Origin of the sequence: Streptomyces sp. NBC_01618 (assembly GCF_045209435.1) — a bacterium.
Classification (GTDB): domain Bacteria; phylum Actinomycetota; class Actinomycetes; order Streptomycetales; family Streptomycetaceae; genus Streptomyces.
The window spans coordinates 2746671-2803544 of the sequence record NZ_CP109297.1 but is presented as its reverse complement, the minus strand read 5'-3'; the positions used below and the strand labels follow the sequence as shown (position 1 = coordinate 2803544).

49 protein-coding genes, 4 tRNA genes and 1 pseudogene (2 of these 54 running past the window's edge) are annotated in these 56874 nt (G+C 71.0%); 26 read left to right on the top strand and 28 right to left on the bottom strand.

The genetic code is table 11. The annotated features are described in order from the left end of the window. From OH735_RS13140 to OH735_RS13125, 4 genes are all read left to right on the top strand, one after another. A protein-coding gene (locus tag OH735_RS13140; protein WP_406381663.1) for a class E sortase crosses the window boundary here: on the top strand, positions 1-69 show its 3' portion. Its footprint begins 750 nt before the window's first position; only the last 69 of its 819 coding nucleotides appear in the window; its start codon lies beyond the left edge, outside the window; it ends in the stop codon at positions 67-69. A 55-nt stretch (positions 70-124) separates the two neighbouring features. Continuing rightward, complete coding sequence (locus OH735_RS13135; RefSeq protein ID WP_376513752.1) at positions 125-283, top strand: DUF3311 domain-containing protein; 159 nt, start codon at positions 125-127, stop codon at positions 281-283. Then, positions 280-1794, top strand: coding sequence for a sodium:solute symporter (locus tag OH735_RS13130; protein ID WP_406381661.1), 1515 nt, complete (start codon positions 280-282; stop codon positions 1792-1794). Before OH735_RS13135 ends, OH735_RS13130 begins: the two co-directional genes overlap by 4 nt. 204 nt (positions 1795-1998) lie before the next feature. After that, positions 1999-2859, top strand: a complete 861-nt coding sequence (locus OH735_RS13125) for a fumarylacetoacetate hydrolase family protein (protein ID WP_406381660.1) — start codon at positions 1999-2001, stop codon at positions 2857-2859. Between the two features lie 254 nt (positions 2860-3113). Here OH735_RS13125 and OH735_RS13120 read toward each other — a convergent pair whose 3' ends face one another. Together OH735_RS13120 and OH735_RS13115 are read right to left on the bottom strand one after the other, a co-directional pair. Then, positions 3114-3593, bottom strand: a complete 480-nt coding sequence (locus OH735_RS13120; protein WP_406381658.1) for a heme-degrading domain-containing protein — start codon at positions 3591-3593, stop codon at positions 3114-3116. Continuing rightward, the gene (locus tag OH735_RS13115; protein WP_406381657.1) at positions 3590-4786 is read right to left on the bottom strand and encodes a Gfo/Idh/MocA family oxidoreductase; all 1197 of its coding nucleotides are present in this window, start codon (positions 4784-4786) and stop codon (positions 3590-3592) included. Before OH735_RS13115 ends, OH735_RS13120 begins: the two co-directional genes overlap by 4 nt. Positions 4787-5126: 340 nt before the next feature. Between OH735_RS13115 and OH735_RS13110 the strand changes: the two genes are divergently transcribed. Next, positions 5127-6368 (top strand): hypothetical protein, encoded by a 1242-nt coding sequence (locus OH735_RS13110; protein WP_406381656.1) that lies wholly within the window; start codon positions 5127-5129, stop codon positions 6366-6368. 31 nt (positions 6369-6399) lie between these two features. Here the strand turns inward: OH735_RS13110 and OH735_RS13105 are convergent, their stop codons facing one another. Beyond that, positions 6400-7179, bottom strand: a complete 780-nt coding sequence (locus tag OH735_RS13105) for an HAD-IIA family hydrolase (protein WP_406381655.1) — start codon at positions 7177-7179, stop codon at positions 6400-6402. A gap of 313 nt (positions 7180-7492) precedes the next feature. Between OH735_RS13105 and OH735_RS13100 the strand changes: the two genes are divergently transcribed. Beyond that, positions 7493-8065: a hypothetical protein gene (locus tag OH735_RS13100; protein WP_406381654.1), complete on the top strand. Its 573-nt coding sequence runs from the start codon at positions 7493-7495 to the stop codon at positions 8063-8065. Between the two features lies 1 nt (position 8066). After that, positions 8067-8750 (top strand): class F sortase, encoded by a 684-nt coding sequence (locus OH735_RS13095; RefSeq protein ID WP_406381652.1) that lies wholly within the window; start codon positions 8067-8069, stop codon positions 8748-8750. Between the two features lie 480 nt (positions 8751-9230). Here the strand turns inward: OH735_RS13095 and OH735_RS13090 are convergent. Then, positions 9231-9304: transfer RNA gene (locus OH735_RS13090), tRNA-Lys, on the bottom strand. A 186-nt stretch (positions 9305-9490) separates the two neighbouring features. Here OH735_RS13090 and OH735_RS13085 point away from each other — a divergent pair. Beyond that, positions 9491-10954, top strand: a complete 1464-nt coding sequence (locus OH735_RS13085; protein WP_406381651.1) for a peptidoglycan-binding protein — start codon at positions 9491-9493, stop codon at positions 10952-10954. A 14-nt stretch (positions 10955-10968) separates the two neighbouring features. Further along, positions 10969-12657, top strand: a complete 1689-nt coding sequence (locus OH735_RS13080) for an SPFH domain-containing protein (protein ID WP_406381650.1) — start codon at positions 10969-10971, stop codon at positions 12655-12657. 243 nt (positions 12658-12900) lie between these two features. Here the strand turns inward: OH735_RS13080 and OH735_RS13075 are convergent, their stop codons facing one another. The 8 genes from OH735_RS13075 to OH735_RS13040 all read right to left on the bottom strand — a co-directional run bounded on the left by OH735_RS13075 (position 12901) and on the right by OH735_RS13040 (position 20093). Next, a complete protein-coding gene (locus tag OH735_RS13075) occupies positions 12901-14415 on the bottom strand; it encodes an MFS transporter (RefSeq protein ID WP_406381649.1) in 1515 nt (504 codons plus the stop codon). A 132-nt stretch (positions 14416-14547) separates the two neighbouring features. Then, a tRNA-Lys gene (locus OH735_RS13070) sits at positions 14548-14621 on the bottom strand. Between the two features lie 187 nt (positions 14622-14808). Continuing rightward, the gene (locus OH735_RS13065; protein ID WP_406381647.1) at positions 14809-15567 is read right to left on the bottom strand and encodes an IclR family transcriptional regulator C-terminal domain-containing protein; all 759 of its coding nucleotides are present in this window, start codon (positions 15565-15567) and stop codon (positions 14809-14811) included. 165 nt (positions 15568-15732) lie between these two features. Continuing rightward, positions 15733-16581 carry an ectoine/hydroxyectoine ABC transporter ATP-binding protein EhuA gene (gene ehuA, locus OH735_RS13060; protein WP_406381646.1) on the bottom strand — a complete coding sequence of 283 codons (849 nt, stop codon included), beginning with the start codon at positions 16579-16581 and terminating at the stop codon, positions 15733-15735. Continuing rightward, positions 16571-17212, bottom strand: a complete 642-nt coding sequence (gene ehuD, locus OH735_RS13055) for an ectoine/hydroxyectoine ABC transporter permease subunit EhuD (RefSeq protein WP_406381645.1) — start codon at positions 17210-17212, stop codon at positions 16571-16573. Before ehuD ends, ehuA begins: the two co-directional genes overlap by 11 nt. After that, positions 17209-17952 carry an ectoine/hydroxyectoine ABC transporter permease subunit EhuC gene (gene ehuC / locus OH735_RS13050; protein ID WP_406381643.1) on the bottom strand — a complete coding sequence of 248 codons (744 nt, stop codon included), beginning with the start codon at positions 17950-17952 and terminating at the stop codon, positions 17209-17211. Before ehuC ends, ehuD begins: the two co-directional genes overlap by 4 nt. 19 nt (positions 17953-17971) lie before the next feature. Next, positions 17972-18874: an ectoine/hydroxyectoine ABC transporter substrate-binding protein EhuB gene (ehuB, locus tag OH735_RS13045; RefSeq protein ID WP_406381641.1), complete on the bottom strand. Its 903-nt coding sequence runs from the start codon at positions 18872-18874 to the stop codon at positions 17972-17974. A 259-nt stretch (positions 18875-19133) separates the two neighbouring features. Then, complete coding sequence (locus tag OH735_RS13040; protein WP_406381639.1) at positions 19134-20093, bottom strand: D-2-hydroxyacid dehydrogenase; 960 nt, start codon at positions 20091-20093, stop codon at positions 19134-19136. 227 nt (positions 20094-20320) lie between these two features. Here OH735_RS13040 and OH735_RS13035 point away from each other — a divergent pair, with 227 nt between their 5' ends. Both OH735_RS13035 and OH735_RS13030 read left to right on the top strand, forming a co-directional pair. Next, entirely contained in the window at positions 20321-21127 is an 807-nt protein-coding gene (locus tag OH735_RS13035; protein WP_406381638.1) for a decarboxylase, read from the top strand. Positions 21128-21175: 48 nt separating this feature from the next. Continuing rightward, on the top strand, positions 21176-22345 hold the full coding sequence (locus OH735_RS13030; protein WP_406381637.1) for an LLM class flavin-dependent oxidoreductase: 1170 nt from the start codon (positions 21176-21178) through the stop codon (positions 22343-22345). Positions 22346-22387: 42 nt separating this feature from the next. Here OH735_RS13030 and OH735_RS13025 read toward each other — a convergent pair whose 3' ends face one another. Beyond that, positions 22388-24265 carry a putative bifunctional diguanylate cyclase/phosphodiesterase gene (locus OH735_RS13025; protein ID WP_406381636.1) on the bottom strand — a complete coding sequence of 626 codons (1878 nt, stop codon included), beginning with the start codon at positions 24263-24265 and terminating at the stop codon, positions 22388-22390. 457 nt (positions 24266-24722) lie between these two features. On the opposite strand from OH735_RS13025, the gene OH735_RS13020 reads away from it, so the two are divergent. Next, positions 24723-25889, top strand: a complete 1167-nt coding sequence (locus OH735_RS13020; protein WP_406386544.1) for a M6 family metalloprotease domain-containing protein — start codon at positions 24723-24725, stop codon at positions 25887-25889. A gap of 63 nt (positions 25890-25952) precedes the next feature. Here the strand turns inward: OH735_RS13020 and OH735_RS13015 are convergent. From OH735_RS13015 to OH735_RS12985, 7 genes are all read right to left on the bottom strand, one after another. Next, positions 25953-26026: transfer RNA gene (locus tag OH735_RS13015), tRNA-Lys, on the bottom strand. Then, positions 26017-26724: a bifunctional DNA primase/polymerase gene (locus OH735_RS13010; protein WP_406381634.1), complete on the bottom strand. Its 708-nt coding sequence runs from the start codon at positions 26722-26724 to the stop codon at positions 26017-26019. The genes OH735_RS13015 and OH735_RS13010 overlap by 10 nt, the downstream gene beginning before the upstream one ends. A gap of 165 nt (positions 26725-26889) precedes the next feature. Beyond that, complete coding sequence (locus OH735_RS13005) at positions 26890-27231, bottom strand: hypothetical protein (protein ID WP_406381633.1); 342 nt, start codon at positions 27229-27231, stop codon at positions 26890-26892. Positions 27232-27322: 91 nt separating this feature from the next. Then, positions 27323-28657 carry an AAA domain-containing protein gene (locus tag OH735_RS13000; protein ID WP_406381632.1) on the bottom strand — a complete coding sequence of 445 codons (1335 nt, stop codon included), beginning with the start codon at positions 28655-28657 and terminating at the stop codon, positions 27323-27325. Further along, positions 28654-30267, bottom strand: a complete 1614-nt coding sequence (locus OH735_RS12995) for a hypothetical protein (RefSeq protein WP_406381631.1) — start codon at positions 30265-30267, stop codon at positions 28654-28656. The genes OH735_RS13000 and OH735_RS12995 overlap by 4 nt, the downstream gene beginning before the upstream one ends. Beyond that, positions 30258-31445, bottom strand: coding sequence for a hypothetical protein (locus tag OH735_RS12990; RefSeq protein ID WP_406381630.1), 1188 nt, complete (start codon positions 31443-31445; stop codon positions 30258-30260). The genes OH735_RS12995 and OH735_RS12990 overlap by 10 nt, the downstream gene beginning before the upstream one ends. After that, positions 31330-32322, bottom strand: a complete 993-nt coding sequence (locus tag OH735_RS12985; protein ID WP_406381629.1) for a phosphatase PAP2 family protein — start codon at positions 32320-32322, stop codon at positions 31330-31332. The genes OH735_RS12990 and OH735_RS12985 overlap by 116 nt, the downstream gene beginning before the upstream one ends. 264 nt (positions 32323-32586) lie before the next feature. On the opposite strand from OH735_RS12985, the gene OH735_RS12980 reads away from it, so the two are divergent. After that, complete coding sequence (locus OH735_RS12980; RefSeq protein ID WP_406381628.1) at positions 32587-33183, top strand: histidine phosphatase family protein; 597 nt, start codon at positions 32587-32589, stop codon at positions 33181-33183. A gap of 91 nt (positions 33184-33274) precedes the next feature. On the opposite strand, the gene OH735_RS12975 is transcribed toward OH735_RS12980, so the two are convergent. Further along, a complete protein-coding gene (locus OH735_RS12975; RefSeq protein WP_406381626.1) occupies positions 33275-34624 on the bottom strand; it encodes a tetratricopeptide repeat protein in 1350 nt (449 codons plus the stop codon). Between the two features lie 436 nt (positions 34625-35060). Between OH735_RS12975 and OH735_RS12970 the strand changes: the two genes are divergently transcribed. Together OH735_RS12970 and OH735_RS12965 are read left to right on the top strand one after the other, a co-directional pair. Then, positions 35061-35510: a hypothetical protein gene (locus OH735_RS12970; protein WP_406381624.1), complete on the top strand. Its 450-nt coding sequence runs from the start codon at positions 35061-35063 to the stop codon at positions 35508-35510. 110 nt (positions 35511-35620) lie between these two features. Continuing rightward, complete coding sequence (locus OH735_RS12965) at positions 35621-36556, top strand: spermidine synthase (RefSeq protein ID WP_406386543.1); 936 nt, start codon at positions 35621-35623, stop codon at positions 36554-36556. A gap of 75 nt (positions 36557-36631) precedes the next feature. Here the strand turns inward: OH735_RS12965 and OH735_RS12960 are convergent, their stop codons facing one another. Continuing rightward, positions 36632-37549: an SMP-30/gluconolactonase/LRE family protein gene (locus tag OH735_RS12960; protein ID WP_406381623.1), complete on the bottom strand. Its 918-nt coding sequence runs from the start codon at positions 37547-37549 to the stop codon at positions 36632-36634. A gap of 828 nt (positions 37550-38377) precedes the next feature. Here OH735_RS12960 and OH735_RS12955 point away from each other — a divergent pair. From OH735_RS12955 to OH735_RS12935, 5 genes are all read left to right on the top strand, one after another. Beyond that, complete coding sequence (locus tag OH735_RS12955) at positions 38378-39709, top strand: extracellular solute-binding protein (RefSeq protein ID WP_406381621.1); 1332 nt, start codon at positions 38378-38380, stop codon at positions 39707-39709. Between the two features lie 185 nt (positions 39710-39894). Then, a complete protein-coding gene (locus OH735_RS12950) occupies positions 39895-40893 on the top strand; it encodes a carbohydrate ABC transporter permease (RefSeq protein WP_406381620.1) in 999 nt (332 codons plus the stop codon). A 15-nt stretch (positions 40894-40908) separates the two neighbouring features. Further along, a complete protein-coding gene (locus OH735_RS12945) occupies positions 40909-41826 on the top strand; it encodes a carbohydrate ABC transporter permease (protein WP_406381619.1) in 918 nt (305 codons plus the stop codon). 124 nt (positions 41827-41950) lie between these two features. Continuing rightward, positions 41951-43414 carry a GH1 family beta-glucosidase gene (locus OH735_RS12940; protein ID WP_406381618.1) on the top strand — a complete coding sequence of 488 codons (1464 nt, stop codon included), beginning with the start codon at positions 41951-41953 and terminating at the stop codon, positions 43412-43414. 293 nt (positions 43415-43707) lie between these two features. Continuing rightward, positions 43708-44739, top strand: a complete 1032-nt coding sequence (locus tag OH735_RS12935; protein ID WP_406381617.1) for a LacI family DNA-binding transcriptional regulator — start codon at positions 43708-43710, stop codon at positions 44737-44739. Positions 44740-44819: 80 nt separating this feature from the next. Here OH735_RS12935 and OH735_RS12930 read toward each other — a convergent pair. The 3 genes from OH735_RS12930 to OH735_RS12920 all read right to left on the bottom strand — a co-directional run bounded on the left by OH735_RS12930 (position 44820) and on the right by OH735_RS12920 (position 46868). Then, positions 44820-44892: transfer RNA gene (locus OH735_RS12930), tRNA-His, on the bottom strand. 127 nt (positions 44893-45019) lie between these two features. Continuing rightward, a complete protein-coding gene (gene orn, locus OH735_RS12925) occupies positions 45020-45622 on the bottom strand; it encodes an oligoribonuclease (protein WP_406381615.1) in 603 nt (200 codons plus the stop codon). Between the two features lie 10 nt (positions 45623-45632). Then, on the bottom strand, positions 45633-46868 hold the full coding sequence (locus OH735_RS12920; RefSeq protein WP_406381614.1) for a helix-turn-helix domain-containing protein: 1236 nt from the start codon (positions 46866-46868) through the stop codon (positions 45633-45635). 923 nt (positions 46869-47791) lie between these two features. On the opposite strand from OH735_RS12920, the gene OH735_RS12915 reads away from it, so the two are divergent. Both OH735_RS12915 and OH735_RS12910 read left to right on the top strand, forming a co-directional pair. Continuing rightward, entirely contained in the window at positions 47792-48313 is a 522-nt protein-coding gene (locus OH735_RS12915) for a universal stress protein (RefSeq protein ID WP_406381613.1), read from the top strand. 186 nt (positions 48314-48499) lie between these two features. Then, entirely contained in the window at positions 48500-49072 is a 573-nt protein-coding gene (locus OH735_RS12910; protein WP_406381611.1) for an acetate uptake transporter, read from the top strand. A 102-nt stretch (positions 49073-49174) separates the two neighbouring features. On the opposite strand, the gene glmS is transcribed toward OH735_RS12910, so the two are convergent. Continuing rightward, entirely contained in the window at positions 49175-51004 is a 1830-nt protein-coding gene (glmS, locus tag OH735_RS12905; protein WP_406381610.1) for a glutamine--fructose-6-phosphate transaminase (isomerizing), read from the bottom strand. Positions 51005-51047: 43 nt separating this feature from the next. Then, the gene (locus OH735_RS12900) at positions 51048-51323 is read right to left on the bottom strand and encodes a hypothetical protein (RefSeq protein WP_389987623.1); all 276 of its coding nucleotides are present in this window, start codon (positions 51321-51323) and stop codon (positions 51048-51050) included. Between the two features lie 492 nt (positions 51324-51815). On the opposite strand from OH735_RS12900, the gene OH735_RS12895 reads away from it, so the two are divergent. From OH735_RS12895 to OH735_RS12880, 4 genes are all read left to right on the top strand, one after another. Beyond that, positions 51816-53363: a beta-N-acetylhexosaminidase gene (locus OH735_RS12895; RefSeq protein ID WP_406386541.1), complete on the top strand. Its 1548-nt coding sequence runs from the start codon at positions 51816-51818 to the stop codon at positions 53361-53363. 437 nt (positions 53364-53800) lie between these two features. Next, positions 53801-54484 (top strand): GntR family transcriptional regulator, encoded by a 684-nt coding sequence (locus OH735_RS12890; RefSeq protein ID WP_406381608.1) that lies wholly within the window; start codon positions 53801-53803, stop codon positions 54482-54484. Positions 54485-54587: 103 nt separating this feature from the next. Further along, positions 54588-55598, top strand: a complete 1011-nt coding sequence (locus tag OH735_RS12885) for a 1-aminocyclopropane-1-carboxylate deaminase (RefSeq protein ID WP_406381606.1) — start codon at positions 54588-54590, stop codon at positions 55596-55598. Positions 55599-55768: 170 nt separating this feature from the next. Further along, complete coding sequence (locus OH735_RS12880; RefSeq protein ID WP_406381605.1) at positions 55769-56320, top strand: GNAT family N-acetyltransferase; 552 nt, start codon at positions 55769-55771, stop codon at positions 56318-56320. A 150-nt stretch (positions 56321-56470) separates the two neighbouring features. On the opposite strand, the pseudogene OH735_RS12875 reads toward OH735_RS12880, so the two are convergent. Then, positions 56471-56874 (bottom strand): annotated as a pseudogene (locus tag OH735_RS12875) (SpoIIE family protein phosphatase); its annotated part runs 781 nt beyond the window's last position; the annotation flags it as partial.

Sequence of the window (56874 nt, the reverse complement as noted above, 5' to 3'; positions counted from 1 at the left end):
ACACCTGAATTCACCTCCCGATACCGGCTTGTCGTCTGGGGGAAGCTGACGGATGTCCGGGCGCGGTAGCCGTGTCGCACTAAGGTTCCCTGACGTGCTCAAACGACGTCCGCAGTTGTTGTGGTTGCTGGTCCCCTACGTGCTGTACCTGGGCGTGCTGCCGTTCGTGAACCGGGTCCGTCCCGTCGTTCTCGGACTGCCGTTCCTCTTCGTATGGCTGCTCGGGGCGACCCTGCTGACACCCGTCGCCGTATGGCTGACCCGGCGGGGGGACCGCCGGTGAACGCCGCGGTCGCGACCTTTGTCTTCGGGGTCTTCATGGTCGCCACCGTCGCCCTCGGGCTGCTCGCGACGCGCGGGCGGCGAAAGGGGAACGGAGCGGGCGGCGGGCTCGCCGAGTGGTCCGTGGGCGGGCGCAGTCTCGGGACCGTGTTCATCTGGGTGCTGATGGCCGGCGAGGGCTACACCAGCTTCAGCTACCTGGGCGCCGCGGGATGGGGCTACAACTACGGGGCGCCGGTGCTGTACGTGGTGGCGTACATGTCCTGCGGGTACGCCCTCGGTTACGTCGTCGGGCCGACACTCTGGGCGTACGCACGCAAGCACGGGCTCGTCGGGATCACCGACATGGTGGCGCACCGTTTCGGCCGGCCCTGGCTCGGTGCGCTGGTCGCCGTCCTCGCGACCGTCTTCCTGCTGCCGTACATCCAGCTCCAGATCACCGGCATGGGCGTGGTCGTCTCGACGATCTCCTACGGTGCCATCAGCCTGAACTGGGCCTACTTCATAGCCTTCGCCGTCACCACCGGTTTCGTCGTGGTGAGCGGGCTGCGCGGCAGCGCGTGGGTGTCCGTCCTCAAGGACGTCCTCGTCATCGCCACACTCGGGTTCCTCGCCTTCTACGTACCGCTGCACTACTTCGACGGGTACGGGCCCTTCCTCGACCGGCTCGTCACCGAGAAGAGCGACTGGCTGACCTTCCCCGGGCACGGGGACAGCGGGCTCGGGCAGGCGTGGTTCATCACCACGTCCTTCCTCAACTCCCTCACCGTGGTGATCTTCCCGACGACCGTCGCCGGCTACCTCGGCGCATCGAGCGCCGACGTACTGCGCCGCAACGCGATGTTGCTGCCCGCCTACAACGTGCTGCTCTTCGTGCCGATGCTGCTCGGCATGGCGGCGCTCTTCGTCGTGCCCGGGCTCGTCGGCGCGGAGTCCAACCTGGCGCTCTTCAAGCTCGTCGTGGACTCGCTGCCCGCCTGGGCGGTCGGCGTCATCGGCGTCGCGGCGGCGCTCTCGTCGATCGTGCCGATGGCCGTCTTCATGCTGGTCATCGGCACGATGTGGGGGCGCAGTGTGCTCTCGCTCGTACCGCGGTGGGAGCGGCGGCAGAAGGGCGCCGCGCAGACCGTCGTGGTGGCCGCGGGCGTGATCGCGCTGGTGCTCACGTACACCGCGCCGAACACCCTCGTACGGCTCTCCCTCATCTCGTACGAGGGGATGGCGCAGCTGCTCCCCATGGTGCTGCTGGGGCTGATGTGGCGGCGGCTGACGCTGTTCGGGGCGCTGAGCGGGCTGGTCGTCGGCGTGGGCGTGGTGTGCGGGTTCGTGTTCACCCAGAACGATCCGGTGTGGGGCGTGAACGCGGGCATCGTGGCGCTCGGCGCCAACCTGGTCGTGGCGCTCGCCGTGACGTACGCGGGGCCGCGCGAGCGCGACGAACGGCCGGACAGCGAGGTGCTCGCGCGGGACGAGATCGGCGCTCCGGAGCCGTACGCCGCCTCTCAGGGCTGATGGCCGTGTCGGACCGACCGTGCCGCGACGTGCCGGCCGCGGGCACCGCCATGGCCACCGCGGCGTAAGCGGGGCGGCGAGTGCGCCGGTCCACTGTGTGAACAGGGCCTTGCGGAATGATCGGATGTCTTGGACGATCGGGCGAGCCTGCGATGGCCGCCACCCATCCGACGGGCCCGATCTCGACCTAGGGGAGAAACACCGTTGAAGCTGCTTCGTGTGGGTACGGCCGGCGCGGAACGACCGGCGCTGCTGGACGAGGACGGAACCCTGCGTGACCTGTCGGGGATCGTCACCGACATCGATGGCGCGCTGCTCTCCGACGAGTCCGCGCTCGCCCGGGTGCGGGCCGCCGCGGCCGCGCCCGGCGAACTGCCCGAGCTCGACGCGGAAGGGCTGCGGGTCGGTCCGCCGCTCGCCCGGATCGGCAAGATGGTGTGCATCGGGCTGAACTACCACGACCATGCCGCCGAGACCGGCGCGCAGATCCCCACTGAGCCGATCCTGTTCTTCAAGGCGCCCGACACCGTCATCGGGCCCGACGACACGGTGCTGGTGCCGCGCGGCAGCGTCAAGACCGACTGGGAGGTCGAGCTCGCGGTCGTCATCGGGCGCACCGCCCGGTACCTGGAGTCCGCCGAGGAGGGGCTCGCGCACGTCGCCGGGTACGCGACGGCGCACGACGTCTCCGAGCGCGAGTTCCAGATCGAGCGCGGCGGCACCTGGGACAAGGGGAAGAACTGCGAGACGTTCAACCCGCTGGGGCCGTGGCTGGTGACGGCGGACGAGATCGCCGATCCGCAGGCGCTGCCGCTGAAGCTCTGGGTCAACGGTGAGCTGAAGCAGGACGGCACGACGGCCGATCAGATCTTCCCGGTGGGCGAAGTGGTCCGGTATCTCAGCCACTTCATGACGCTGTACCCGGGCGATGTGATCAACACCGGGACGCCGGCCGGGGTCGCCCTGGGGCGGCCCGAGCCCAAGCCGTACCTGAGGGCCGGGGACGTCGTGGAGCTGGAGGTCGTCGGGCTGGGGCGGCAGCGGCAGGAGCTGAAGGACGCGTAGCGGCGGGGGTGGGGGTGGGGCGGTTGCCCGGGGGCGCCCGGGCGGCCGCTTCGTCCTCAGTCGCCGGACGGGCTGAAAGCTGTCCTCAATCGCCGGACGGGCTGGATTTGGCCGGCGTGGGCTTGATCGGCCGGCGTGGGCTTGATCGGCTGGTGCGGGTCCGAGGGTGAGGCCCTGGGGCGACCCATCGGAATGGGGAGTAAAGATCGGAGGGGTGGGGTGCTGTGCGAGCAGCGCCCCACCCCTCCTTCGCGTCATGCGCCGATCGTCGTCGCGAAGTGTTCCAGCGCCTCGACCACCAAGGCGTGGTCCTCCGCCTGGGGCAGGCCCGAGACCGTCACCGAGCCGATGACCCCCGCGCCCTCGACCGCGATCGGGAACGAACCGCCGTGCGCGGCGTACGCGTCCGGGTCCAGGCGCGAGGCGTCGTCGAACGTCGTGCCCTTCGCCCGGAATCGGGATCCGACCAAGTACGAGCTCTCGCCGAAGCGTTCCACGACCCTGCGCTTGCGGTCGATCCAGGCGTCGTTGTCCGCGCTCGATCCCGGCAGTGCGGCATGGAACAGCTGTTGCGCGCCGCGTCGGATGTCGATCGCGATCGGGGCGTGCCTCTCCCGGGCCATCGCGACGAGCAGGCCGCCGAGCGCGTACGCGTCGTCGTAGCTGAAATGCGGCAGCGTCAGTCGGCGCTCCTGGGCGATGAGCTCGGAGATGGTCGGAGCGGTGGGGTTCATACGGGCTCCTCCTCGGTGTCGGCGGAGGCGGACGGGGATATGGCGGGCAGGGTCACGGTGACCCCCTCGCGGGCCGAGCGGCGGGCGGCCTCCAGTACGTCCAGGGCCGCTGCGGCCTGGAAGGCGGTCACTGGATTGTCGCCCTTTCCGCGCAGCGCGTCGGTGACCGCCGCGTAGTACGCGGGATAGTCGCCCGGCAGCGTAGGAACCGGGGCGCCGCCGCCGGTCAGCGGGGACTCGCCCGAACCGATCCGGCCCCACAGCTCCTCGGGCTCCTCGCCCCACGGCCGACCCGCCGCCGGGCGTGCGCCCGCGCGCAGATCGGCCTCCTGCGGATCGAGGCCGTACTTCACGTAGCCGGCGGTCGAGCCGAGCACCCGGAAGCGCGGCCCGAGCTGGGCCGTGGTGGCGCTGACGTACAGATGCGAGCGGACCCCGCCGGCATGGGTGATCGCGAGAAACGTGTCGTCGTCGGCGGCGGCGCCGGGGCGGCGTACGTCGGATTCCGCGTACACCCGCACCGCCGGTCCGAACAGCACGAGCGCCTGGTCGACGACATGGCTGCCCAGGTCGTACAGCAGCCCGCCGATCTCCCCCGGGTCGCCCGACTCGCGCCAGCCGCCCTTCGGCTGCGGGCGCCACCGCTCGAAACGGGACTCGAAGCGCTGTACGGTCCCCAGCTCGCCGTCCGCGACCAGGCGGGCGAGGGTGCGGAAGTCGTTGTCCCAGCGGCGGTTCTGGAACACCGAGAGCAGCAGCCCGCGCTCCTCGGCGAGGGCCGCGAGCTCCCGCGCCTCGGCGGCCGTACCGGCGATCGGCTTGTCCACGACGACCGGCAGACCGGCCTCGATCGCGGCGGTCGCGATCGGGACATGGGTCCTGTTCGGCGAGGCGATCACGATCAGATCGAGTTCGTCCGCGCGCCCCCACAGCTCCTGCGGCGACCCGGCGAACCGAACGTCGGGGAACTCGGCGCGCGCCTGCGCCCGCCGCTCCTCGCTCGACGTGACGACCGTGTCGAGGACGAGGCCCTCGGTCGCGGCGATCAGCGGGGCGTGGAAGACGGAACCCGCCAGGCCGTAGCCGACGAGTCCGACGCGCAGGGGAGTCCCGGACAGCCGAGGGGTCCCGGACGACAGAGGGGCCTCGGACAGTCCGTGCGTCTCGTGAGTCGTGTTGCCAGTCGTGGTCATGGGTGAACTTAAGCAACGCTGTTGCCGAAGCGTCCAGCCCGGACGGGCCGGGGCGCGGGGGCTGGGCCGGTCGAGCGGTTCCCGGCCGCCGTCCGGGTGGCTCTCCGGCATGTCGGTGCCGGGCGCCACGCGCGTGCGTGACAGTGTCGCGGCCCAGAACCGTTGAACTCCGGCGCACAGGGCTGGGCGGGTGCTGAAGATCTTGGCCGGACCCGTGGCGGCCGGCGCGCGCATCCCTTGCGCCTTGTGGCTGTACGTGCCGGCCGCCGATCCCCGGTCCGGCCAAGGTCTTCAACACCCTCCCAGCCGACCGTTCCCGCGAGCAGCGAAGGGTGCCCCCATGTCCCCGACACCACCCCCGCCGGCCACGCCGTCCGCGCCGACCCCCAAGCCGAGTCCCGCATCCGATCCCACGTCCCTCCCCCTGACCGCCGCCGCCTCGCTCCCCGTGTCCGCCGCCCCCGCCCGTCCTCCCTCGCCGCACCCGTCCTCGTCCCCAGCTCCCGGCCGGACGCGGCACGGGCTCGCGCTCGGGCTGGCGGCGGCGAGCGTGGTTCCCGCGGTCCTCGGCGGCGCCTCCGCCGCACCCGCCTCCGCGGCGCCGTCGCTCACCCCGGTCTCGAAGCCGGACGCCACCACCGCCGACCAGCAGCCCGGCTGCGGTGATCCGGAGTCGGGCGACTTCCCGATCAGCACCCGCCTCCGCGGCGGCCCCGACACCTACGCGCCCGGCGGCGGCTACGGAACCTGGTTCCTGGACCTGACCAACACCACCACCGAGTCGTGCCGGGCCATCCACCCGGTGCTGGTCCTCACCGACGAGGACCGGAAGCTGACCGCCGACCAGATCCAGCTGGAGTTCGCCGAGCCCTCCCGCCCCGATGTGGAGTACCGCGTCAGCTGGGAGACCACCGACCAGGACGAACACATCGGCGTCTTCGGCGGCGACGGCGCCGAAGACTTCGCCGGCTTCACCGTCCCCGCGGGCCGTACGCTCACCGTCGAGGTCCGAATGGCGTTCACCTCCGACGCCGTCCCCGGCCGGATCACCGCCAACGCGGCGATCGTCCAGCGCCAGCACGCGGCGAGCGGCGGGGCGGGGAAGGACGACGGGTCCTGGGTCGGTGAGTCCGACGACTACCCGTTCACCGTCGTCGAGGACAGCTACGTCGACAGCTACGTCGACAGCGACAGCGACAGCGACAGCGACGTCGACAGCGACAGAGGCAGCGACGAGACGGCCGATACGGGAGAGACCGAAGGGACCGGAGACACCAACGGGACCGGAGACACCGAAGGGACCGGAATCATCGGTGGGACCGGCGAAACCCCTGCCACCGGCGACGCCCCTGCCACCGGCGAAACCCCTGCCACCGGCGACGCCCCTGCCCCTCGCGACACCCCCCGCCCGTTCGCACCTGGCCGGACCCCGGCGCAGGGCGACCTCCCCGAACTGGCCCGCACCGGCCCGGCCACCCTTCCGTACCAGGGCATCACCGTCGCGGGGTTCCTGATCGCCGGCGGGGCGTTGGTGATCCGGTCCCGCCGCATGCGCCGCCCCCGCTCCGGGCCCGGCCACTGAACCGCCCGTCCAAGGGCCGGGCGGCCCTCCGTCAGACGAGGTCGACGAGGTCCGCGATCGAGTTCACGACGTTGGTCGGCCGGTACGGGTAGCGCTCGATCTCACCCCTGCTCGTCAGCCCGGTGAGCACCAGGAACGTTTCCATCCCGGCCTCCAGCCCGGCCAGCACGTCCGTGTCCATCCGGTCGCCGATCATGGCGGACGTCTCGGAGTGCGCACCCAGGGTGTTCAGCGCACTGCGCATCATCAGCGGGTTGGGCTTGCCGACGAAGTACGGCTCCTTGCCGGTCGCCTTCGTGATCAGCGCGGCGACGGAACCCGTGGCCGGCAATGCGCCCTCGGGGGAGGGCCCGGTGTTGTCGGGGTTGGTGGCAATGAAACGGGCACCGTTGTTGATCAGCCGGATGGCCTTCGTCAGCGCCTCGAACGAGTACGTCCGGGTCTCGCCCAGGATCACGAAATCGGGCTCGTGGTCGGTGAGAACGTATCCGGCATCGTGCAGGGCGGTGGTCAGCCCCGCCTCACCGATCACGTAGGCAGTGCCACCGGGGTGCTGATTGTCCAAGAACTTGGCGGTGGCCAGGGCCGAGGTCCAGATGTTCTCGACCGGCACTTCGAGACCGATCCGGTTGAGCCGCACATGAAGGTCCCGGGCGGTGTAGATCGAGTTGTTCGTCAGCACCAGGAACGGCTTGCCCGAATCGCGCAGCTTCTTGATGAAGGCATCCGCACCGGGGATCGGCACCCCTTCATGCATCAGTACGCCGTCCATGTCGGTGAGCCACGATTCGATGGGCTTCTGCTCTGTCATGGGTGCGGCTCCTGCCGAACGAGGACTTACGGGATGACCATGCTATTCACTCACCACTTCCACGGCCCGAACGTCTCGTAGCCCGGACGTCCCGTGGACCGTCCCCGGGCGCCGCGCCATGCTGACGCCCGCCTGAAGGTCCCCCTTCCGGCCGTCCACCGTCGTCGCTTCCCTCGCCGTTCCGGCCGGCCCCGTCACGGTGGGCCCGGCCCGGCGGGGTGCGCCGTCCGAGGTGGAGGCGCGGGCCGTCCCCCGCGCTCCTGCGGATGCGAAAAGCCCGAGGAGGAGTGAACCTGCCCTAAGGAGGTTCACGATGCGTTCCATACCCCTCACGTTCTGTGCCGCCGCGGTCGTCGCGGCGACCCTGGTGCCGGCTTCCGTCGCACTGGCCGACTCCGATACCGGGACCGACCGGGGGACGGGCTCGGGCTCCCGTACCGCTCTCTCGGTGTCCCCGCCCTCCCTCGCCCCGGGCGGCGAGGTGGATCTGCGGCTGGACAGCTGCGGGGGCAAGGAGGCCAAGGGCAACTCCGACGTGTTCGTCTCCGAGGCGCGCTTCTCGCCCGCCGCGGACGGGGGCCTCATCGCGCAGGCCCGGCTCAGCACGGACGCCTCCCCGGGCGACCACGAGATCCAGGTCGTGTGCACGGACGACAAGGGCACCAAGGTTTCCGGCACGGTCACGGTCGTCGACCGCGGCCAGGCCTCGCCCCTCGCCCCGGTCCGCGCGGGAGGCGGCGGCACCGCCGCACTCAACGAGCGGGAAGCCCGTCAGGAGGGCCCCGGCATCGTGCACGCGGTGATCGGTCTGGTCCTGGCCGCCGTCGCGGCCGTCACCGTCGCGTTCCGCAGCGCGCGCCGCCGCCGCCGTTCGGCCGCGGACTGACATGCCCACCGCCGACCGCCCCGAGGGCCACGGACGACTGCTCACCGGAGTGGCCTGGGCCGTCCTGCTGATGGGCCTGTGGCTCTGGGGCCGCGACATCACCGACGGCTCCGGCGCCAGCTCCGCCCCGACCACCGGCGACGTCGCCGCGGTCGGGCGCCCCCTCGGCGTTCCGCTGCCCGCACCGCACGACCCGATCGAGGGCGCGGCGCCGGAGCGGGTCGAGATCCCGTCGATCGGCATCAAGGCGCCGGTGGTCGCCCGCGGGCTGGACAAGGACGGGGCGATCGAACCGCCGCCGTTCGACACGCCCCAGACCGTCGGCTGGTACGGGAACGGCACCGAGCCCGGCGCGAAGGGCCCCGCGCTCTTCGTCGGCCACGTCGACACCGAGACCGAGCCGGCCGTCTTCTACGGACTGAGCGCGGCCCGCCCCGGCGCCAAGGTCGAGGTGACCCGCGCGGACGGCACGGTCGCCGAATTCACCGTCGACGACGTCCAGGTCTTCACCCGGGAACGGTTCAACGCCGACAAGGCCTACGGGCCCCGCAAGAACGGCCGCGCGGAACTCCGCCTGATCACCTGCGGCGGCACCTACGACCGGGCCTCGCACTCGTACGACGCGAACGTGGTCGTCTCGGCCTACCTGACCGGCGAGAAGTCCGGGAGCGGCGACCGGGCCTGACGCCCTCTGTATCCGGCCCGGCCGGCACCCTTTCCCCGGGGTGCCGGCCGGGCCGGTCCTCGACCGCGGCGCGCGGGGCTGCGGGAGTAGCCCGGCGCCGACACGGGAGGTCAGGGGGGCGGACCGTGCCCGTCACTCTAGGGCGACGAACGTCCTTGGCCCAGAGGGTTTCTGACGTACCGTTCAGAACTGGTCACTCTCAGCTTCCGGGCGAGTGGACAGAAGCCCTGTGCCGGGATGAAGGGGATGCGGCAGTGCACCGCCGCCGCACCCGGTACGAGGTGTCCGGACCGGGTCGGTGGGCCCGCGAGCCGGCTGGAGTACTCGTATTCGTAGCGCGACACGGCGTTCGCCGGGTGCCTCGCTGTGCGCGCGTGAAAGCGGAGGCGCGGGGAGGGGGTGCGGGAAATGGGTGCGGGGATCGGCTTCGGAGAACGAGCAAGACCCCCTCACGTGTGGTGAGGGGGTCTTGACTCTGCGTGCGCCGCCAGGGACTCGAACCCCGGACCCGCTGATTAAGAGTCAGCTGCTCTAACCAACTGAGCTAGCGGCGCCTGCTGACCTGAAGAACTCTACCCGAATGTGAGGGGTGGTCCTGACCATTTCCCGTCCATCACGGCCTGTCGGATGGTCGTTTTTTCTGTTCTGTCCGTCAAAATGCGATATGTCAGGAGAGAGTCGAGACACTGACGCCCGTGCACATGCGCCCAAAGATCTTGACGAGTGCGGAGGGGAATCGCATGACTGTGCCGGCCTTCGAGGAGTACGTACCCGCCATCGACTGCACCTGCGCCGGGTGCGCCGAGCAACGGCGAGCCGCCGCGAGTGCCTTGCCCCTGCGGTACGGAGGACATCCGGCCGCGCACGGCGCGCGCCGTGCGCTGGTGCTGGCCACCGCGGCCGGAGTGGTGCTGGGCACCGGTGTGGCCGAGGCGGCGAGCGCGCCGGGCGACCGGGCGGCGGAGGCGGCCGGAGCGGCCAGGGTGGACGCGCCGCCGGCGCCGTCGCCGACCCCGGTGGCTCCGCCGGGGTCGGCGACGGCGGAAGGGGTGGCGGAGGTGGCCGGTGTGGTGGACGCGGCCGGTCCAGTGGGCCCGGACCCCGACGGCGAGGATGATCCGCTCGACCGGACCGACGTGGATTCGAACAGTCCGCAGGGCGAACCGGGCCCGGTGCGGGGCACGGGGACCTCGGGTCCGTCCTCGTCCGGGACCTCGGCCACGCTGCGCAAGACCAGCCGGGCCGCCATCATCAACCGCGCGAAGAAGTGGGTGTCCGCGAAGGTCCCGTACAGCATGAGCAAGTACTGGTCCGACGGCTACCGGCAGGACTGCTCCGGCTATGTCTCGATGGCCTGGGGCCTGCCCGGCAACGAGTGGACCGGGAGCCTCGCCAAGTTCGGGAAGCGGATCGCGCGGAAGGATCTGCAGCCCGGCGACATCCTGCTCTTCCACAACCCGGCCAACCCCTCGAAGGGCTCGCACGTCACGATCTTCGGCGGTTGGACCGACTACACGCACACCCACTACTCGGCGTACGAGCAGACGAAGCCGCACACCCGCAGGCAGACGACGCCCATGGCGTACTGGACCCACTCCGGCAGCTACGTCGCGTACCGCTACAAGGGCCTCTCCGGCGGAAGCGGTGGAAGCGGCGGCAGCGGCTCGTCGACGACGTTCCCGGGCTCCTTGAAGTTCGGTCCCGGAGCCAGCAACGCGTACGTCACCCAGCTCGGGCACATGCTCGTGGAGCGGGGTGGCCAGAGCTTCTACGAGGTCGGTCCCGGGCCGGGCTGGGGCGACGCCGACCGGCGCGCGACCCAGGCGTTCCAGAAGGCCCAGGGCTGGACGGGCAAGGAGGCCGACGGCATCCCCGGCCCCCACACCTGGCGGCTCCTGGCCGGTGGGACCGGTCACGACATCCCCGACTCCGGGAGCGGGGGCGGCCAGGGTGATTCGAACTCGGACTCGAAGTTCCCCGGCCGGGGTTATTTCCGCCCCGGTCAGTCCAACAGCCATGTCGACAAGCTCGGCAAGCAGTTGGTGAAGAAGGGATACGGCAAGTACTACCAGTCGGGACCGGGGCCCCGGTGGACCGAGGCGGACCGGCGCAATGTCGAGGCCTTCCAGCAGGCCCAGGGCTGGCGGGGCGGAGCGGCTGACGGCTATCCCGGTCCGGAGACCTGGCGGCGACTCTTCGCGTGACAAGACGGACATGCATGACGGAGGCAGGAATGGGATCCACGGTGTCGGACAGTTCCGGAACACCGGACAACGGGAGCGCACGGGAGCGGGAACGGGAAGGGGGAGGGGGAGGGGGAGGGGGCTTGGACGGGAGGACGGCTCAGGCCTTGGCCTCCGGTCCGGCTCCGGCCTCGGCCTCGGGTCCGGTTTCGGCCCCCGGTCCGTGTCCGTGTCCGGCTCCGGCCTCGGGTCCGGTTTCGGCTCCGGCTCCGGCCTCGGGTCCGGTTTCGGCGGATGGCGCCGGGTCGGATGGCGGGCCGGACTCCGTGGTCGACCTCGTGCTGGACCTCGTCCCCGGCGAAGACGAGGTTTCCGCCCTCGGCGCGACCTCGGCCTCGGTATCGGTCCCTGCCATGGGCGCCGCCGCCGTTCCGGCCATGGCGTCGGTCACCGCGCCCGCCGGGGACCCGGAGCCGAGTGCCATCCCCGTACCGGTCCTGGTCGGCCTTGCTTTGTCGGGCGCCGCACCCGCCGCGGACCCGGTGCCGCGCACCACCCGCACCACCCGCACCACCCCCGGAGCCGAGCAGTCCGGCGACGCCGAGCGGCGGCACGCGGTGATCGCCACTGAGCGGACCGCGTCCATCCCCGTACACCTGCTCTTTCGTGAGGACCCCGAGCACACCGACGCCGCTTCGCTCCCCGCCGGTGTGCTGCGGCGCGGGGCGGCCGACGGGCACCGGCCGGCCGCTGGGCTGCGGCGGCCGCCCGCGCCGAGGGGGCCGCAGGTGCGGCCTTCGACGCGTCCGGCGCCCGTCGGTGACCCACGGCTTGCCGAGCGGTCGGGGCCCGCGCTGCCCGGCTGGGTGGCGCTGCTCGCCGGGCTGGCCGGGATCGCGGCCGGTGGCGCCGTCCTCTGGTCGGTCGGCGCGCTGCCCGTCGCCCCGCTCGCCCGGCTCGGGATCGGCTCGCGTCCGTACGACGGGATCGGGCTCGGCGCCTGGGCGGCGCTCACCGCGCTGGGGGCTGCGGTGCTTCTCGCGCTCGGCGGCCTGAGCCGCGGACGCGTCGGGTACGCCTGGGTGCTGACCCTCTTCGGCGAGTACCGGGGCAGTGTGCGGCGCACCGGGCTGATGTGGATCAGCCCGCTGCTGCTCCGCCGCCGGGTCGACGTACGTCTGCGGCACTGGCGCAGCGAACCGCTCCCCGCCGTGGACGCCAACGGTACGGCGCTGCGCGTCGTCGTCCTCGTCGTGTGGCGGATCAAGGACACCGTACGGGCGACGCTCGGGGTCGCGGACCACGAGGCGTATCTGCGCGAGCAGGTCGAGGCGGCGATGGCGCGGGTCCTCTCGCAACTGCCCGCCGACGCCTTCCACGAGGACGCGCACACCCTGCGCAACGCGGAGGCTGTCGGTGACGCGCTTACCCGGATGCTGAAGGCGGACTGCGCACCCGTCGGTATCGAGGTGTACTCGGCGCAGCCGACCGGCATCGAGTACGCGCCGGAGGTCGCCGCGGCCATGCAGCGCCGCCGGATCGCCGCCATCGACGCCAAACACCGCGACAGTGTCCTGACTTCGGTGGTTGACGCGGTGGACGACACCGTGAACCGGCTGACCGCCAGGGGGATCGTGGAGCTGGACGACTACGAACGGAAGTCGCTGGTCAAGGACTTGACGGTGGCCTTCTACACCGGACGCAGCGGCGGCGAGGGCGCCTGACGGCCCGCAGGGGGGTGCTGTGGCGGCGAAGCGGAATCCAACTCCCACGATCTCCGTCGGTACCGCGCCGCACCTGGCGGGGCGGGCATGCACCGGCTCCAGCGGTGCGCCAACCGCGACGCGGTACGCCGCCACCGCGATCGGGGACGGACCGACCGCGCCGCCGGGCTCAGGAGTTCGCTCAACGGCTGGTGCCCCTGACCGGCAAGCTTTGCCCCGTCGCAAACATTGCCGGTCACGGCACTAGCTCATCAGAGTCAGCCCGTCCCGGTCCGCCGCAGTGGTCCGCCGCAGCAGCGTCACGGCCAGCACCGCGCCCGCCAGCAACAGCGCGGCCCCCGCCACCGAGGCGTACTGCATGCTGTGCACGAAGGCCGCCCGCCCGACCGAGATCAGCGAGCCGTCCCCCGTGGCCACCGCGCCCGCCAGCGTCTTACGGGCGTCCTCCGGCGCGGAGCCCGGCATGTCGGCGGTGTAGACGGCCGTGGCCAACGCACCGAGCAGGGCCATCCCCGTCGCACCGCCGAACTCCTGCCCGGTCTCCAGCAACGAGGCCGCCGAACTCGCCTTCTCCGGCGAGGCGGTGGACAGTGCCAGGTCCGAGACGAGCGCCATCACGGTGACGATGCCGCAGCTCATCACGGCGCAGCCGCCGAGCAGCAGCCACAGTGAGTCCGTACCGGTCAGGGCGAGGACCGCGAAACCGGCGGCGGCGATGACGAAACCGGCAGAGATGACGCGCGTACGGTCGGTCCGTTGGGCGATCGCCGTGGCCGTCGGGGCGGCGGCACCCACCGCCAGTGACGGGGCCAGGCTCCACAGCGCGGCCTCCATCGTGCCCATGCCGAGCACCGACTGCAGATACTGCGTGGTGAAGAACGAGGACCCCATCATGGCGAACGCGGCCAGCGCGTTCAGCCCGATCCCGGCCGCGAAGCCGCTGTTGCGGAAGAGCTCCCGGCTGATCATCGCGTTGCCGTGGCCGCGCTGGCGGCGGACGAAGAACCGGCCGAGGACGAGCCCGGCGGCGATGATCAGCGCGTTTCGAACATCGAGCCCGTGGGCGGCGCTCTCCTTGACCCCGTAGACGACGGGCAGCACGGCCCCCATCGACAGCGGCACGCTCAGGAAGTCGAACCGGCCGGGGTTCGGGTCCTTGAACTCCGGTACCAGCACCGGCACCAGGACCAGCAGCAGCACCATGGCCGGCACATTGATCAGAAAGACCGAGCCCCACCAGAAGTGCTCCAGCATGACCCCGCTGAGCACCGAGCCGAGCGCGATCCCGCCGGCCATGGCACCCGACCAGATGCCGACGGCCCGGCCGCGCTGCCGCTCGTCGCGGAACATGTTGCGTACGAGCCCCATCGTCGACGGCATCAGCGTCGCACCACCGATCCCGAGCAGGGCGCGGGCCGCGATCAGCATCTCCGGGCTGGTGGAGTACGCGGCGGCGACGGACGCGGTACTGAACGCGAACGCGCCGAGGAGCAGCAGCTTGCGGCGGCCGATCCGGTCGCCGAGCGAACCCATCGTGATGAGCAGGCCGGCCAGGGCGAAGGCGTACACGTCGAAGATCCAGAGCTGCTGGGTGGCGCTGGGTGCGAGGTCCCGGTCGATGGCCGGGATCGCGAAGAAGAGGACGGAGACGTCCATCGAGACGAGGAGGAGGGGAAGCAGAAGGACCACGAAGGCGGTCCATTCCCGGCGACCGGCGAGGGGGCCGCGCTCGGCGGTGGTGCTCGTAGCGTTCGTCATGACTGAAAATGTACGAGCGTATAAAACGCCTGTCTAGTACGGATGTGTAAAACGTTCGTACATCTCTTTGGGCAGCAAAAAAACGCACTGGGCGGTTCACGTGTGTACGTGAACCGCCCAGTGCGTTGTCTGTGCGCCGCCAGGGACTCGAACCCCGGACCCGCTGATTAAGAGTCAGCTGCTCTAACCAACTGAGCTAGCGGCGCCTGCTGACTCGAAAATAATACCCGCTTCAAAGGGGTGCTGATGACAGCCGAACAAACGGGATACATCGGACACCGACAGGTGCATCCGCCAATCTCAAGCCCCGCCCGCCAATCTCAAGCCCGTCCGGCGATTGAGGACAAAGCCGTCCCGGGGTGCACCCCAGTGGGCCTCACCGAACCCCCACACCTAGAGCGCCAGCGACAAGAGCACGGGAGCCGCCCGCCGGTTCAGCGTGTCCGCCGCCGTGCGCAGGCGATGTGCGTCCTCGATCGGCAGGGACAGCGCCAGGCACCCCGCCGACGACCCGGCGGTCAGCGGCACCGCCGCGCACACCGTGCCGACCGCGTACTCCTGGATGTCGAGCACCGGGACCGTCGCCGGCTGGCTGTCCAGCTTGGAGAAGAGCACCTTCTCGTTGGTGATCGTCCGCGAGGTGAGCCGGGCCGTCTTGTGGCGCGAGAGGTGGTCGCGGCGGCCGTTCCGGTCGAGCTGGGCCAGCAGGCACTTGCCGACCGCCGAGGCGTGCGCGGAGGACCGGAAGTCCACCCACTCGTTGACTGCGGGGGTGCGGGGGCCGTCGGCGTACTGCGTGACCCGGATCTCGCCGTCGACGTAGCGGCTGATGTAGACGGCCGCGCCGACCGAATCGCGCAGCTGCGCCAGCGACTGCTGGAGCCTGACCTCCAGGGCCTGCCTGCGGGCCGTCCCGGAGCCGAGGAGCAGCAGCGAGGAGCCGATGACATACGCGCCGTCGGTGATCTGCTCGACGTACCCCTCGCGGCGCAGCGTCAGCAGCAGGGAGGTGAGATGCTCGACGGGCAGCCCCGTCTTCCGGGAGATCTGGGCCTCCGTCACGCCGTCGCCGTGTTCGGAGACCGCTTCGAGAACGCGAAGGGCGTACTGCACCGAGTGGAACGGTGCGGTCGGTTCGGGCTTCAATGCCACGGTTTCCCCCACCAGGTTGTGACCGCAAGCTCTGCCCTCACGATAGCCGCCAAAACACCGTCCCGGGGAGGCTGTTGAAGAGAAAGCGGTGCGCCCCGGCTCCGTCATCTGGAGCGCACCCGTCTGGCATATGCCACAGTCATGGGCTTACGGCGAGTTCCGAGGTCACAGCACCGCGGTGAGGAATTCGCGTGTGCGTTCGTGCTCGGGATCGGAGAAGATTTTTTCCGGCGAACCGGACTCGACCACACGTCCAGCATCGAACATCAGTACCGTCTCCGAGACGTCGCGGGCGAAGTTCATCTCGTGGGTCACGCAGAGCATGGTGATGTCGGTGTTCCTGGCGATGTCGCTCAGCAGTTCCAGCACGCCCGCCACCAGCTCCGGGTCGAGCGCCGAGGTCACCTCGTCCAGCAGCAGGATCTCCGGCCGCATCGCCAGCGCCCGGGCGATCGCCACCCGTTGCTGCTGGCCGCCGGAGAGCTGGGAGGGGTGCGCGTCGGTCTTCCCCGAGAGCCCGACCAGGTCGAGCAGCTCGCGGGCGCGGCTCTCCGCCTCGTCGCGGTCCATGCCCAGCACGTTGACCGGGGCCTCGGTGATGTTCTGCAGCACCTTCATGTTGGGGAAGAGGTTGAACTGCTGGAAGACCATGCCGATCTTCTTCCGGGCATCGCGCAGATGCTTCTCGGTCGCCGGCCTCAGCGAGCCGTCGGGACCCCTGGTGTGGGACAGCGGGTCGCCGTCCACCCAGATGACCCCGTCGCTGATCCTTTCGAGGGTCATCAGCAGCCGCAGGATGGTGGTCTTGCCCGAGCCGCTGGGCCCGATCAGGGTGACGTGCTCGCCACGCCGTACGGAGAAACCCAGCCGGTCGAGGACGACGTGGTCGCCGTACCGCTTCACGACGTCGTCGAAGCGGACCAGCGGATGGCCGGTCGCCGCGACGGCGGCCGGCACGGCGTCCGCGGGGGCCGTGGGCGCGGTCTTCTGCAGGGGGAGGGGTTCAGTGGCCAAGACGCTTCTCCAGCTTTCTCATCAGCAGCGAGGTGGGGTAGCTCGCGACCAGGAAGACCAGCCCGGCGAGCGTGAATGCCTCGGTGTACGCGAAGTGGGCGGCGCCGTACTGCCGGGCCTCGAAGACCATCTCCTGCACCGTGATCACGGCGAGGAACGGGGTCTCCTTGAACATCGAGATCGCGTAGTTGCCGAGGGCGGGCAGCACATTGCGCACCGCCTGCGGCAGGATCACGGCCTGCCAGGTCCGCCGCGGGGTGAGCGAGAGCGCCCGGCAGGCCTCCCACTGGCCCTTCGGCACACCGTCGATCCCGGCGCGGTACACCTCGGAGGTGTACGTGGCGTAGTGGACGCCCAGCACCACGATGCCGATCACCAGCGGTTCCACCGAGGTGAACAGGGCGGCTGCGCCGACCAGTTGGACGAGCAGCGGGGTGGACCGGATGAACTCCATCACGGCCCGCACCGGCACCGTCACGAACCTGCTCGGGGCCCGCCCGGCGACCGCGATGGCGAGCCCGAGCACCGCGGCGACGAGCGTGCCGAGCACGGTCGCGAGCAGCGTGACCTCGAAGCCCTTGAGCACCAGGGGCAGTACGTCCCCGGCGGCGTTCCAGTTGAAGCCGTTCACCGGACACCACCTCCGGCCGCCGAAGCGACGGCCTCCGTGGCGCTGCGGCTGCGCAGCAGCGAGCCCGCACCGGTCGCCAGGCCGAGCCGCCGCTTGGCGCCGCGCTCCAGCAGATTCATCAGCACGGTCAGCGCGTAGGCCAGGACGAAGTAGAGGACCAGCAGGGTCACGTACGCGGTGAGCGTCTCACCGGTACGGTCGCGCAGCTGCTGGATCACGGTCATCAGGTCGGCCGCGGAGATCAGCCACAGCAGCGGGGTGCACTTCAGCAGCTGGATCAGCAGATTGGTGAAGGACGGGATCATCTGCACCCAGGCCTGCGGAAGGATCACCTTCCGCATCCGGTGCAGCGGCGTCATGTTCAGCGCGACGGCCGCCTCGTACTGCGCGCGCGGTACGGAGTTGATCGCGCCGCGCACCACCTCGGCGCCGTACGCACCGTAGTTGAGGCCGAAGGCGACGACACCGCAGAGCAGCGGCGTCAGTTCGTACCCCGTCAGTGGCGGCATCGCGTAGTAGAGCCAGAACAGCTGGATGTAGAGCGAGGTGCCGCGGAAGAACTCCACGACCACGCGCGACACACCGCGCGCCACCAGCAGCCGGCTGACCGACATCAGACCGAGGGCGAAAGACAGGAGCAGGGCGAGCAGCGCGCCGAGGACGGTGGCCTGGAGGGTCACCCACAGCCCCGCGCGCAATTGCGGCAGATCGTCGAAGAAGGCGGAGAAGAAATCACTCATGCGGTGCGTTCCGTCCCCGTCAGCCCTTGCACAGGTCGGCCGTCTTCAGGGTGGCCGGCGGGAGCTCGGTGGCCCCGAAGCCGTACTCCTGGAGCAGGCCCACATAGCGCGACTTGTCCGAGACGATCTTCTTCAGCTCGCGGTTGAAGGCGTCCCGCAGGTCCTCGTTGCCCTTGCGGAAGACGGCGCCGCCGGGGCTGTACTGCTTCGTGCCGTCGAGCTCCGGCAGGAAGGCCTCGGTGACCTCGGTGTCGGGGTTCGTCTTCGCCAGCCAGCGCAGCGAGATACCGGTGAGCAGGAACGCGTCGACCCGGCCGCCCTTGACCGCGTCGGCGCCGTCCTGCGGCTTCTGCAGGGTCTTGATCCTGTCCTTGGAAATGCCCGCGCCCTCGGCGTACTTGCCCTCGACGGCGCCCGACATCACGCCGACGGTGATCCCGGCGGCCTTCGCGGACGCCAGGTCGGTGACCTTCCTCGGGTTGCCCTTCTTCACCATCAGCGCGGTGGGCGAGATGAACTCGGGCTCGGAGAAGACGGCGTTCGCGCAGCGCTCCGGCGTGATGGCCATACCAGCGCTGACCACGTCGTACTTCCCGGCCTGCAGTCCGGGGACCAGACCGTCCCACTCGGAGAGCGTGGGCTTCAGCTCGTCGACACCGAGCGCCTTGAAGATCTCCCGGTGCAGCGTGGGCGCCTCGCCCTTGAGCTCCTTGCCCTCCAGATAGCCGTACGGGGCCTCGTTGGCGTACGCGACCCGGACGAATCCCTGCTTGCGGAGCTTGTCGAGCGCCCCCGCACCGTCCGCGGAACCGGCGTCGGTCCTGCTGCACGCGGAGAGCAGCCCGGGAACGACGAGCAGGCCGCCCACGGCCGCCGATCGGTTGAGAAAGCCCCGGCGGGACAGGTTCGGGAAGTCAGCCATGGTTCGCAATCTCCTGGAAGGGTCGAACAGTCCGGACAGGGGATGCGCCTGCCCGATCCCGTACGTCTATGCAGGAAGCGGCCCCCTGTGATCGAACGGTGTCCGGAAGGTGACCTTCCCGTGTCCGATTGTGGGCGGAGTGCGACGGCGGGTGCGCAGCGCGTATTCCCGGGCGCGGAGCGGCCCATGACCGACCGTTATATGGAGGAGATGTCCGGTACGGGGGGATGAAGTCCCCGGCGCCCCCGCCCGGTTGAGATCACTCGTCCGGCTCCCGGACGGGTGCGTAGCCGCGCTGTTTGTCCACCACGTTCGGCAACGGTGCCCCGGCCGCCCAGAGTTCGAACATCTCCACGAACTGCTCGCCCAGCCGGTCCCGCCAGCCCACCGTGTCGCCGCTCATGTGCGGTGACACGATCAGATCCGGTACGTCCCAGAGCGGGCTCTGCGGCCCGAGTGGCTCCTGCTCGAAGACATCGAGTGCCGCGCCCGCGATCCAGCGCTTGCGCAGTGCGGCGACCAGATCGTCCTCGACGACCAGCGGGCCCCGCCCCACATTGATGAAGCGGGCCGACGGCTGCATCAGCCCGAAGAACCGCGCGTCGAACATGGCGCGCGTCGACTCCGTCAGCGGCGCCGCGCAGATCACCCAGTCCGCCATGGCGGCCAGCCGGTCCAGATCCGCCACGCCGTGGACCGTGCGCCGCGCCCTGCGCCCCACGAGCGCCACTTCGACACCGAGGGCGATCAGCAGCCGGGTGATCTCCCGCCCGATCGGGCCCGCGCCGACGACCACCGCGCGACTGCCCGCCACCCGGGTGCTCTCCCGGTGTCGCCACAGCCGCCGGTGCTGGAGCTCCAGTGTGCCGGGGAGATCCTTGGCGAACGCCAGCACCAGGCCCGTCACGTACTCGGCGATCGGCCGCTCGAAGATGCCCCGCGCGTTGGTCAGCACCGTGTCGGAGGCCGCCAGCTCCGGGCAGAGCAGCCGGTCCACGCCCGCGCTCGCCGTATGCACCCACGCCGGGCGCGGCCCGGCACCGGGCCAGGCGGCCCGTACCGCGTCGGAGGTGAAGTCCCACACCAGTAGCACGTCGGCTTCGGGGAGCCGCGCGGCGAGCCCGGCCTCGTCGGTGTACCGGACGGTGGCCCGGCCGGTCAGCCGGCCGAGGCGCGGCGACGGGTCGGTGTCCAGGACGAGCAGGGTGGGCTCTGACATGAGAGACGGGCGCTCCGCTGCGTCTGGGATGTGCGACCCGACCACGCTCGCACCCGTGCCCGCCTTCGTCAACAGGTCGCCGGGGAGTCGGCGGCGTATGGGGCAATACTGGGGAGGGACGGGGCGAAACGGGCGCCCGCGGGAACAGTGCACCCGCAGGATCAGGACATACGCAGGATCAGGGCACCCGCAGGAACAGCGCATCCGCCGGAACAGGAAGGGTGGACATGACGACCCTCGGCTTTCTCTACCCGGGCCGCCACTTCGCGGAGGACGACTTCCCGCGGATGGAGATCCTGCTCGACGCCGTCAGGCTGGTCGTGAACCACACCGGCATCGACGAGGACGTCTACGAGATCGACGCGCTGACGCGCACCGGCGTGCCCGAACGGCTGGCCGCCGGGGTGCCGGAGCTGCAGCGCGCCGGTGTCGAGTCCGTCGTCTGGACGAGCGGCAGCGGCAGCTTCCTGTACGGGTGGAAGGGCGCCCACGAACAGACCGCCGCCCTGGCCCGGGCGGCCGGAGTGCCCGCCTCCAGCACCTCGTTCGGCTTCGTCCACGCGCTGCGGGAGCTGGGCGCCACCCGCGTCGCGGTCGCCGCGACCTACCCCGAGGACATCGCCGCGCTGTTCGCGGCCTTCCTGCACTCCGCGGGGATCGAGGTCGTCGCCACCCACGCCGCCCGCCTGGGCTCCGCCGCCGAGGCCGCCGCCTGGGGCCCGGACAAGGTGCGGGAACTCGTCCGGGCCGCGGACCGCCCGGAGGCGGAGGTGATGCTGCTGCCCGACACGGCCCTGCACACCGTCACGCACCTGGCGGAACTGGAGGCACTCCTCGGCAAGCCCGTCCTCACCGGAAACCAGGTGACGGTCCGGGAAGGGCTGCGGCTGGCGGACCGCCGGGCCTGGTCCCCGAGGCTCGGCAAGATCTTCGCCGAGCGCGAGGCACCCCCGGCCCCGGTGGCCAAGTGGGGCGAGGGCCGGGCGTGGGCACGGAGCGGAAAGAAGGGACGCCCCGGCCGCTGGGGGGAATAACCGGAGACCACCTCCTGTTCAGCTGTTCCGGACGTACGTGCCGCACGCATGCGCATCACCGGAGAGGGCCAGGACGTGGACGAGATTCGAGCCGACGAGATTCGAGCCGACGAGATCCGAGGCGACGAGATCCGAGCCGACGAGATCCGAGGCAAGGCGGAGGGGACGGCCACCGTTCCGCTCTCCGTGCTGGACCTGGTGACCGTGGGCCAGGGCCGCACCGTCACCCAGGCGCTGCGCACGAGCGTGGACATCGCACGGCTCGCCGAGCGCCGCGGATTCCACCGCTACTGGGTCGCCGAACACCACTCGATGCCGGGCGTCGCCTCCTCCTCGCCGGCCGTGATCCTGGCCCACCTCGCCGCGCACACCGAACGCATCCGGCTCGGCTCCGGCGGCGTGATGCTGCCCAACCACGCGCCGCTCGTCATCGCCGAACAGTTCGGCACCCTTGAGGCCATGGCCCCCGGCCGCATCGACCTCGGCCTCGGGCGCGCCCCAGGCACCGACGGCGCGACGGCGGCCGCCCTGCGCCGCACGGACCGGCTGGGCGAAGGCGCCGAAGATTTCCCGCAGCAGCTCGCCGAGCTGACCCGGTTCCTGGACGACGACTTCCCCGACGGTCACCCCTACGCCCGTATCCACGCGGTCCCCGGCCCGGTCCAGGCCACCGCCGAGGGCGGCGTCCAGTCGGCGGCCCGCCCGCCGATCTGGCTGCTCGGCTCCTCCGGCTTCAGCGCCCGGCTGGCCGGCGTACTCGGCCTGCCGTTCGCCTTCGCCCACCACTTCTCGGCCCAGAACACCGTGCCGGCCCTCGACCTGTACCGGGAGTCGTTCCGGCCGTCCGCGGTGCTCGACGCCCCGTACGCCCTGATCGGCGTCTCGGCCCTGGCCGCCGACGACGAGCGCGAGGCCCGCCGCCAGGTGCTCTCCGGCGCCCTGTCCATGGTCCGCCTGCGCACCGGCCGGCCCGGCCTCGTCCCGACACCCGAGGAGGCGGAGGCATACGCCTTCAGCCCCATGGAGCGCGAGTTCGTCGACAGCTGGCTGGCCAACATCGTCCACGGCACGGCGGACGAGGTCCGTACGGGCCTCGACGACCTGGCCAAGCGCACCGGCGCCGACGAACTGATGATCACTGCCAACGCCCACGGCGGCGAGGCCAGGCTGCGCAGCTACGAGCTGATCGCGGACGCGTACGGGCTGCCGACGGCCTGACACCGGCCCCGGCCTTCCGGCCCCGGGCCGGGAATCCCGGGGTCAGGCGTTCAGCTTCCGGCCGCCGATCAGTTCGGCGATCCGCTCCGGGGCCACCGCGCGCGAGTACAGCCAGCCCTGCCCGGTGTCGCAGCCGATCCTGCGCAGCCGTTCGGCCTGGCCCGCCGTCTCCACGCACTCCGCGGTGACGGTCAGGCCCAGCCGGTGCGCCAGGTGCACCATCGCCTCGACGATCGTCTCGTCGGCGGGGCTCGGGCGGTCGCCGTCGTCGTAGCGGAAACCGCGTACGAACGAGCCGTCCAGCTTCAGTACGGAGACCGGCAGCCGGCTGAGGTAGGCGAGGTTCGAGTAGCCGGTCCCGAAGTCGTCGATGGCGATCCGGACGCCCATGTCGCTGAGCGACTGGAGGGCCTTGAGCGGGCGGCCCGCCGAGCCCATCACGGCCGACTCGGTCAGCTCCAGCTGCAGCAGAGCGGGGTCGAGGCCGGTCTCGGCGAGGATCTCCGCGACATCGGTGACCAGGTCGGAGTCCCAGACCTGCCGGACGGCGACATTGACGCTGATGAACAGCGGCGGCTCGGCCGGGTGGTCGAGCTGCCAGCGCCGGGCCTGGCGGCACGCGGAGCGCAGCACCCACCGGCCGAGCTGGACGATCGAGCCGTCCTCCTCGGCGATCGCGACGAACCGATTCGGCGAGAGCAGGCCGAACTGGGGGTGGTTCCAGCGGACCAGGGCCTCCACCCCGCGTACGACTCCGTCGGCCATGCCGACCAGCGGCTGGTACTCGATGGTGAACTCGCCGCGTTCGACGGCGGGCCGCAGATGGGAGGAGAGCGTCTGCCGGGTCATCCGGTGGGCGTTGCGCTCCGGGTCGAAGACCGTCCAGCGGGCCTTGCCGTCCGCCTTCGCCCAGTACAGCGTGGTGTCGGCGGCCTGCATCAGACCGGTCGCCGAGGTGTCGGCCACGGCCCGTTCCACCACCCCGATCGAGGCCGAGACGGATAGCCGTTGCCCGTCCAGGTCGAAGGGCTTCTGCAGCGCGGCGAGGACCGTGCGGGCGAGGTCGGTGAGCGCTTGCGTACCGGTGGAGTCCTCGACCAGGATCGCGAACTCGTCGCCGCCCAGGCGCGCCACGAGATGGGCGCCGGGACGGTGCGGGCGGTCCTGGGCCGCGCAGTCGGTGAGCCGTGCGGCGACGGCGGCGAGCAGCCGGTCGCCGATCCGGTGGCCCATCGTGTCGTTGACGGCCTTGAAACCGTCGAGATCGAGATAGCAGAGCCCGATCCGGCCCTGTCCGGTGGCGTCGCCGTTCTGGTACGGCGGCGTCTCCAGGACGGCCGAGAGCCGTTCGAAGAACAGCGCCCGGTTGGGCAGCCGGGTCACCGGATCGTGCATCTGGAGGTGGCGCAGCCGCTTCTGCAGTTCACGCCGGTCGCTGACGTCCGCGACGGAGAGCAGCACCCGGCCGCAACGGGGCCGCGGCGCGTCGGCCCGGCCCGCCTCCGGTTCGGGCATCGGCACGACGGTGATCTCGGCCCACAGCGCGCGCCCGTCGGGGTGCTTGAGCCTGCGGGTGCAGCGGAACCGTGAGCGCCGGCCGTGCAGCACCTCGCGGTACGCGTGCCAGGTGCGGCCGTCCGCCGCGAGGTCGAGGAGATCGGCCGCCGACTGCGTGGTCAGTGCCGCGGCGGAGAAGCCGAGGAGCCCGCCGAGGGCATCGTTGGCGGCGAGGACCAGTCCCTCGTGGTCGACGACGGCCATCGGGAGCGTGGCGGCCCGGAAGGCGGCCCGATAGCCGTACGGCTCCGATCCCCGGGCCCCGGCAGCGGGCCACGGAGGGTTACACTCCGTGGCCGACGGTCCTGCGGAGTGGGGGGATGTGACCGCCGCGGGCCTCGGCCCTTCGGAGGTTCCGCTCACCGTTCGCTCCCGCCGTGCAGTTCTGTCCTGAACAGGTGTGGCCGGACTGGCCCGCCGTGTGGAGCGCCGTTGTGGGAGGCGGAATCCACGCGGGAAAGCCTGGTGAAGCATAGAGGCTGGTGCGTCGGCCGTTCCAGCGCCCGCCCCCTCCACGCCCCGCGTTCGCCCCACATGGGCCAGTCCCCCGGCGATCCGTTTTGCCCATGACTGATCGTTTCTGAGTGCTTCCGTTCTCTCGCGATCTTCACGTGATTGATTGTGACTGTCCGTGAGGCTGGGCGCCTCGGAGGGTCGCTGACTCGACTGGGGCAGCTCAACAGGACGGAAGCCTCGAATCATCACAGGGTGAGTGGGTGACCGCAGCTCGCACCCGGAGGTGGATGTGCCGCGTCTGCACAGAGCCGGGGGAGCCGAGAGGTCGAGCCTGCGCAGGGTGGCCGCGGCGGCGACCTCCCTGATGGCACTCGCGGCCACCTCCCTCGTCGCCGGGCCCGCAGCGGCCGCCACCGGCGAAGCGGGTCCGTGCGCGCTGCCCCGAACCGAGGTCCACCACTCGCTCGGAGTGGAGGAGTGGAACGACGCCTACCCGCGCCCCGTCCACACCCTCGACGCGGTCATGATCTTCCTTTCCTTCCCGGACCACCGCCCCGGCGCCACCCCCAAGGAGCTCACCGCCGACTACTTCCCCGCCACCACCCAGTTCTTCCGGCGCGCCTCGTACGGACAATTCACCCTGCGACCGCACCCGCTGCGGCGGTGGATCCAGATGCCCAAGGCCTCCGCCTGGTACGGAATACAGCGGGACTGGAACAATGAGCGGCGCAGTGCCTATCTCCGCGACGCGATCACCGCGGCCGACCCGCAGGTCGATTTCTCCCGGTTCGGCATCGTCTACCTGGTCGCCGACCCGGACGCCCCGGGGGTCGACTCCGACGCCACCAAGGTCGTCAACTTCGACCGGCCGGTGCGCGCCGACGGTACGGACATCCGGCGCGTCGTCACCGTCTTCGAGCAGCACCCGCCGGACCACAACGTGCTGGCCCACGAGACCGGACACGTCTTCGACCTGCCGGACCTCTACCACCGGCCGTCCGACGGCAAGGGCGACTGGGACACCTACGTCGGCGACTGGGACGTGATGGGCAGCCAGTTCGGCCTCGCGCCGGAACTCTTCGGATGGCACAAGTGGAAGCTGGGCTGGCTGGACCGCAGACAGGTGGTCTGCGTCCAGCGCAGTCAGGACATCACTCTGGAGTCGATGGCCGCCGTGCCCGTGCCCGGCGCGTCCATCGGCACCCGGCTCGCGGTGATCAGGACCGGCGAGGGCAGCGCCGTGGCCATCGAGGCCCGCAGCGCCACCGGCAACGACCGGACGACCTGCGCCGAGGGCGTCCTGCTCTACCGGGTGCGCAATGGAACCCCGTCCGGCGGCGGCCCCGTCGAGGTCATCGACACCCACCCCCGCACCGACGCCTGCTGGGACCGGTCCGTGTACGCGCCGCTCGCGGACGCCCCGATGCGGGTCGGCGAGACGTTCAGCATCCCCGGCGCGCACACCAGGGTCGAGGTCGCCGACCGGACGCCGTCGGGCGCCTGGACGGTCCGGATCACGACGGGAACGTAGAACGCGGGCTTCCGCGACCACGAAAAAGCCCCCTCGCTTTCGCGAGAGGGCTTCTTCCGTCTGTGCGCCGCCAGGGACTCGAACCCCGGACCCGCTGATTAAGAGTCAGCTGCTCTAACCAACTGAGCTAGCGGCGCCTGCTGACGTCGTAGACATTAGCACCCTGATCGGCGGGAGGAAAAATCGAATTCCGGGCCGCCGACGAGGGCGCCGACCTGGTCACCCGCACACAGGCCCAGAGCAGTACGTCCGGGCCCGGCAGCCAGGGGCTACGGGTGTCGGGCGCGACCACCCAGCGGGGCCCGGGGGAGGCGGACGTGCAGGTCAGCGGGGGGACGGTCACCGCGTCCCCGGTGCCGTGGCAGAGCAGCGGCGGAACCTTCGCGCCGTCGCCGTCCCGCCCTCGCGGGTCCGTGCCGGCCCGCGGTTCGAGGCCGCCGCCCCACTCCTCCCAGTCGAGCAGCGACGGCAGCCGCTGGGCGGTGCCGGGGGAGGCGAAGAGCATCATCCGCCCGCGGTGCGTGGCGACGGGGCCGGAGCCGGGGCCGTCGACCCACAGGTGTTCCAGTATCCGGCGGCCGAAGAGGGCGGGCACGTTCACCACGTCGAAGGCCGAACCGCACGGCAGCACCCCGGGCGAGGAGGGGTGGGCCTGCCACTGCGCCAGCGTGCTGCGCGGATAGGCCGTGGCGCGGGCGAGCCAGGCGGCACCGGCCGCCGTGACCTGGGCCGACTGGTTCGCGGCCCGGTCCCGCAGGAGAGCGAAGAGGTCGGCGCCGTGGTGGGGGTCGTCGCCGTGATGCAGGGTCGTTTCGTCTGGCAGCCATGCGCTCATGCGCCCATGTCTACCGGGAGTGATCAAGCGGATTCCGAGAGTTGCCGGAAATCGGGACAGGGCGGGGTGGGGAGGAGTATCTTGCGCTCGGGCATATGCCACTGGTGGTACCCGGAGGCGGGACGACGGACCCTACGGCGGTTACGGCGGAAGCCGGTGCGGCCGTCAGGGCGCGGAACCGCCCAGCAGACTCCGGCCGAACTCGACCATCTTCTTGGCGTAGTCCTCGGTCCACTCCGCACGCTGCGCGATGTCCGCGGTCGTCAGCCGGTCGAACCGGCGCGGATCGGCGAGCTGCGCGGCCGCGATGGCCTGGAACTCGACCGCGCGGTCCGTCGCGGCACGGAACGCCAGGGTCAGCTCGGTGCCGCGGGCCAGCAGCTCCTTCGGATCTTCCATCGACTCCAGGTCGAAGAAGTGCTCGGGATCGGCGACTGCCGCCGACGGCTCGAAGAGCAGGGGCGCGGGGCGCAGCCGCTGCCGCTCGTTCCGCTCGGGTTGTGCCATGTGATGTTTCCTCCTTCGGTGGGCCCGACGGCCACCCTCCATTGTCCAACGCCGCGCAAGAGGGCTGTCGGCGTTCCTGCGGCGGGCGCCGTCAAACCCCCCACCGCACGCGGCGCTCGGCCAGATGCGCCAGCAGTGCGTGGTTAGCCTCCCAGCCGTCCGGGAACTTCACCGTGACCCCCAGCTGTACCGGCTCCGTCGACGGGTGCTCGTCCAGCAGCTCTGCGACGCCCGCCCGGCACACCACGATGCACGCATGCCGGTGGCGCGAGGCCAGGACGCACAGCCGGCCCGTCTCCAGATGGAACGCCGTGGCGTCCGGGCGGCCGGACAGCGGGTGCAGGACCACCGTCACATCGAACTCGCGGCCCTGGAGCCGGTTCGCCGTGTCCACCGCCACGCCCGTCACACCCAGCTCCGCGAGCGCCGCCCGCACCGCCGCCGCCTGGTCGCGATGGGCGGTGCCGACCGCGACCCGGTCCGCCGTCACCGGGACCGGATCGGGGGAGCGCTCGCTCGTCGCCGCGCCGCCCCGGTCGAGGAGCCGGCGGACGACCAGGGCCACCGCCCGCACCGCCTCCGGGTCGGTGCGCGGGGTGTGCCGGGCAGGGAGCTCCAGCAGGCCCCAGCCGGACTCCGCGGCCTCGTCCAGCACCCGGTCCGGCGCCGAGCCGTCGGACCGGGTGCCGAACGACAGCCGCCGGTCGCCGTGGTCCGTACCGCTACGGAACGGGGTGTACGGATAGAACGCGTCCGAGACGAGCGGCGCGGCCGACGCGGGCAGTCGCCACGACACCGGAAGCCGGTGCTGTGGCAGCCCGGGATTGTGCGCGAGCAGCGTGGAGACCGCGCTCGCGGACGGGTCGTACGACAGCCCCGCCCACTGGTCGGCGCCGACGATCGAGAACGGGTCCAACTGGCCCGGATCGCCGACGAACAACGCCCGCTCGAAGAGGCCCGCGACGGCCAGCAGCGCGTCCGAACGCATCTGGTACGCCTCGTCGACGATCGCGTGGCCCCACGGCTCGACGTTCTTCACGTGCGCCCACTTCGCGGCCGTCGAGATGACGACGTCGAGTCCGGCGAGATCCGACGCCTTGGCCGACTTCCGTACGTTGGCGAGGCCGTCCAGCACCTTGTCGTACGGGTCGGAGTCATTGCTGTGCAAGCGGCCGACGGGCAGCCCCGGGTCCTTCTCGGCCAGCCGCACCACCAGGTCGTCGACCTGGGCGTTGGTCTGCGCGACCACCATCAACGGGTGCCCGGCCGCCGCGAGTTCGAGCGCCGCGCGCACCACGAGCGTCGACTTGCCCGCGCCCGGCGGGGAGTCCACCACGATGCCGCGCGACGTACCGCTCAGCGTGTCGGCGAGGATCGCGTCGGTCGCCCGCGCGGCCTGGGCGCCCGGGTCGAATACGGCCGTCACAGAAGGTCCTCCGCGGTCACCGGATCGGGATGCTCGGCGCGTTCACCGGCCGCGCCCGGCGGTCCGCCATGGGTCCATGGCGTCTCCTCCGGGTCCGGCAGCTTCGGACCGCCGCGCTGGTCGTGCTCGAACAGGGTCCAGGCGATCCGGTCGCCCGGCTCCGGCACCGAACCCGGGGCCGGCTCCTTGCTCCGGCCCATCCGGTCGGTGATCCGCAGCACCAGCGCGGACGCGCCGCCGTCCGCCGGCTCCTCGGCGTACCGGACGAACTCGGCGGTCTGCGGCCTGCCGTCCAGCGAGCGGTACACCTTGGTGCGTTCCCCGAGATGCGGGCGCTCGTCCGTGCGGACGGTGACCAGCGGGCGGGGGGACGGGCGCTTGGACTCGCTGTACGCCATCACCACGTCCGTCACCTCGCCGACGAACGCCTCACCGGCCAGCCGCCGCCCGGCCAGCACCAGCGGATCGTCCAACGCCTCCTGCGCCTCCAGCTGCGCCTGCGCCGTCTCGCGCGCGGCCAGCTTCTGCGCCGCCGTCACCGCGTCGTCCCGGCGCGGCTGCGGCGGCTCACCGGAGCGAACCCGGTCCCGGTGGCCGGTGAACGACCAGCGGTCCCTGGTCCACCGGTCCTCGGCCCGGGACCCCTCGGGCAGCTCCCTCAGCAGATCGAGCCCCCGCCACACCGCGTCCCAGGTAGGCCGGGTCACGGCGGCCAGCAGCGCCCTGATCTCCCGCTCGGCGCCGGTCAGTTCGGCAAGCCGGGCATCGGCCGCCAGGCCGTCCTGCGCCGCCGCGAGGGAGATGCGCGCCCGGTCGTACTTCTCGATGGCGGGCGCCAGCAGCCGGTTGTCGAACGCCGGGTCGGTCGCCGGACCGGCCGGCGGGCACAACAACTGGCCCGCCCCGTCCCGGTCCAGCTCCGCGCGGAGCGCCGCCGACGCCCCGGACGCGCCCGCCGGGGCGTCGATCCAGGCCAGCAGCGCGCCCAGATGCTGATCCTCCAGGCTGCTCTGCCCGGTCGCCCAGTGCCGGTTCAGCAGATCCGTCGCGGCGAGCAGCAGCGAGGAGCCCGGCACCCTGGCCCGCTCCCCGTAGTGCGTCAGCCAGCGGCCCAGCAGCGGGACGCGGGCCGGGGCGGGGTACGGGGTGTCGGGATCGTCCTGTGCGGTGCGGCGGAACCGCATGGACCGGCCGAGCAGCCGTACGAACTCGATGCCCGCCCGGCTCGGCACGATCAACTGCGGTGCGTCCGCGCACAGTTCGACCTCGACCTTGACCTTCTTCCCGGTCGCCGGATCGGTCTCGTTGCGCTCGGCGGGCTCGACGACAGCCTCGTACGCCTCGATGTGCGGCAGCACCGCCTCGGCCAGCTCCGCGAGGAACGCGAACCGCAGATCCCGGTCGCGCGGCTGCGACACCGTCAGCAGCCGGGGCGCCTCCCGGTCCGTCCCGACGAGCGCGCCCAGCGGAGCGCCCGCCTCACCGGCGGTGGTCAGCGGCACGAGGACGAGCGGCCGGTCGGTGAGATGGCGGTGCAGGACCGTCGCCATCGGCTGCGCCCGGCCGCTCTCCACGGCCTCCAGCCGGGCCAGGGTGCTGATCAGCGACATGCCGCACCGCCCGCCAGCGCCTCGGCCCGCAGCGCGGCCGCCCGCCGCAGGGCCACGACCGTCGGATCCGCCGGGTCGCCCTCCTTGCCCGCGGCGGCGGCCAGCACCGCCCCCACGGTCGTCAGCCCGCCGAGCTCACCGCGCACACTGCGCCCCAGCGCCTCCACCGCGCCCGCCGCCCGGGCCTTCGCCCGGCAGTGGAAGGCCAGCTCGCACGCCGCCAGGCACTCCGGGGCGTACGCCGCGCCGACCGACTCGACCGCGGCGTCGAGCTGCTCCCGGGGGCACTCCGGATCGAAGGTGGTGCCCTCGGGCAGCGCCGCCGCGATGTCCTCGACCCGGGCCAGCCTGGTCAGCTGGCGCCGGGTGACCGCACGCTGCTTCCGCACGTCCACGACCGAGGCGGCGGGCAGATTGGAGAAGTCCTTCGGGCAGACCAGCAGCACCCGGTGTCCGACCTCCGCACCCGCCGTCAGCTCCGCGATCCGCTCCAGCGCCAGGACGTAGACGGCGGACTGCCGGGCCGCCGCACCGACCTTCGCCGCGTCGGCCGAACCGTCGATCATGGGGAAGGACTTGATCTCGACGACCGTCCACGTGCCGTCGGGGTGCACCACCACCGCGTCCGGCTCCAGATAGGCGGGGGAGCCCGCCACCTCCAGGGCCAGCATCGGGTGGTCCAGCAGCGCCCAGCCGCCCGCCTCGGTCGCCTCCCGCAGCGCGAGCGCCGTGCGCGCCGCGCGGCCCTCGGGACCGGCCGCCATCAGATCGGGCACCAGGACCTCGCGCGGCGACTCGGCGCCGCCGCCGAGGTGCTCGTACAGCAGCCGCATCAGCTCCGTACCGCCGTCGGCCTTGACCTTGGCCTCGAAGGCGTTGCCCCGGACGAGAGCGAACTGCGACTGGCCGAACGGGGCGGGCGAACCGAGCGCCGTGGCCAGCGCGGCCTTGTCCACCCCGGCGCCGTCCAGCAGGGCGCGGCGCCGGCAGCCCGGGTTGGCAGCGAGGGCGGCCAGCGCGCGGGCATCCAGCGGACGCGGGGCAACGGCCGGGCCGCGCAGCTCAGCGAGCCGCTGCCGGAGCGTCGCCCCCCGCTCCTCCCGCGCCTGCGGGGGCAGCGGCGTCGGCCCGGGGTGCGCGGCCGGCCGGGGCGTCTGCGTCGGCCGGTGCCGGGGCATCGGTGGGATCTGCGGAGGTGGTCCGCTGGCCAGGGATTCGCTCACCCGCCGAAGTCTTGCATCCGGCACTGACAGCCGGGGACTTCGCACCTGCCGCGAACCGCGGGGAGCGGGCTTTGAGCCCGTCCCTGATCCGGTCGGCGAGACGCAGCACCGGCCGGGTGAGCAGGGCTCCGACGCCCATCACGGCGGCGCCCGCGACCGCGTCGAGGAAGTAGTGGTTCGCCGTGCCCATCACCACGAACGTGGTGACCAGGGGGTACGCGATGCCCGCGGCCCGGACGAGCGGGTGCCGCCCGTGCCGCCACAGCAGGATTCCGCACCAGAGCGCCCAGCCGACGTGCAGGCTCGGCATCGCCGCGTACTGGTTAGTCATTCCGCCCATGCCGCGCGGGGCACTCGCCTCGGTGCCCCACCACCCGTACGAGCTGTACTGCGCCATCGTGTCGACGAAGCCGTGACTGGCGTCCAGCAGCCGGGGCGGGCAGGTCGGCATCAGCGTGAAGCCGATCAGGCCGAGCAGCGTGGAGGTCATCAGCCAGGTGCGGGCACCGCGGTACAGGGCCTGGCGATGGCGGAAGAGCCAGATCAGAACGGCCGGGGTGACCAGGTAGTGCAGAGTGGCGTACACGAAGTCGGCGGGTATGCCTATCCAGGAGTGGGCGGTCAGCAGCCGGTTGAGCGGGTGCTCGAAGTTGATGTGGAGCGTCTGCTCCAGGTGCAGGATGCGCAGACCGTGGTCGACAGCCGTGGACACATCGCCGCGCACGACCAGTCGGCCCGCCGAGTAGGCTGCGTACACCAGCGCCAGCAGCGGCAGCTCGGTCCACCAACGGGGCCGCGGGCGTGCCATGGGCGCGGTGCTGGCATGCTGCATCCGGAAGCTCTCCATTATGTGTTCATGCGACCGACGGCGGGCGTTCAACCGTACGGCGCAGGTCGGCCGTGATTTCCCCGGGGGTCCCGGTCGGATCCCCTGTGTGCACACGGATTTCTCCGCGCAGGGAGGGACGCCGGTCCGGCCCCGGAGGTTGCCTCCCGGACCCGTGCGCGATGATGGGAAAACCGGACGATCTGTTTCCTGTTTCCTGTTTCCTGTTTTCGATCTCCGGTCCCAGATCTCAGTTCAGGGAGAGCCGTCATGGCACCGCGTATCCTGCTCGCCCGGCACGGGCAGACGGAATGGTCCGTCAAGGGCAATCACACCGGCAGGACGGACATCCCGCTGCTCGACACCGGCCGAGCGGGCGCCAAGCTCCTCGGTGAGCGGCTGCACCGCAAGCCGTGGGCGGACCTGCCGGGCCTCGAAGTCCGTACGAGTCCGCTGCTGCGCGCCAAGGAGACCTGCGACATCGCGGGATTCGCGGACCGGGCCGAGCCGTGGGACGCGCTGCTGGAATGGGACTACGGGGCGTACGAGGGGATGACTCCGGCCCAGATCAAGGCGATCCGCCCCGACTGGTTCATCTGGCGTGACGGGGTGCCTCAGGGAGAGACCCTGGCCGAGCTGTCCGCCCGCGCCGACGCGATCGTCGACTGGGCCCGCTCGGCCGACCGCGACGTCCTGGTCTTCGCCCACGGCCACATCCTGCGGGCGCTGGGCGCGCGGTGGCTCGGCGAGGACGTGTCGTTCGCGGCGCGCATCCGGCTCGACCCGACGTCACTGTCGGTGCTGGGGTGGGCGTACGGGGCGCCCGCGATAGAACGCTGGAACGACACGGGCCACCTGGACCGGTAGACCCGGCCCGCGCAGCGAATGCGGGCTCGGCGGGCGTCGGAGGACGGGACCGGTCGGACGGCCGCGCCCCCGCCGAAGCCCCCCGTGTCCGCTACGCCCCCGCTACCTCTCCGTACCGCTCCAGGAACCCCCGTACCTCCGCCACGCCCCGCTGCGGCGCCAGCACCGTCGCCGCGCCCGCCAGCATCGCCCGGATACGGGACGACTGGACCCGGTCCAGCAGGTCCAGGACCTGGTGGCCCGCCGTCGCCGCCTCCGGGGCCCGGCCGGCCCGGGCGAGGTCCCAGGTCAGCTCGGCCCGGTACAGCGCCAGATTCCGGGTGAAGTGCGGATCCTGGAGCCGCGTCGCCCGCAGCGCGTGGCGGGCCGCCCGCGACCAGTCGCCCAGCGTCGACCAGCACTGCGCCTCCAGCATCTCCAGCTCCGCCTCCCGGAAGAACGTCATCCACTCCGGGTCGGCGTCGGACGGCCCGCACCCGAACGCGGTGTGCGCCCGGCCGATCGCCCGTTCGCAGCCCGTACGGTCCCCGAGCCCCGCCCGGCCCCCCGCCTCCCGCAGCGCGAGCAGCGCCAGCAGCCGCGGTGAACCCAGCGGCTGCGCCGCCCGCTGCCCGGCCTCGGCCGCGCGTACGGACTCACGGGGCCGCCCCGTGTCCCTGGCCAGGAACGACGTATTGCAGAACGCGTGCGCCTCCAGCCCCGCGTCACCGGCCACGCGCGCCGTGGCGAGCGCCTCCGCGTAGTGCGAGCGGGCGTCCTCGAACCGGCCCGAGTCATGGGCCAGCCAGCCCACCGAGATGGCCAGTTCGCCGGCCCCGGCGTGCAGCCGGTCGGCGGTGGAGCGCTTGGTGGCGGTCCCGGAGTCGAGCAGCGCGTACGCCGCCCGCAGCGGCTGGGACGCCCCCCGGTAGAGGCCGTCACCGCCGTGCCGGTCGTCGAGCAGCCGGATCTGCCGCACCGCCTTCTCGACGGCGCTCACCTCGGCATCGCCGACCCTGCGTGGGCCGGGCAGGGTGGCGGCAGCGGCGGAAGTGCCGCCCAGGCCGAGCCCCAGGGTCGCGGCGGCCATCGCGGTGGTGCCGCTCGTCATGAATACGCGACGCAGCACGTCGCTCTCCTCGTGGGTGTCGCTGTGGAGCGCAGGGGGCGGTGGAGTTTCGGCAGTGGCCCGCGCCGCCCGGCCGCGTACGGTTTCGCGCGGCGAGAAGCCCAGGTCCGCCAGGGTCGTTCCGGGGAACATGTGCAGGAAGACCCGCTCGTACGCGTAGTTGGGGCAGCGGATCTCGCCGGACTCCACGCGTCCGATGTACCGGGCGTCGCACGCGACCTGCTCGCCGATCTCGCGGGCGGATCTGCGCACCGCGGCGGCGAACTCCCCGGCGGAGCGCGGTCCGCGCAGCCGCCGGAAGGCGAGGTTCGGAACTGCCCCTGTCGACACCATGGGATAGGCCCTCTCTTTCGGATCATGCCGGGCTCGCGGGGTCTGGTGCGCACATCTGCGGCGTTGTCGTCGGTCACCAACTCCCCCATAGCCTTAAAGGCATGGGGGGACCCCCTTCGCGTTGCCTCCCTCCTCCGCCTTGCAGCTGCACGCACCAGACCCCGCTCCCTGATCCGGCCTGATCCGAAAGAGAGGGCCTCGCCCTCACTTCTGCAGCCGGGGCTCCTGCTTCCGGTGTCCCGGCGGAGCAAGAAGGTACCTGCTGTGACCGGCCGCGCACGCAGCGTTTCCCTGCAAAAGGGGGCATCTCGCCCACGATCCGCCATGAACTGCCATCCTTTGCGGCGGCGTGGCACCGTAGCCCTTGACGCAGTCGGCGCGTTGGTCCATGCGGAGACGGAATCCGGCTCCGCCCGGCGATGAGAGGAGAGGTCCCTTGTTGCATCTCGGCACGGAGACCGGCTCGCGGACGACTGCGACGACCCAGGCCGCGACGGGCGCCCCGGCGCCCACCGCGCCCCCGGCGGATCACGGCGCCGAACCCTGCGACCTGGTGACCGTCCCGGCCCGCCAGGGACTGGAGGCCGTGGACATCCTGCGCCGCGGCGCCGACCAGGAGGCCGTCGGCCCGGTCCTGCACGACGGCGCCTGCGACACCCTCGGCTTCCTGGTGCCCCCGGGGACCGCCGAGGCCTGGGACGTACCGGGCAGCGCCTGTACGCAGACCGACGGCCGCGGGCTCCGCATCCCCGCCGAGCCGCCGGTCTCCGGCAGCGGCTGGCTGCTGCCGCCCGAGGACGACGCCCAGGTCACCGACCCGGCCGTGCTGCGGGCCGCTCTCGACCAGGCGGCCCGGCTGATCGAGGCGGCCGACAACTGCCGCTGACCGCGGCCCCCTCGCCCGCGCGCTCATAATGGGCCGGTGGCCGGGATTCCCCGGCGCGGCCGGTTCCCTACCGGTCCGGAGCGATGAGCAGTGAGCAGGCACGAGCAGCAGTGGCACGTCGAGGAGCGTCGGGCGCGGGCGCCCGTAAACGGTCCGACCGCAAGACCGACGCAAGGGCCGAACGCACGGCCGGGCGCGGAGCAGCCGGGCGCCGGGCGGAGCCCCTCGCCGAACCGGTGGACGGCGGCCTCGCCGAACTGGTGCCCGACCGGGAACGCCCGCACGCCTGGACGCTGACGCTCGACGGCGCCCCGCAGTCCCATGTGGACCTCGACGACCCCACGTATCTGTCCTTCGAGTACCAGCGCAGGATCGGCCACATCGCCGACCTCGTCGCACCCGCCGGGCAGCCCCTGTACGTGGTGCACCTCGGCGGCGGCGCGTTCACCCTCGCCCGCTACATCGCCGCGACCCGGCCCCGCTCCACCCAGCAGATCGTCGAGGTGGACGCCGCGCTCGTCCAACTGGTCCGCCGCGAACTGCCGTTGGACCCGCAGGCCAGGATCCGGGTCCGCGCCACCGACGCCCGCGCCGGGCTCGGCAAGATCCAGGACGGCTGGGCGGACCTCGTCATCGCCGATGTCTTCAGCGGGGCCCGTACCCCCGCACACCTCACCAGCACCGAGTTCCTCGCCGAGGTCCGCCGCGTCCTGAAGCCCGGCGGGAGTTACGTGGCCAACCTCGCGGACGGGCCGCCGCTGACCCACCTGCGCGGCCAGATCGCCACCGCGGCCACGGTCTTCCCCGAACTGGCCCTCGCCGCCGACCCGGCCGTGTGGCGCGGCCGCCGCTTCGGCAACGCGGTGCTGCTCGCCTCGGATCTTCCGCCGAAGCTCGCGGAACTGACCCGCCGGGTCGCGACCGACCCGCACCCCGGACGCGTTGAACACGGGCGCGCCCTCGCCGACTTCACCGGCGGCGCGGCCCCGGTGAGCGACGCCGAAGCCAGACCGTCCCCGGCACCACCGCCGTCGGCCTTCGGCTGACCGCCGGTACGGAGCCGGCGAGCCCCCACCCGAACTTCGAACCGCTTCGGACAGGACACTCCTGGAGGTTGGGGTTCAAACCGCCATCGGTGCCGCCGTGACCCCCATGACCAGCGAATAGAGCGTGTCGTTCGCCGTGATGAAGAGACGGTTCCTCTTCGGGCCGCCGAAGCGGATATTGGAGACCGTGTTGGGCACCAGGATGCGGCCGAGTAGGGTCCCGTCCGGGGCGTAGCAGTGCACTCCGTCGTCCATGGCCGCGGCCCAGAGGTGGCCCCGGTCGTCAAAGCGGATGTTGTCGAAGCGGCCCTCCTCGGTCCCTTCGGCGAAAACTTTGCCTTCGGAGAGGGTGCCGTCCGCGCGTACCTCGAAGACACGGATCCGGTTGGCCCGGGTGTCGGAGACGTACAGCTCGCTCTCGTCAGCTGAGAAGACCAGGCCGTTGGGGGCGCCGAAGCCATCGGCCGCTAGCTGCACCTCGCCGGTGTCCGGGGCGATTCGGTAGACGTTGTTGGCGCCGATCTCGCTCTCGGCGCGGTGGCCCTCGTAGTCGCTGGTGATCCCGAAGTCCGGGTCCGAGAACCAGATCGAGCCGTCGGACTTCACGGCCGCGTCGTTCGGGCTGTTGAGCCGCTTGCCCCGGTAGCGGTCGGCGAGCACGGTGACCGAGCCGTCGTGCTCGGTGCGGGTGACCCTGCGGTTGCCCTGCTCACACGTGATCAGACGGCCCTCGCGGTCCAAGGTGTTTCCGTTGGAGTGCCCCGCGGGCGAGCGGAAGACGCTGACCGCCCCGGTCGACTCGTCCCAGCGCAGCATCCGGTCGTTCGGGATGTCACTCCAGATCAGCTGGCGCCAGGCCGGTATGTACAGCGGCCCCTCCGCCCAGCGGGAACCCACGTGGAGCGTCTCCAGTTGCAGATCCCCCACGGTGCACTTCTCCGTACGGAACCTGTCGTCGAGCACTTCGCACAGCGCGGGGCGGCCAGTGGCCATGTCCGTTCTGGGCCAAGTGCTCGTCCCGAGGCGCATGCAGCTGTACGTGAGTTGTATCAAGAGACCCGGGAACTCATGGATATGTACACCCGGGAGTTCCAAAGGCTGGTCAAGCACGGTCTGGGCGTGATGTAGGGCTTCGGCCCGCCAGGGATCGTCCGCAGATGGTGGTGGCCGAACTTCACGTGGTCCAGCTCGTCCGGATTGGCCGACGGGACCGGTCCCGGCCACTGGGGGTCGCCTGAACCGCCCCGTCCGGCCCTCCTTGCCGCCAACCCGCTGCCCCCCGGCCCCGGCTTCGGGGAAAGAACGCGGATACGCCTCCGGCTACCCCCAACGCAGGGCATCCCGTTCACCTTCCGGCGGGCCGGCGGGCGTGAACCGGGGATCACGCGGCCCGCGCCCGGAGGCGGGCGGAAATGCGGATCCCGCCGCAGCGGTTCCGAAAGTCTGCCCCGACGGCCTTCGTTCGACACTGCCCTGGCCCGTGCGTTCCCGAAATGGCCTGACTCCGCGGCCGATTCCCCGGCCGACGCCCGCGGGCTATGGCAAGACTTCGGCGGGACACGGTCTCGTGACTTGCGGGACACACTCGGGCAACGGAAGCGCCTTCAACTCTTGACACCCACCCTCAAAGGCAGGAACCTTCCGGCATCGACGCATGGGAGCGCTCCCATATCGTGCGGGGCTTCCCGCTCGAACGGCACTGCCCGTGTCCTCCCCCTCCCTGAACACCCGGCACCCGCACTCACCAGCGCGTATGCCGCGCAGTCAGAACGCCAGTCCCACCCCGGAACCCAGTCCCACCCCGGAACAAGGAGTAGTGGAATGCGCATCACCCGCACCGTCGCCGGCCGGAGCCGCAGAGCCGTGGTTCTGGCCACCACGGGCCTGACGGCCTCGGCCCTGCTGCTGACCGGCTGCAGCAGCGACTCGGACTCATCGGACAGCACGGGCTCCGACGCGAACGGGAAGATCACGCTCACCGTTGCCGACTTCGGGCAGTTCGGCTACAAGGAAGCCGGCCTCTTCGCCAAGTACCACGAGCTGCACCCGAACATCACGATCAAGGAAGACACCACCGCCGACGAGAAGATCTACTACCCCAAGCTGCTCCAGCAGCTGAACTCGGGCAGTGGCCTCGCCGACATCCAGGGCATCGAGGTCGGCCGGATCAAGGAGATCGTCGACACCAAGGCGGAGCAGTTCGCCGACCTCAGCAAGGTGATCGACGTCAACGAGTGGGTGTCCTGGAAGGAGAAGCAGGCCACCACGTCCGGCGGCCAGGTGATCGGCGCGGGCACCGACATCGGCCCGATGTCCCTCTGCTACAACACCGACCTCTTCAAGAAGGCCGGTCTGCCCACCGACCGCACCGAAGTCGCGAAGAAGATCGCGGGCGGCTGGGAGGACTACATCAAGCTCGGCGAGGAGTACAAGAAGACCGCGCCGAAGGGCACGTACTTCATGGACTCCGCCAGTGCCATGTTCAACGCCGTCGTGAGCTCGAACGCCAAGCAGTACTACGACGAGAGCGGCAAGCCGATCTACAAGGAGAGCCCCAGCGTCCAGCAGGGCTGGAACCTCGCAGCCGAGGTCGCGTCCAAGAAGCTCTCCCAGGGCCTCGCCCAGTTCGACACCAACACCTGGGTTCCCGCGCTGCGCAAGGGCACCATCGCTACCGTTGCCTGCCCCGCGTGGATGGCCGGTCAGATCTCGACCAACGCCGGTGAGGGCAACAAGGGTAAATGGGACATCACCACCGCGCCCGGTTCGACCGCCGCCAACTGGGGCGGCTCCTTCCTCGCCGTGCCCAAGTCGGGCAAGAACGTCGAGGAGGCCAGCAAGCTGGTGAAGTGGCTGACCGCGCCCGAGCAGCAGGCCGCGGTGTTCAAGGCGATCGGTGTCTTCCCGTCCAACAAGGGCGCGTACGACCTGCCGGACGTGAAGAACGCCAAGCTCCCGTACTTCAACGACGCGCCGATCGGCCAGATCTACGCCGACGAGGCCAAGTCCATCCCCGAGGCGGTCCTCGGTGAGAAGGACGGCGTCATCAAGGACACCATCTCCACCCAGATCACCAACATGGAGCAGCGTGGCACGAGCCCTGACGACGCGTGGAAGGCGGCGACCGACGCGATCGACAAGGCGATCGGCTGACCGTCGCCGGTGTGGGCGGCCTCCAGGAGCCGCCCGCACCGGCACGCGTGTCCAGGAGCCGCCCGCACCGGCACGCGTGTCCAGGAGCCGCCCGCACCGGCAGTGCGCGGACGACCACCTCGGCGCCGTACCCGCGCACCCCCTCGTACAGGGCAACTCAGCAACTCAGGGAAGGACTCCCGCCCGTGGCCACCTCGAATCCCACCCGGGACGCATACGCCCCGCCACCCGGCGGTTCCCCGCAGACACAGGCCCGGTCCCGTCGGCAGACCTGGCGGAGCCGGCTGTGGCGGTTCGACGACAAGGCATCGCCGTACGCCTACATAGCCCCGTTCTTCCTCGTCTTCGGCGCCTTCGGGCTCTATCCGCTGCTGTACACCGGATGGATCGCCCTGCACCGCGTGGAGATGACCGGCCTGGACCGGATGGAGTGGGTCGGCTGGGACAACTTCGACAAGATCCTGCACGACGCGGAGTTCTGGACGGCCGTCAGCAACACCTTCCTGATCGGTGTCATGTCGACGGTCCCGCAGCTGCTCGTCGCGCTCGGCCTGGCCCATCTGTTGAACTACAGGCTCCGCGCCAGCACCTTCTGGCGGACGGTCGTCCTCACCCCGTACGCCACCTCCGTGGCCTCCGCGGCCCTCGTCTTCGCCCTGGTCTTCCGGGCCGACGGCGGCCTGCTGAACTGGGTGCTGCACTTCATCGGTCTCGGCGACACCAACTGGGCCAACGGCCACTGGACGTCGAAGATCGCGATCTCCGTCATCGTGATCTGGCGCTGGACGGGCTACAACACCCTGATCTACCTGGCCGCCATGCAGGCCGTACCGGCCGATCTGTACGAGGCCGCGTCACTGGACGGCGCGTCGCGCTGGCAGCAGTTCCGCAAGGTGACCATCCCCTCGCTGCGGCCCACGATCCTCTTCACGATCGTCATCTCGACCATCGGTTCCATGCAGTTGTTCGGTGAGCCGCTGTTGCTGGAGGGCGGCAGGCTCGGAGCCACCGGCGGCAACGAGAATCAGTACGAGACGCTCAGTGTCTACCTCTACAACTACGGCTGGAATCTCGGGCACCTCGGTCCGGCCGCCGCAGTGGCCTGGGCGATGCTCGCCCTTCTGCTGATCATCGCCGCGGTCAACTGGCTCATCGGCCGCTTCGTACGCACATCCGTGGTCTGACCGGGAGCGAATTTCATGACCATGACCAGCCCCATCAAAGCCCCGGAACTCGGCCGCCCGAGCACGCCCCACCGGGCGGCGCGGCGCCCGTCCCGCTTCAGGCCGGGCGCGGGCAAGCAGTTGCAGGGCGGCCCGTTCGCCTACATCGCCCTGACCGTCGTCGGCATCGGCTCGCTCCTGCCGCTCTACTGGACGCTCGTGGCCGCGTCCCACACCCAGGACGAAGTGCTCGCCACCACGCCTCCGTTCCTGCCGGGCGGGCGGCTCCTGCACAACCTCGACGCGGCCTGGAACCAGGCACACCTCGGCAAGGCGATCGTCAACAGTGTCATCGGCTCCTCCTGCATCACGGCGGCGACGCTCTTCTTCTGCACCCTGGCCGGCTACGCCTTCGCCAAGATGCGCTTCACCGGCCGCGGCGTGCTGATGACCGGAGTCATCGCCACGCTCACGATCCCGCCGCAGCTCAGCGTCGTCCCGCTGTTCATGATGATGTCCGACATCGGCTGGGGCGGAAAGCTGGAGTCGGTGATCTTCCCGACCCTGGTGAGCGCGTTCGGAGTGTTCTTCATGCGGCAGTACCTCACCGAGGCGCTGCCCTACGAACTCATCGAGGCCGCCAAGATCGACGGCGCGAACAACTTCCGCATCGTGCGGAGCGTGGTGCTTCCGGTGGCCCGCCCCGCGATGATGGTGCTGGGGATGCTGACCTTCGTACAGGCCTGGAACGACTTCTTCTGGCCCTACCTCGCCCTCAATCAGCAGAACCCCACGCTCCAGGTGGCCCTCGGCCAGCTGAGCGCCTCCTACACCCCCGACCAGAGCATCGTGATGGCCGGTGCGCTGATCAGCACCCTGCCGCTGCTCGTGGTCTTCGTGATCTTCGGCAAGCAGATCGTCGGCGGGATCATGTCCGGCGCCGTCAAGGGGTGACCGCGCGTCACCCGCCGTTCCCCGGACACGCGTACGGCCTGTTTCCCTGATCGCGCGCCGTACGGGCCCCGGAGCCCCACCCCCTTACCTGCCCCTGTTCGTCCACCCCTGGGAGCGCTCCCGCATGACTGCTGTACGACCCGACACCGCCCCGAAGCAGGCGCCCGAGGCGGCGGACTTTCCGACCGGTTTCGTCTGGGGGGCGGCCACCGCCGCCTACCAGGTCGAGGGCGCCGCGGCCGAGGACGGCCGTACCCCTTCCATCTGGGACACCTTCAGCCGCACTCCGGGCAAGGTCCGCAACGGTGACACCGGAGACATCGCCGCCGACCACTACCACCGCTACCGCGACGACGTGGCGCTGATGAAGCAGCTCGGCCTGCGGGCCTACCGCTTCTCCGTCTCCTGGTCCCGGGTGCAGCCCACCGGGCGCGGCCCCGCCGTCGAACGCGGACTGGACTTCTACCGCAGGCTCGTCGACGAGCTCCTCGAAGCGGGCATCGCGCCCGTCGCCACTCTCTACCACTGGGACCTGCCCCAGGAGCTGGAGGACGCGGGCGGCTGGCCCCAGCGGGTGACCGCCGAGCGCTTCGCCGACTACGCGGCCATCATGGCCGACGCCCTCGGCGACCGGGTCGGCACCTGGACGACGTTCAACGAGCCGTGGTGCTCGGCCTTCCTCGGCTACGGCTCCGGCGTGCACGCCCCCGGCCGCACCGAGCCGGCCGCCGCGCTGCGGGCCGCCCACCATCTCAACCTCGCCCATGGCCGGGCGATCGAGGTTCTGCGCAATCGACTCCCCGCTGCCGCGCAGACCTCGGTCACCCTCAATCTGCACCAGGTCCGCCCGCTGACCGGCAGCGCGGCCGACGCGGACGCCGCCCGCCGGATCGACGCGGTGGGCAACCGGGTCTTCACCGGCCCGATGCTGCGCGGCGCGTACCCCGAGGACCTGATCGCCGACACCTCGCACCTGGTGGACTGGTCGAAGCTGGTCCAGGACGGCGATCTGGCCGCCATCTCCCGCCCGATCGATGTCCTCGGCGTCAACTACTACACGCCGACGCTGGTCTCCACGCCCGCGGACGGGTCCGGCGACTCGCGCGACGACGGCCACGGCAACAGCGACCACTCCCCGTGGCCCGGCTCCGAGCACGTCGCCTTCCACCTCGCCGAGGGCAGGAAGCGCACCGCGATGAACTGGGCGATCGACCCCGACGGGCTGTACGACCTGCTCGTCGACGTCTCCCGGGACCACCCGGGCCTGCCGCTGATGGTCACCGAGAACGGCGCGGCCTTCGACGACTACGTCTCGCCCGAGGGCCTGGTGGAGGACCCCGAGCGGATCGAGTACCTGCGCGGCCACCTCGACGCCGTACAGCGGGCCGTGGCCGACGGCGCGGACGTCCGCGGCTACTTCCTGTGGTCCCTGATGGACAACTTCGAGTGGGCGTACGGGTACTCGAAGCGGTTCGGCGCCGTGTACGTCGACTATGCCACCCAGCGCCGCATCCCCAAGGCGAGCGCCCACTGGTACGCCGACGTCATCCGCCGCCACGCACTGCCCCCGGCCCCCGACCTCGCCTGACCCCGTACAGCCCCACCCGCTTCGCAGGACCCCCGGGCCCCGCCTCCGCACGACCCCTGAGACCCGCCTCCGCGCGACCCCTGAGACGCGGCCGCCCGGCGGCCGGGTCTCCGTCGTTTCCACCCGTCCCCGGGGCCATGAAACCCCGGTCCTGCGCCCGCGTACTATGGGAGCGCTCCCATAGTGCGGAAGTGCCGAGACCGACGGTCCCGGCCGAGCGGCAAGGGATTCCCCCACCGGGACTTGGTTCGGTTATCCGACTGTGAGAAATTGACCGCGAACGGGAGGCAGCCATGACGGCAGCGCGAGCACGGAGCGGGGGGCGGCCCACGCTCGAAGAGGTCGCGGCACGGGCGGGGGTGGGGCGGGGCACGGCCTCGCGGGTCATCAACGGATCCCCGCGGGTCAGCGCGCACACCCGCGAGGCGGTGGAGGCGGCCGTCGCCGAACTGGGATACGTGCCCAATCGCGCGGCCCGCGCGCTCGCCGGCAACCGTACCGACGCCATAGCCCTGGTCGTGCCCGAGCCGGAGACCCGCTTCTTCGCCGAGCCGTACTTCTCCGACATCGTCCGCGGTGTCGGCGCGGCGCTCGCCGACACCGACATGCAGCTGCTGCTGACCCTCGTCGGCAGCGACCGCGAGCGCCGGCGGCTGGCGCAGTATCTGACCGCGCACCGCGTCGACGGCGTGCTGCTGGTCTCCGTCCATGCCGACGACCCGCTGCCCGACCTGCTGGAGCAGCTCGGCATGCCGGCCGTGATGAGCGGCCGCAGGTCCGCCGACGAACCGCTCGCCTCGGTCGACTCCGACAACTTCGAGGGCGCCCGCGCCGCCGTCGAGCACCTGATCTCCCGGGGCCGCCGCTCCATCGCGACGATCACCGGACGCCTCGACGTCTACGGGGCGCGGCGCCGCCTCGACGGCTACCGCAAGGCGGTCTCCGCGGCCGGCCCGGGACCGGACGAGCAGCTGATCGCCCCCGCCGACTTCTCCGAGGAGGGCGGCGCGCAGGCCATGCGCGATCTGCTCGCCCGCCGCCCCGACGTCGACGCGGTCTTCGCCGCCTCCGACGTCATGGCCGCGGGCGCCCGCCAGGTGCTCCGTGAGGCGGGCCGGCGCGTCCCGGACGATGTGGCCCTCATCGGCTTCGACGACTCGGCCGTGGCCCGGCACATGGACCCGCCGCTGACCAGCGTGCGCCAGCCGATCGAGGAGATGGGCCGCACGATGGCCCGCGTACTGCTCCAGGAGATCGCGCGCGAGAACCAGGAGCGCCCGCAGATCGTGCTCCCCACGGAACTGATCGTCCGCGACTCCTCGTGACGGCCGTCACACGGCCGCCCGCTGAGGGAGGCTCAGATGCGGGAAGGGCCCCGGTCATCGACCGGGACCCTTCCCTTCAGGGTGAGTAACGGGACTCGAACCCGCGACATCCTGGACCACAACCAGGTGCTCTACCATCTGAGCTATACCCACCATGTCCGGTCTTTTTTCTGACCGGCCGAGAAAAAGTGTACAGGGTCCGGGAGGGTGCTCGCGCCCCGGTTGTTCAGCCGCTGATCCCAACCCCCGAAAGGCCTATGACCAGCGGCTTCACAGACCCCTACGGCGTGGGCGGCGCGACCTGTGCCGCGATCGTCCTGGCCTGCTCCGAGTCCGGCCCGGGCTGCGGCACGAAGATCGCCTCGCGGTAGTAGCGCAGCTCCGTGATGGAGTCACGGATGTCCGCGAGCGCCCGGTGGTTGCCGTTCTTGGCCGGACTGTTGAAGTACGCCTTCGGATACCAGCGGCGCGCCAGCTCCTTGATCGAGGACACGTCGACGATCCGGTAGTGGAGGTAGGTCTCCAGGGCCGACATGTCCCGCGCCAGGAAGCCGCGGTCGGTGGAGACCGAGTTTCCGCAGAGCGGGGCCTTGCCGGGCTCCTTCACGTGCTCGCGGACGTAGGCCAGCACCTGGGCCTCGGCGTCGGCCAGGGTGGTGCCCCCGGCCAGCTCGTCGAGGAGGCCCGAGGCGGTGTGCATCTGGCGCACCACCTCGGGCATCGTCTCCAGGGCCGCGTCCGGCGGGCGGATCACGATGTCCACCCCTTCGCCGAGCACGTTCAACTCCGAGTCGGTGACCAGTGCGGCCACCTCGATGAGTGCGTCTTCCGTCAACGAGAGCCCGGTCATCTCGCAGTCGATCCACACCATGCGGTCGTTCATGGCCCCCAGCCTACGGGGCACTCCGTTGACCCGGCAGGGTCGGGCGCCCGGCGGCGTACGCGTCGGGGCCCGGTTTCCCGTGCTCCGGCTGCCCCGCCCCGACCGTCGCCGACGTGACGGAGTGCGGATCCGGCTGGGCGGCCGCGGACGTGGCCCGCCGGCCCGCCGAGGTGCTCTGGGCGGGCACGAGCGGCTCGATCGCCGGCGCGAGGACCTCCGTGCCGCCGCCCTGCGGGCGACGGGCCCGGTAGGCGGCCCGGTACGCGGCGGGGGAGGAGCCCAGCTGGCGCCGGAAGTGCCCGCGCAGCGCGACCGGCGAGCGGAAGCCGCAGCGGCCCGCGACCTCGTCGACCGAGTAATCGGACGTCTCCAGCAGCCGCTGCGCCTGCAGCACACGCTGGGTGATCAGCCACTGGAGCGGTGCGCTGCCGGTGAGCGAGCGGAACCTGCGGTCGAAGGTCCGCCTGCTCATGTAGGCGCGCGCCGCCAGCGTCTCCACGTCGAACTGCTCGTGGAGATGCTCCAGCGCCCAGGCCACGACCTCGGCGAGCGGGTCGGAGCCGATCTCTTCCGGTAAAGACCTGTCGAGGTAGCGCTCCTGACCGCCACTGCGCCGCGGCGGCACGACGAGCCGGCGGGCCAGTGCCCCGGCGGCCTCCGTGCCGTGGTCCGTGCGGACTATGTGCAGACAGAGGTCGATCCCGGCCGCTGTCCCGGCGGAGGTGAGCACATCGCCGTCGTCGACGAAGAGCTCGCGCGGATCGACGTGGACCGACGGATAGCGCTTGGCCAGCGTCGGTGCGTACATCCAGTGCGTGGTCGCCGGGCGGCCGTCCAGCAGGCCGGCGGCGGCGAGTACGAACGCCCCGGTGCACAGCCCGACGATGCGGGCCCCCTCTTCATGGGCGCGGCGCAGCGCGTCCAGTGCCTCCGCGGGCGGCGGGGAGGTGATCGAACGCCAGGCGGGCACCACGACGGTGCCGGCCTTGCTGATCGCCTCCAGCCCGTAGGGCGAGGTGAGTTCGAGTCCCCCGGTGGTTCGCAGCGGTCCCTCTTCCCCGCCGCAGACGAGGAGTCGGTAGCGCGGAACTCCCGCGTCCTGGCGGTCGATTCCGAACACGGAGAGCGGGATCGAGCTCTCGAAGATGGGGCCGCCGCTGAACAGCAGCACGGCGACGACTTCTCGTCGTCGTCGGCCACTGAGCTTCCGTACAGCCTCCGTTGCGGCGGCGGAGTCCTGGCTCATGACGCTAAGCCCCCCTCGGTGTTCACGTCTCCCTGGTCCTTACGGGCCTGTCGCTCGTGCACGTTTCCCCTCGGTCCTGCATGAGACCCCCGTCTACCCAAGATCGAATCTACTGCGTCCCGTGGTGCCGACGTGACAAGTTCACCAACCGGCGTTATGTCGACAAGGCAACTTGGCGGGAAGCATTCGATCACGAAGGGTTTCACTCGGCGGCCGTGCAGGGAAGTGCGCCGCGCCTTGATGGCCCGTCCCCGTCGGGTGGAAGCGTACCGCGCGGTCTCTTCCTGCCTGGTGGCAAGGGGGTTGATCGGCCATTTCGGCAAGGAAGCGACAGGGGCATGAAGTTGGCTGAAAATAGATGGTTGTGCATACGTGATTCGGTCATTGGACCGGCGCACAACCGCGATGAACGGGCGCTTCTTTGCGCCCCGAGGGCAGGTCGGAGGGCCGATCGTGCGGAATGGCGCGGCGGCAGTCGGATCCCGACCTGTGGGCCGGTATCGGTCCGTCGGCCGGCGAAGGGTCCGGACGGGGCGGACGGGCCGGGGTGGAAGCGGCGTTACTCGCGGGGAGCGGATCGCCGGGCCGACGATCGGTGGCGGAGCGGTGATCACTCCGGGGGTGCGGCGGTTCCCGGCCGGGCGGAGGGGGTTACGGATACGGTCCGGCCGGTCACTCGTCGGAGCCGTCACGTCTCGTCGGCGTCGATGTACAGGGCACCCGGCATTGCCATACGGGTCCGCCTCGGGCATGCTCCGTGAAATGTCGCACGCGCTTTGCGCGGGTCTGGGCGGTGGAGGAGTGGCGCCGTACCCTTGGGGGTAAGGGGTTGGGAAGATGATTCCCGGACACCGCAACACCGCCCGCTGACGCACCTTCCCCACGTCGCTCTCCTCACGAGGACTCTCTTCGCCGAGACACCGATGGCCGGTCACGAAATCCCCGAACCCGCCGACCGCAAGCAGGTGGCCGACCCCATGTCGGACCTGCGGGCGGCCGAAGAAACACGTCATTCCTGCGATCCCGCCTTCCGGCATGGGGTCGTGGTCGGCTTCGACGGCTCGACCTCCAGCGAGCGCGCCCTCGCCTACGCCATCGGCATGGCCCGAAGATCGGGTTCGGGCCTGATCATCGTCCACGTCGCCAATCGGCTCCCGACCACCGTCTGGGCAGGCTGCGAGCCGCCCGTCTTCGTCGATGTGCCCGATCACCGCACCGAGGTGCTCGGCCTGGAGCTCGCCTGCGCGGACTACCTGACCGAGGTGCCCTGGGTGCTCGTCGAGCGCGGCGGGGACATCTGCCACGAGCTGGAGGAGGTCGGCCGGGAGTACTCGGCCGACGCCATCGTCGTCGGCTCCACGCACGGCATCGTCGGCCGCATCTTCGGCTCGGTGGCGGGGCGTCTCGCGCGCCGCGCGCAGCGCCCGGTCGTCGTCATCCCCTGAGCGTTCTCCGCCCCGGAGGTCACTGCCGTCACCCCTGTCACGGCAGTGGGCCCTCGTGGCCGACGTGGCGTCAACTCGACTGTGGAAACCGGCAATCCATTGGTGTGCAGAGGTGGATTGTGCGCTTGTGAAGGGTACATAAGGGTCACTGGGAAGCAGGACCACTGCATGTGAAGGGAGCCCGCCGTGGACAATGACGTCTCTGCGGGAAGCACCAGCACCGCTACCCTCGGCCATCTCGCCCTGGGACTCACCCTGTTGGCGTTCGGTATCGGTCACACCGGGGTCGTGGGCGGTGTGACGGCGGCCGACGCCGTCTCGCTCGCGCTCTATGTCGGCGGTATCGCCCTGTTCGTCGCCGGACTCCTGGAGTTCCGTGCGGGCAGCGGCTTCACCGGCACGGCCTTCGTCGGCCTCGGCGCCTTCTGGTTCACCTGGGGCACCGGCGCCGACGCGCACGTCTCCAGCCACGCGGCAGGGCTGTTCCTGCTGCTCTGGGCCTTGTTCGCGCTCAGCCTGACCCTCGGCGCCACCGGCGGCGGTCTGCTCGGCCGGGGGACGTACGGACTGCTGTTCCTGGCGCTCCTGCTCCTGGGCGTCGGGCAGTTCGCGGACAGCGGGAGCCTGGCGAAGGCGGGCGGCTGGTTCGCCGCCGCGTCCGGTCTCGCCGCCTGGTACGGGGCCACGGCGGCCCTGGCCAACTGGCCCACGGCACTGCCGGGCCGCGCTGCCGGCCGAGGCGTGACAGCCACCGGCTGAGGCGGCGACCGGGCCGGTGCTCCGGGGCGGTCACCGGCCCGCACGGGAGCGGCCCCGTACCCACGGTGGCGGTGGGTACGGGGCCGCTCTGCCGGACCGGGACTACTCGACGGTGACGGACTTCGCCAGGTTGCGGGGCTTGTCGATGTCGCGGCCCATGGCCAGGGCCGTGTGGTACGCGAAGAGCTGGAGCGGGATGCCCATCAGGATCGGGTCCAGCTCGTTCTCGTTCTTCGGCACGACGATGGTGTGGTCGGCCTTCTCCTGCACCTGGTGGGCGACGGCGAGGATGCGGCCGCTGCGGGCCTTGATCTCCTCCATCGCGGCACGGTTCTTCTCCAGCAGATCGTCGTCCGGCACGATCGCGACCGTCGGCATCGCGGGCTCGATCAGCGCCAGCGGCCCGTGCTTCAACTCGGAGGCGGGGTACGCCTCCGCGTGGATGTACGAGACCTCCTTGAGCTTCAGCGAGGCCTCACGGGCGACGGGGTAGCCGCGCACCCGGCCGATGAACATCATCGACTTGGCGTCCGCGTACTCCGCGGCCATCTTCTTGATCTCGTCCTCGTTCGCCAGGATCTCGCTGATCTGGGCGGGCAGCTTGCGCAGCCCCTCGATGATCCGCTTGCCGTCGGCGACCGACAGGTCCCGGATCCGGCCCAGGTGCAGGGCGAGCAGCGCGAACGCGACGACCGTGTTCGTGAAGCACTTGGTGGAGACGACACACACCTCGGGGCCGGCGTGGACGTACGTACCGCCGTCGGCCTCCCGGGCGATCGCCGAACCCACCACGTTGACCACACCGAGCACCCGGGCGCCCTTGCGCTTGAGCTCCTGGACGGCGGCCAGCACGTCGTACGTCTCACCGGACTGGGAGACCGCGACGTACAGGGTGTCCGGGTCGACGACCGGGTTGCGGTAGCGGAACTCGGAGGCGGGCTCGGCGTCCGCGGGGATACGGGCCAGCTCCTCGATCAGCTGCGCGCCGATCTGGCCCGCGTGGTACGAGGTGCCGCAGCCCAGGATCTTGATCCGGCGCACCCCGCGCGCCTCGCGGGCGTCCAGGTTGAGGCCGCCCAGGCGCACGGTGGCGAACCGGTCGTCGATCCGGCCGCGCAGCACCCGGTCGACGGCGTCGGCCTGCTCGGAGATCTCCTTGTGCATGTACGTGTCGTGGCCGCCCATGTCGTACGACTCGGCCTCCCACTCCACGGTGGTCGGCGTGGCCGTCGTGGACGAGCCCTCCGTCGTGTACGTACGGAAGTCGTCGGCCTTGAGGGTGGCCATCTCGCCGTCGTCGAGGGTGACGACCTGGCGGGTGTGGGCGACCAGCGCGGCGACGTCCGAGGCGACGAACATCTCCTTCTCGCCGATGCCGAGGACGACCGGGGAGCCGTTGCGGGCGACCACGATGCGGTCGTTGAAGTCGGCGTGCAGGACGGCGATGCCGTACGTGCCCTCGACCGAGCGCAGCGCCTCGCGGACCTTCTCCTCCAGGGTCTCGGCCTGGGCGCGGGCGATCAGGTGGACCAGCACCTCGGTGTCGGTCTCGGAGAGGAACTCGACACCGTCGGCGACGAGCTTCGCACGGAGCTCGGAGGCGTTGTCGATGATGCCGTTGTGGACGACGGCGACCTTGTTGTCGGCGTCCAGGTGCGGGTGCGCGTTCTCGTCGCTCGGGGCGCCGTGGGTGGCCCAGCGGGTGTGGGCGATACCCGTGGTGCCGGTGAAACGCTTGGGAACGCGGGCCTCCAGCTCGCGGACCCGGCCCTTCGCCTTGACCATCTTCAGGGCGGCGGGCTTCCCGGCCGACGCCTTGCCGGTGATGACGATGCCCGCGGAGTCGTAACCCCGGTACTCCAGCCGCTGCAGCCCTTCCAGCAGCAGCGGAGCCACATCACGCTTCCCGATATATCCGACAATTCCGCACATAAAGTCTCTGCCCCTCCATCGACGTACCTGTGGTGCCCGTTGCTCAGCCGTAGACGATGCGGCGCAGCTGGCGGAGCGAAAGCTCCGGCGGCGCGACCGCCCGGTGCGGCAGTTCGGCCGCGATCCGCTCGAAGATCTCCGTGTTCACCAGGCCCCCGGACTGCAGTTCGCGGTGGCGGCGGCGGACGAATTCATCGGTCGTCTCGTCGAAGTACGCCAGCACGTCGAGGACCACCCGGGCGGCTTCACCGCGCTGGAGCGCGGTGCTGCGCACCAGGTGATCGATGAGGTCGTCATGTGACGGGCGGCGTTCGAGCACTCGTCGATATTGCTGTGGATGGGGCGCTTACGCAAGAATTCTGCCCGATATCGGGCAGGGATGGGTGCGATGAGGCTCTCGGTCGGGTCCGGTTGAGGCGGCCGGTGCGGGTGTGCCCACAGGCGTTCGAGGAAGCCGTCCACGGGCCCGGTGGGCACCTGCTCGATCGGCGGCGCGCTGCGCACCTCCTCGGCCTACGCCACTGCGGTCCTTCTCCACGGCCGGCTGGAACGGGTCCGAGGCGTCCTTTTCGGAGGCGATGCCCGCCGGCGCCCGGAGCGGGACGATTCCCTCAGCCGCATAAGGGGAAGTGGTCTACACCTTGACCATGTGTGAGACAGACGATACGCATGGTGATGGTTCGGTCAGAGATCCACAGGTGTGAACCCGTCGAAAGGGACCCGGCTTGTGAGACTGCACAGGACACAGCGCACCGCCCTTCCCCGTCTTCTCGGCTCGCTGCTGCTCGTCACGGCGGCCGGCATCGCCGCCATGGGCGCGGCGCCGGACGGCAACGCGGCGGGCCGCGGCCCGTCCGCCGCCCCCTCGCCCCGCCCGCTCGGGCAGATACTGCCCGCCCCCGCCGAGGCGAGGCCCGGCGGCGCCCCGTACAGCATCACCGCGAACACCAGGATCCGTGTCGAGGACGACTCCCGCGAGGCCCGGGAGGTCGGCGACTACCTGGCGGGCGTGCTCCGCCCGTCCACCGGCTACGCCCTGCCGGTCACCGGCCGCGGCGGCGACGGCATCCGGCTCCGGCTCGACCCCGACAGCGGATCCGGCGCCGAGGGCTACACCCTGAAGTCGAGCCCCGGCGCCGTCACCATCACCGCGCGCGGCCCGGCAGGGCTCTTCCACGGCGTCCAGACGCTCCGGCAGCTGCTCCCGGCGGATGTGGAGAAGAACAGCCGCCAGGAGGGCCCGTGGAAGGTCGCGGGCGGCACGGTCGAGGACTCGCCCCGCTACGCGTACCGCAGCGCCATGCTGGACGTGTCCCGGCACTTCTTCTCCGTCGCCGAGGTCAAGCGCTACATCGACCAGCTCGCCCTCTACAAGATGAACAAGCTCCACCTGCATCTCTCCGACGACCAGGGCTGGCGCATCGCCATCGACTCCTGGCCGCGCCTGGCCACGTACGGCGGGCAGACGGAGGTCGGCGGCGGCGCCGGCGGCTACTACACGAAGAGCGACTACAAGGAGATCGTCCGCTACGCCTCCTCCCGCTATCTGGAGGTCGTGCCGGAGATCGACATGCCCGGCCACACCAACGCGGCGCTCGCCTCGTACGCGGAGCTGAACTGCGACGGCGTCGCGCCGCCCCTCTACACCGGCACCGCCGTCGGCTTCAGCTCGCTCTGCGCCCCGAAGGCCGTCACGTACGACTTCGTCGACGACGTGGTCCGTGAACTGGCCGCGCTCACCCCCGGCAAGTACCTCCACATCGGCGGCGACGAGGCCCACTCCACCAGTCATGCGGACTATGTGACCTTCATGGACAAGGCGCAGGCCATCGTCGGCAAGTACGGCAAGACCGTGATCGGCTGGCACCAGCTGACCGGGGCCACGCCGGTCAAGGGCGCGGTCGCCCAGTACTGGGGTTACGACCGCACGGGCGCGGCCGAGCGCAAGCAGGTGGCGGACGCCGCCGTGAACGGCACGAAGCTGGTGCTGTCCCCGGCCGACCGGAGCTACCTCGACATGAAGTACGACAAGGACACCAAGCTGGGCCTGGCCTGGGCCGGTTACGTCTCCGTCCAGCGCAGTTACGACTGGAACCCGGCGGCGTACCTGGACGGCGCCCCGGAGGGCTCCATCCTCGGCGTCGAGGCGCCGCTCTGGTCGGAGACCCTGACCAACAGCGACGAGATCGAGCAGATGGCGTTCCCGCGGCTGCCGGGCGTGGCGGAGCTCGGGTGGTCGCCCGCGGCCACGCACGACTGGGACGCGTACAAGGTGCGGCTCGGCGAGCAGGGGCCGAGGTTCTCCGCGCTCGGCATCAACTACTACCGCGCGCCCCAGGTTCCCTGGGCCGCGGAGTGAGCTGACCGGAGCCCAAACCGGGGCCGAAACCGGAGCCGAAACCGGGGCCGAAACCGGAGCCGAAACCGGGGCCGAAACCGAAGCCGAAACCGGGGCCGAAACCGAAGCCGAAACCGGGGCCGAAACCGGGGCTGAAATCGGAGCCGAAACCGGAGCCGAAACCGGGGCCGTCCCGCGACCGTCGTGTTCCCGGTCGTGGGACGGCCCCCGGGCTCAGGCCCGCCCGACGATCGGGTTCCTCGGCCTGCCGACCGGTTGCAGCGCCCCCGACGGATCGGTGAGATCGACCATCTGCTCGTTGTTCCGCAGCTGCAGCCGGTTCAGGCAGGACAGCGCGAATTGAGCGCACCGCGAGGGGTGTTCCCGGCCTCGATGCGGTGTGCCGCAGTGCTGCGCGGCTATTGACAAGCCCCAATACGTAGTACGCAATATATTGCATGCCGATCCCTCGAGGTGAGACCTCGCCGCCCCGTGACCTGCTGCGAGACCACGTGTTCCGTCGGCTGCGCGATGCGATCGTCGACGGGACGCTCGAGCCCGGCGAGCAGCTGCGCGACGGTGAGCTCGCCGGCTGGCTCGGCGTCAGCCGCACCCCCGTGCGCGAGGCACTGCTGCGTCTGGGTCAAGCCGGCCTGGTTGTCACCGCACCAGGCCGGTCCACCACCGTCAGCACACTGGACGTGCGCGCGACCCGCAACGCGCAGTCGGTGGTCGCGGCCATGCATCGACTCGCGGTCCGCGAGGCCGTGAGCCAGATGACCGAGGAGGACTTCGCGCGGATGCGAAGCGCCAACGAGCGATTCGACGCCGCGCTCCGGCGCGGTGACGTCGACGCTGCGCTCGCCGCCGACGACGAACTCCACGCGGTGACCGTCGAGGCCGCGGGGAACGACGCGATCAAGACCGTGCTAGATCAGTTCACGCCGGTGCTTCGTCGGGTCGAGCGACTCCGCTTCTCGTCGGTCACCGGTCGCGGATCGGTGGCTCTGCACAGCAAGCTCATCGACCTGTGCGCGGCCGGTGATGTCGAGGCTGCTGCGGACGTCTCCTTCGACACCTGGCAGACCCTGGAGCCACTGGTCGAGATGTCCGGCACGGAGCAGACCGAACCGGCAGGCTGAGCGACCCCGCCGACTGAACTCACGTGCGGCTGAACCTGAACCTGAACCGGCCCGGCCGGAGCAGCCGCCCTCTCCCACCCTTTCAAGCCCGAGGAGAACAGTCATGTCAGTGCAGGACTTCCCCCGCTACCCGCTGCTGTTCGGCCCCAGCCCGGTACACCCGCTCGAGCGGCTGAGCGAGCACCTGGGTGGTGCCAAGCTCTGGGCCAAGCGCGAAGACTGCAACAGCGGTCTCGCGTTCGGCGGCAACAAGACCCGCAAGCTGGAGTACATCGTTCCCGACATCCTGGCCGAGGGTGCCGACACACTCGTCTCGATCGGTGGCTACCAGTCCAACCACACTCGTCAGGTCGCCGCGCTCGCGGCCAGGCTCGGACTGAAGGCCCTGCTGGTGCAGGAGCGCTGGGTGGACTGGCCGGACACCGTCAACGACCGGGTCGGGAACATCCTGCTGTCCCGGCTGATGGGAGCGGAGGTCCGCCTGGACCCGGCCGACTTCGGCATCGGCTTCAAGGACAGCTGGAACCAGGCGTTGGAGGACGTACGCAGCCGCGGTGGACGCCCCTACGGGATCCCCGCGGGGGCCTCGGACCACAAGCTGGGCGGACTGGGCTTCGCCAACTGGGCGTACGAGGTGCAGCAGCAGGAGGAGGAGCTGGGCGTCTTCTTCGACACCATCGTGGTGTGTTCGGTGACCGGTTCGACCCACGCCGGCATGATCGCGGGCTTCGCCGGGCAGGACCGTCCGCGCCGAGTCATCGGCATCGACGCCTCGGCCAAGATCGAGGAGACCCGCGACCAGGTCGAGCGCATCGCCCGCAACACGGCCGAACTGATCGGCCTCGGCCGGGACCTGAAGGACGATGAGATCACCGTCCTCGCCGGATGGGCCGGTGACTTGTACGGCATTCCGGTGCAGTCCACGCTCGACGCGATGAGGCTCACCGCCCAGCTCGAGGGCGTCATCCTCGACCCGGTCTACGAGGGCAAGTCCATGGCGGGCCTGATCGATCTGGTCCGGGGCGGCGACATCCCCAAGGACTCCAACGTGCTCTACGCCCACCTCGGCGGCCAGCCCGCGCTGAACGCGTACAGCGCACTGTTCACCGGTTGATCCGGTTGATCCGGTTGATCCGGCTGATCGGGATATCCCGCGTTACCGGCTCGTGTTCGCCGGCCAGTAGGCATCGGTCGGTTCGGTGGGGCGGGTGACCGGGCCGGGAAAAGGCTCGGGCTGCCGGAATCTCCTGTGACCGGCCCGGCGGGGCGGAGTACGATCTTCGGATGTTCGAAGGCAAGTTGGTAAGGCTCCGCGCACTGCGTGCGGAGGATGCGGAGCACCACCTCCGGTGGCGCAACGATCCGGAAGTGGTGCACTGGGCCACCGGCGGCGACCCGTGCTTCGGGCCGGTCACGGCGGAGGCCATCGGGCTCGGCTTCGAGACGATGCTGCGGCTGAACCCGAGGGAGTCGGCCGTCTTCACGGTCGAGGACCTGACCGACGGCACGGTGATCGGAATGGCGGACTACCGGGACCTGGACCCGTTCGCCGGGCTGGTCACCGTCGGCATCACGATCGGCGAGCGGGACCGTTGGGGCCGTGGCCACGGCTCCGATGCGCTGCGCCTGCTGGTGGGGCACCTGTTCGGGGCCTTCGGTCTGCACCGGATCGAGCTCGACACCTGGAGCGGCAACGAGCGGGCCGTCCGCGCCTTCACCAAGGCGGGCTTCCGCGAGGAGGGCCGACGCCGGGGCACCGTGCCGGTGGCGGGCGAGCGGTACGACACCGTGCTGTTCGGGATGCTGCGCGAGGAGTGGCCGGGCGCCACGAACTGACTGATCGCCATCCGGCGTTGCTGACGGCTACCGAGCGGCGCGTCAGGCAGCGAACGGCGCGCGGAGCGGTCGCAGAACTGCGGCCGATGGGCCTGATCGACACGCACCACCGCATGGTTCGAACCGACAGATCCCGTTGAGGCCTCCGCCTTACCGCCTGCCTCGCGCGCCCGGCTCGTCCTCCTTCGCGAAGGGGAGCGCGTCCAGGTCTCCGTCGAACTCCCAGGTGCCCAAGGTCGCCAGGTCTGCGGCGTCGGTTGGCAGGCCGTTGGGGCCGGGCAGTTCCTGTTCGGTCCAGATGCATTTCCCGGTTGTCGTGTAACGGGTGCCCCACCGCTGGGAGAGCGCGGTGATGAGCTGCAACCCTCGCCCGTCCTCGTCCGTCTCCGTCGCACGGCGGATCCGAGGCATGGTCAGGCTGCCGTCGGAGACCTCGCAGATCAGTTCGGCACTGTGCAGCAGCCGCAGCCGCAGCGGGCCCTTCGCATGGCGTACGACGTTTCCGACCAGCTCGCTGGCCAGCAGTTCCGTGGTCGGTACCAGGTCGTCCAGGC

Bases quoted from the DNA above. Each gene is read 5' to 3' on its own strand.
- OH735_RS13120 (WP_406381658.1), bottom strand. From the start codon at position 3,593: ATGAACCCCACCGCTCCGACCATCTCCGAGCTCATCGCCCAGGAGCGC.
- OH735_RS13115 (WP_406381657.1), bottom strand. From the start codon at position 4,786: ATGACCACGACTGGCAACACGACTCACGAGACGCACGGACTGTCCGAG.
- OH735_RS13110 (WP_406381656.1), top strand. From the start codon at position 5,127: ATGTCCCCGACACCACCCCCGCCGGCCACGCCGTCCGCGCCGACCCCC.
- OH735_RS13105 (WP_406381655.1), bottom strand. From the start codon at position 7,179: ATGACAGAGCAGAAGCCCATCGAATCGTGGCTCACCGACATGGACGGC.
- OH735_RS13100 (WP_406381654.1), top strand. From the start codon at position 7,493: ATGCGTTCCATACCCCTCACGTTCTGTGCCGCCGCGGTCGTCGCGGCG.
- OH735_RS13095 (WP_406381652.1), top strand. From the start codon at position 8,067: ATGCCCACCGCCGACCGCCCCGAGGGCCACGGACGACTGCTCACCGGA.
- OH735_RS13085 (WP_406381651.1), top strand. From the start codon at position 9,491: ATGACTGTGCCGGCCTTCGAGGAGTACGTACCCGCCATCGACTGCACC.
- OH735_RS13080 (WP_406381650.1), top strand. From the start codon at position 10,969: ATGACGGAGGCAGGAATGGGATCCACGGTGTCGGACAGTTCCGGAACA.
- OH735_RS13075 (WP_406381649.1), bottom strand. From the start codon at position 14,415: ATGACGAACGCTACGAGCACCACCGCCGAGCGCGGCCCCCTCGCCGGT.
- ehuC (WP_406381643.1), bottom strand. From the start codon at position 17,952: ATGAGTGATTTCTTCTCCGCCTTCTTCGACGATCTGCCGCAATTGCGC.
- ehuB (WP_406381641.1), bottom strand. From the start codon at position 18,874: ATGGCTGACTTCCCGAACCTGTCCCGCCGGGGCTTTCTCAACCGATCG.
- OH735_RS13040 (WP_406381639.1), bottom strand. From the start codon at position 20,093: ATGTCAGAGCCCACCCTGCTCGTCCTGGACACCGACCCGTCGCCGCGC.
- OH735_RS13035 (WP_406381638.1), top strand. From the start codon at position 20,321: ATGACGACCCTCGGCTTTCTCTACCCGGGCCGCCACTTCGCGGAGGAC.
- OH735_RS13030 (WP_406381637.1), top strand. From the start codon at position 21,176: ATGCGCATCACCGGAGAGGGCCAGGACGTGGACGAGATTCGAGCCGAC.
- OH735_RS13020 (WP_406386544.1), top strand. From the start codon at position 24,723: ATGGCACTCGCGGCCACCTCCCTCGTCGCCGGGCCCGCAGCGGCCGCC.
- OH735_RS13010 (WP_406381634.1), bottom strand. From the start codon at position 26,724: ATGAGCGCATGGCTGCCAGACGAAACGACCCTGCATCACGGCGACGAC.
- OH735_RS13005 (WP_406381633.1), bottom strand. From the start codon at position 27,231: ATGGCACAACCCGAGCGGAACGAGCGGCAGCGGCTGCGCCCCGCGCCC.
- OH735_RS12995 (WP_406381631.1), bottom strand. From the start codon at position 30,267: ATGTCGCTGATCAGCACCCTGGCCCGGCTGGAGGCCGTGGAGAGCGGC.
- OH735_RS12990 (WP_406381630.1), bottom strand. From the start codon at position 31,445: ATGCCCCGGCACCGGCCGACGCAGACGCCCCGGCCGGCCGCGCACCCC.
- OH735_RS12985 (WP_406381629.1), bottom strand. From the start codon at position 32,322: ATGCAGCATGCCAGCACCGCGCCCATGGCACGCCCGCGGCCCCGTTGG.
- OH735_RS12980 (WP_406381628.1), top strand. From the start codon at position 32,587: ATGGCACCGCGTATCCTGCTCGCCCGGCACGGGCAGACGGAATGGTCC.
- OH735_RS12975 (WP_406381626.1), bottom strand. From the start codon at position 34,624: ATGGTGTCGACAGGGGCAGTTCCGAACCTCGCCTTCCGGCGGCTGCGC.
- OH735_RS12960 (WP_406381623.1), bottom strand. From the start codon at position 37,549: ATGGCCACTGGCCGCCCCGCGCTGTGCGAAGTGCTCGACGACAGGTTC.
- OH735_RS12955 (WP_406381621.1), top strand. From the start codon at position 38,378: ATGCGCATCACCCGCACCGTCGCCGGCCGGAGCCGCAGAGCCGTGGTT.
- OH735_RS12945 (WP_406381619.1), top strand. From the start codon at position 40,909: ATGACCATGACCAGCCCCATCAAAGCCCCGGAACTCGGCCGCCCGAGC.
- OH735_RS12940 (WP_406381618.1), top strand. From the start codon at position 41,951: ATGACTGCTGTACGACCCGACACCGCCCCGAAGCAGGCGCCCGAGGCG.
- OH735_RS12935 (WP_406381617.1), top strand. From the start codon at position 43,708: ATGACGGCAGCGCGAGCACGGAGCGGGGGGCGGCCCACGCTCGAAGAG.
- orn (WP_406381615.1), bottom strand. From the start codon at position 45,622: ATGAACGACCGCATGGTGTGGATCGACTGCGAGATGACCGGGCTCTCG.
- OH735_RS12920 (WP_406381614.1), bottom strand. From the start codon at position 46,868: ATGAGCCAGGACTCCGCCGCCGCAACGGAGGCTGTACGGAAGCTCAGT.
- OH735_RS12915 (WP_406381613.1), top strand. From the start codon at position 47,792: ATGGCCGGTCACGAAATCCCCGAACCCGCCGACCGCAAGCAGGTGGCC.
- glmS (WP_406381610.1), bottom strand. From the start codon at position 51,004: ATGTGCGGAATTGTCGGATATATCGGGAAGCGTGATGTGGCTCCGCTG.
- OH735_RS12895 (WP_406386541.1), top strand. From the start codon at position 51,816: ATGGGCGCGGCGCCGGACGGCAACGCGGCGGGCCGCGGCCCGTCCGCC.
- OH735_RS12890 (WP_406381608.1), top strand. From the start codon at position 53,801: ATGCCGATCCCTCGAGGTGAGACCTCGCCGCCCCGTGACCTGCTGCGA.
- OH735_RS12885 (WP_406381606.1), top strand. From the start codon at position 54,588: ATGTCAGTGCAGGACTTCCCCCGCTACCCGCTGCTGTTCGGCCCCAGC.
- OH735_RS12880 (WP_406381605.1), top strand. From the start codon at position 55,769: ATGTTCGAAGGCAAGTTGGTAAGGCTCCGCGCACTGCGTGCGGAGGAT.